This is a genomic window from Rummeliibacillus sp. SL167 (assembly GCF_007896505.1).
Lineage (GTDB): Bacteria > Bacillota > Bacilli > Bacillales_A > Planococcaceae > Rummeliibacillus > Rummeliibacillus suwonensis.
On sequence record NZ_VCBM01000004.1, the window covers coordinates 230687 to 288357 of the forward strand.

50 protein-coding genes (2 of these 50 running past the window's edge) are annotated in these 57671 nt (G+C 36.5%); 19 read left to right on the top strand and 31 right to left on the bottom strand.

Annotation, left to right across the window (positions count from 1 at the left end):
* Nucleotides 1–69 carry the start of an IS110 family RNA-guided transposase gene (locus FEZ13_RS16475; protein WP_146551745.1) on the bottom strand. Its footprint begins 1158 nt before the window's first position, so 69 of the gene's 1227 nt are visible here — the first part of the coding sequence; its start codon is at nt 67–69; its stop codon lies beyond the left edge, outside the window.
* A gap of 495 nt (nt 70–564) precedes the next feature.
* Between FEZ13_RS16475 and FEZ13_RS16480 the strand changes: the two genes are divergently transcribed.
* Entirely contained in the window at nt 565–1695 is a 1131-nt protein-coding gene (locus FEZ13_RS16480) for an amidohydrolase (protein ID WP_304621404.1), read from the top strand.
* A gap of 334 nt (nt 1696–2029) precedes the next feature.
* On the opposite strand, the gene FEZ13_RS16485 is transcribed toward FEZ13_RS16480, so the two are convergent.
* From FEZ13_RS16485 to FEZ13_RS16495, 3 genes are all read right to left on the bottom strand, one after another.
* Nucleotides 2030–3034, bottom strand: coding sequence for an LLM class flavin-dependent oxidoreductase (locus tag FEZ13_RS16485; RefSeq protein WP_146547525.1), 1005 nt, complete (start codon nt 3032–3034; stop codon nt 2030–2032).
* A gap of 116 nt (nt 3035–3150) precedes the next feature.
* The gene (locus FEZ13_RS16490) at nt 3151–4332 is read right to left on the bottom strand and encodes an ABC transporter permease (RefSeq protein ID WP_146553585.1); all 1182 of its coding nucleotides are present in this window, start codon (nt 4330–4332) and stop codon (nt 3151–3153) included.
* Nucleotides 4325–5065, bottom strand: a complete 741-nt coding sequence (locus FEZ13_RS16495) for an ABC transporter ATP-binding protein (protein WP_146547523.1) — start codon at nt 5063–5065, stop codon at nt 4325–4327. The genes FEZ13_RS16490 and FEZ13_RS16495 overlap by 8 nt, the downstream gene beginning before the upstream one ends.
* Nucleotides 5066–5168: 103 nt before the next feature.
* On the opposite strand from FEZ13_RS16495, the gene FEZ13_RS16500 reads away from it, so the two are divergent.
* The 6 genes from FEZ13_RS16500 (at nt 5169) to FEZ13_RS20245 (ending at nt 8894) form a co-directional block, all read left to right on the top strand.
* Entirely contained in the window at nt 5169–5594 is a 426-nt protein-coding gene (locus FEZ13_RS16500) for an HIT family protein (RefSeq protein WP_146553586.1), read from the top strand.
* A 556-nt stretch (nt 5595–6150) separates the two neighbouring features.
* Nucleotides 6151–6678, top strand: coding sequence for a tryptophan transporter (locus tag FEZ13_RS16505; RefSeq protein WP_146553587.1), 528 nt, complete (start codon nt 6151–6153; stop codon nt 6676–6678).
* Between the two features lie 181 nt (nt 6679–6859).
* Nucleotides 6860–7237, top strand: coding sequence for a YtxH domain-containing protein (locus tag FEZ13_RS16510; RefSeq protein WP_186725960.1), 378 nt, complete (start codon nt 6860–6862; stop codon nt 7235–7237).
* Nucleotides 7238–7359: 122 nt separating this feature from the next.
* Nucleotides 7360–7875 (top strand): HTH-type transcriptional regulator Hpr, encoded by a 516-nt coding sequence (locus FEZ13_RS16515; RefSeq protein ID WP_186725961.1) that lies wholly within the window; start codon nt 7360–7362, stop codon nt 7873–7875.
* Nucleotides 7876–8094: 219 nt separating this feature from the next.
* Entirely contained in the window at nt 8095–8640 is a 546-nt protein-coding gene (locus FEZ13_RS16520) for a DUF3267 domain-containing protein (protein ID WP_146553589.1), read from the top strand.
* Nucleotides 8641–8708: 68 nt separating this feature from the next.
* Entirely contained in the window at nt 8709–8894 is a 186-nt protein-coding gene (locus tag FEZ13_RS20245; protein ID WP_146553590.1) for a hypothetical protein, read from the top strand.
* Between the two features lie 103 nt (nt 8895–8997).
* Here the strand turns inward: FEZ13_RS20245 and FEZ13_RS16530 are convergent, their stop codons facing one another.
* Nucleotides 8998–9108: a YjcZ family sporulation protein gene (locus FEZ13_RS16530; RefSeq protein ID WP_146547516.1), complete on the bottom strand. Its 111-nt coding sequence runs from the start codon at nt 9106–9108 to the stop codon at nt 8998–9000.
* 143 nt (nt 9109–9251) lie between these two features.
* Here FEZ13_RS16530 and FEZ13_RS16535 point away from each other — a divergent pair, with 143 nt between their 5' ends.
* Nucleotides 9252–10133, top strand: coding sequence for a peptidylprolyl isomerase (locus FEZ13_RS16535; protein ID WP_146553591.1), 882 nt, complete (start codon nt 9252–9254; stop codon nt 10131–10133).
* Nucleotides 10134–10528: 395 nt separating this feature from the next.
* Here FEZ13_RS16535 and yhaM read toward each other — a convergent pair whose 3' ends face one another.
* From yhaM to FEZ13_RS16550, 3 genes are read right to left on the bottom strand one after another with little or no spacing between them, the layout of a single operon-like run.
* Entirely contained in the window at nt 10529–11467 is a 939-nt protein-coding gene (yhaM, locus tag FEZ13_RS16540) for a 3'-5' exoribonuclease YhaM (RefSeq protein ID WP_146547514.1), read from the bottom strand.
* Nucleotides 11464–14358 carry an AAA family ATPase gene (locus FEZ13_RS16545; RefSeq protein ID WP_146553592.1) on the bottom strand — a complete coding sequence of 965 codons (2895 nt, stop codon included), beginning with the start codon at nt 14356–14358 and terminating at the stop codon, nt 11464–11466. Before FEZ13_RS16545 ends, yhaM begins: the two co-directional genes overlap by 4 nt.
* A 13-nt stretch (nt 14359–14371) precedes the next feature.
* Entirely contained in the window at nt 14372–15595 is a 1224-nt protein-coding gene (locus FEZ13_RS16550; protein WP_146553593.1) for a metallophosphoesterase family protein, read from the bottom strand.
* Between the two features lie 155 nt (nt 15596–15750).
* Between FEZ13_RS16550 and FEZ13_RS16555 the strand changes: the two genes are divergently transcribed.
* The 3 genes from FEZ13_RS16555 to serA all read left to right on the top strand — a co-directional run bounded on the left by FEZ13_RS16555 (nt 15751) and on the right by serA (nt 19633).
* A complete protein-coding gene (locus FEZ13_RS16555; protein WP_146547511.1) occupies nt 15751–15936 on the top strand; it encodes a YhzD family protein in 186 nt (61 codons plus the stop codon).
* Between the two features lie 922 nt (nt 15937–16858).
* Complete coding sequence (locus FEZ13_RS16560; RefSeq protein WP_146553594.1) at nt 16859–18031, top strand: pyridoxal-phosphate-dependent aminotransferase family protein; 1173 nt, start codon at nt 16859–16861, stop codon at nt 18029–18031.
* A 15-nt stretch (nt 18032–18046) separates the two neighbouring features.
* On the top strand, nt 18047–19633 hold the full coding sequence (gene serA / locus FEZ13_RS16565) for a phosphoglycerate dehydrogenase (RefSeq protein WP_146547509.1): 1587 nt from the start codon (nt 18047–18049) through the stop codon (nt 19631–19633).
* A 465-nt stretch (nt 19634–20098) separates the two neighbouring features.
* On the opposite strand, the gene FEZ13_RS16570 is transcribed toward serA, so the two are convergent.
* From FEZ13_RS16570 to FEZ13_RS16590, 5 genes are all read right to left on the bottom strand, one after another.
* Entirely contained in the window at nt 20099–20887 is a 789-nt protein-coding gene (locus FEZ13_RS16570) for an HAD family hydrolase (RefSeq protein ID WP_146547508.1), read from the bottom strand.
* Nucleotides 20888–21278: 391 nt separating this feature from the next.
* Nucleotides 21279–22106, bottom strand: a complete 828-nt coding sequence (locus tag FEZ13_RS16575; protein WP_146547507.1) for a DUF2785 domain-containing protein — start codon at nt 22104–22106, stop codon at nt 21279–21281.
* A gap of 368 nt (nt 22107–22474) precedes the next feature.
* On the bottom strand, nt 22475–23992 hold the full coding sequence (locus FEZ13_RS16580) for a coproporphyrinogen III oxidase (protein WP_146553595.1): 1518 nt from the start codon (nt 23990–23992) through the stop codon (nt 22475–22477).
* 148 nt (nt 23993–24140) lie between these two features.
* The gene (locus tag FEZ13_RS16585; protein WP_146553596.1) at nt 24141–24371 is read right to left on the bottom strand and encodes a hypothetical protein; all 231 of its coding nucleotides are present in this window, start codon (nt 24369–24371) and stop codon (nt 24141–24143) included.
* 356 nt (nt 24372–24727) lie between these two features.
* Entirely contained in the window at nt 24728–25078 is a 351-nt protein-coding gene (locus FEZ13_RS16590; protein WP_146547504.1) for a YlbF family regulator, read from the bottom strand.
* A 471-nt stretch (nt 25079–25549) separates the two neighbouring features.
* Between FEZ13_RS16590 and FEZ13_RS16595 the strand changes: the two genes are divergently transcribed.
* A complete protein-coding gene (locus tag FEZ13_RS16595; protein ID WP_146553597.1) occupies nt 25550–25753 on the top strand; it encodes a YheE family protein in 204 nt (67 codons plus the stop codon).
* Between the two features lie 309 nt (nt 25754–26062).
* Here the strand turns inward: FEZ13_RS16595 and FEZ13_RS16600 are convergent, their stop codons facing one another.
* The 5 genes from FEZ13_RS16600 to FEZ13_RS16620 form a co-directional block, all read right to left on the bottom strand.
* On the bottom strand, nt 26063–26521 hold the full coding sequence (locus tag FEZ13_RS16600; protein ID WP_146547502.1) for a VOC family protein: 459 nt from the start codon (nt 26519–26521) through the stop codon (nt 26063–26065).
* A gap of 682 nt (nt 26522–27203) precedes the next feature.
* Nucleotides 27204–27974: a hypothetical protein gene (locus tag FEZ13_RS16605; RefSeq protein WP_146553598.1), complete on the bottom strand. Its 771-nt coding sequence runs from the start codon at nt 27972–27974 to the stop codon at nt 27204–27206.
* A gap of 20 nt (nt 27975–27994) precedes the next feature.
* Nucleotides 27995–31804 carry a DEAD/DEAH box helicase gene (locus tag FEZ13_RS16610; RefSeq protein ID WP_186725962.1) on the bottom strand — a complete coding sequence of 1270 codons (3810 nt, stop codon included), beginning with the start codon at nt 31802–31804 and terminating at the stop codon, nt 27995–27997.
* A gap of 685 nt (nt 31805–32489) precedes the next feature.
* On the bottom strand, nt 32490–34232 hold the full coding sequence (locus tag FEZ13_RS16615; protein WP_146547499.1) for an ABC transporter ATP-binding protein: 1743 nt from the start codon (nt 34230–34232) through the stop codon (nt 32490–32492).
* The gene (locus FEZ13_RS16620; RefSeq protein WP_146553600.1) at nt 34232–35971 is read right to left on the bottom strand and encodes an ABC transporter ATP-binding protein; all 1740 of its coding nucleotides are present in this window, start codon (nt 35969–35971) and stop codon (nt 34232–34234) included. Before FEZ13_RS16620 ends, FEZ13_RS16615 begins: the two co-directional genes overlap by 1 nt.
* 594 nt (nt 35972–36565) lie before the next feature.
* Here FEZ13_RS16620 and FEZ13_RS16625 point away from each other — a divergent pair.
* Both FEZ13_RS16625 and FEZ13_RS16630 read left to right on the top strand, forming a co-directional pair.
* Nucleotides 36566–37921: a hemolysin family protein gene (locus FEZ13_RS16625; RefSeq protein WP_243881161.1), complete on the top strand. Its 1356-nt coding sequence runs from the start codon at nt 36566–36568 to the stop codon at nt 37919–37921.
* 98 nt (nt 37922–38019) lie between these two features.
* Nucleotides 38020–38919, top strand: a complete 900-nt coding sequence (locus FEZ13_RS16630; RefSeq protein WP_146553601.1) for a cation diffusion facilitator family transporter — start codon at nt 38020–38022, stop codon at nt 38917–38919.
* A gap of 356 nt (nt 38920–39275) precedes the next feature.
* On the opposite strand, the gene FEZ13_RS16635 is transcribed toward FEZ13_RS16630, so the two are convergent.
* On the bottom strand, nt 39276–40292 hold the full coding sequence (locus tag FEZ13_RS16635; protein WP_146553602.1) for a DUF2332 domain-containing protein: 1017 nt from the start codon (nt 40290–40292) through the stop codon (nt 39276–39278).
* A gap of 129 nt (nt 40293–40421) precedes the next feature.
* Between FEZ13_RS16635 and FEZ13_RS16640 the strand changes: the two genes are divergently transcribed.
* Nucleotides 40422–40766 carry a LysR family transcriptional regulator gene (locus FEZ13_RS16640; RefSeq protein WP_146553603.1) on the top strand — a complete coding sequence of 115 codons (345 nt, stop codon included), beginning with the start codon at nt 40422–40424 and terminating at the stop codon, nt 40764–40766.
* A 567-nt stretch (nt 40767–41333) separates the two neighbouring features.
* A complete protein-coding gene (locus tag FEZ13_RS20250) occupies nt 41334–41468 on the top strand; it encodes a hypothetical protein (RefSeq protein WP_255473230.1) in 135 nt (44 codons plus the stop codon).
* 206 nt (nt 41469–41674) lie between these two features.
* On the opposite strand, the gene FEZ13_RS16650 is transcribed toward FEZ13_RS20250, so the two are convergent.
* Together FEZ13_RS16650 and FEZ13_RS16655 are read right to left on the bottom strand one after the other, a co-directional pair.
* Nucleotides 41675–42322 (bottom strand): response regulator transcription factor, encoded by a 648-nt coding sequence (locus FEZ13_RS16650; protein ID WP_146553605.1) that lies wholly within the window; start codon nt 42320–42322, stop codon nt 41675–41677.
* A 13-nt stretch (nt 42323–42335) separates the two neighbouring features.
* Nucleotides 42336–43451, bottom strand: coding sequence for a GAF domain-containing sensor histidine kinase (locus FEZ13_RS16655; RefSeq protein ID WP_146547493.1), 1116 nt, complete (start codon nt 43449–43451; stop codon nt 42336–42338).
* A gap of 417 nt (nt 43452–43868) precedes the next feature.
* On the opposite strand from FEZ13_RS16655, the gene FEZ13_RS16660 reads away from it, so the two are divergent.
* Both FEZ13_RS16660 and FEZ13_RS16665 read left to right on the top strand, forming a co-directional pair.
* On the top strand, nt 43869–44294 hold the full coding sequence (locus FEZ13_RS16660; RefSeq protein ID WP_146553606.1) for a disulfide oxidoreductase: 426 nt from the start codon (nt 43869–43871) through the stop codon (nt 44292–44294).
* Nucleotides 44295–44816 carry a thioredoxin family protein gene (locus FEZ13_RS16665; protein ID WP_243881162.1) on the top strand — a complete coding sequence of 174 codons (522 nt, stop codon included), beginning with the start codon at nt 44295–44297 and terminating at the stop codon, nt 44814–44816.
* Between the two features lie 345 nt (nt 44817–45161).
* Here the strand turns inward: FEZ13_RS16665 and FEZ13_RS16670 are convergent, their stop codons facing one another.
* The 5 genes from FEZ13_RS16670 to queG form a co-directional block, all read right to left on the bottom strand.
* Complete coding sequence (locus tag FEZ13_RS16670) at nt 45162–46499, bottom strand: DUF2252 domain-containing protein (protein WP_342355259.1); 1338 nt, start codon at nt 46497–46499, stop codon at nt 45162–45164.
* A gap of 460 nt (nt 46500–46959) precedes the next feature.
* Nucleotides 46960–47787, bottom strand: coding sequence for an aldo/keto reductase (locus tag FEZ13_RS16675; RefSeq protein WP_146553607.1), 828 nt, complete (start codon nt 47785–47787; stop codon nt 46960–46962).
* A 545-nt stretch (nt 47788–48332) separates the two neighbouring features.
* Complete coding sequence (locus FEZ13_RS16680) at nt 48333–48488, bottom strand: hypothetical protein (protein ID WP_146547489.1); 156 nt, start codon at nt 48486–48488, stop codon at nt 48333–48335.
* A 738-nt stretch (nt 48489–49226) separates the two neighbouring features.
* A complete protein-coding gene (gene trmL, locus FEZ13_RS16685; RefSeq protein ID WP_146547488.1) occupies nt 49227–49700 on the bottom strand; it encodes a tRNA (uridine(34)/cytosine(34)/5-carboxymethylaminomethyluridine(34)-2'-O)-methyltransferase TrmL in 474 nt (157 codons plus the stop codon).
* A 229-nt stretch (nt 49701–49929) separates the two neighbouring features.
* Nucleotides 49930–51066, bottom strand: coding sequence for a tRNA epoxyqueuosine(34) reductase QueG (gene queG, locus FEZ13_RS16690; RefSeq protein ID WP_146553608.1), 1137 nt, complete (start codon nt 51064–51066; stop codon nt 49930–49932).
* 60 nt (nt 51067–51126) lie between these two features.
* On the opposite strand from queG, the gene FEZ13_RS16695 reads away from it, so the two are divergent.
* A complete protein-coding gene (locus FEZ13_RS16695; RefSeq protein ID WP_146553609.1) occupies nt 51127–51819 on the top strand; it encodes a B3/B4 domain-containing protein in 693 nt (230 codons plus the stop codon).
* A 558-nt stretch (nt 51820–52377) separates the two neighbouring features.
* Here the strand turns inward: FEZ13_RS16695 and FEZ13_RS16700 are convergent.
* From FEZ13_RS16700 to FEZ13_RS16720, 5 genes are all read right to left on the bottom strand, one after another.
* Entirely contained in the window at nt 52378–53385 is a 1008-nt protein-coding gene (locus tag FEZ13_RS16700; protein ID WP_146553610.1) for an ABC transporter ATP-binding protein, read from the bottom strand.
* An 18-nt stretch (nt 53386–53403) separates the two neighbouring features.
* Nucleotides 53404–54324, bottom strand: coding sequence for a C40 family peptidase (locus FEZ13_RS16705; RefSeq protein WP_146553611.1), 921 nt, complete (start codon nt 54322–54324; stop codon nt 53404–53406).
* A 1-nt stretch (nt 54325) separates the two neighbouring features.
* Nucleotides 54326–55414, bottom strand: a complete 1089-nt coding sequence (locus tag FEZ13_RS16710) for a dipeptide epimerase (protein ID WP_146553612.1) — start codon at nt 55412–55414, stop codon at nt 54326–54328.
* A 19-nt stretch (nt 55415–55433) separates the two neighbouring features.
* Nucleotides 55434–56357 (bottom strand): S66 peptidase family protein, encoded by a 924-nt coding sequence (locus FEZ13_RS16715; RefSeq protein ID WP_146553613.1) that lies wholly within the window; start codon nt 56355–56357, stop codon nt 55434–55436.
* 559 nt (nt 56358–56916) lie between these two features.
* Nucleotides 56917–57671: the final stretch of a peptide ABC transporter substrate-binding protein gene (locus FEZ13_RS16720; RefSeq protein ID WP_146553614.1), read on the bottom strand. The gene runs 871 nt beyond the window's last position; only the last 755 of its 1626 coding nucleotides appear in the window; its start codon lies beyond the right edge, outside the window; its stop codon occupies nt 56917–56919.

A 57671-nucleotide genomic window follows, 5' to 3' on the forward strand; every position in this document is an offset into this window, starting at 1 on the left:
GTCATGACTATCAAGAAAACATACATCAAGTTTTTCAGAGCTTACATCAATACCTACGAATAGTTTCATGGAAAGGACCTCCTTTCTTTAGATGATATTTAGAAATAGCTTGGATACTGTGGGATTTCCCTAGAGTCCCAAACATACCACAACCTCGTGTATGAGTATTCAATGATTCCCTTCCCCTAAGCTGCCCTCCCACTACTCTGAGAGGTAAGTGAAGGAAATCGATACAGCTTGTGCGTATGCAGTGCAATATTGGGTCTGGGTCACAGTCTTTCAACGTAGTTAAACTACAGGAGTGAAAAGCATATTCCCGATGGATCCATTTCCATAAATCCATTATCTAAGGAAATCCCCCAGTATCCAAGACGAAAGTTTTCCATCTATCATTTTTGGATGTAGCCCTGAAGATAAAAACTATTCAATTTTCAAGGAACAGTTATTAACTTAAAATTTATTATACGAGTTATTAACTTAAAATTTATTATACGAGGAGTGATTATGTTGCCAAATCAATTATTGCAAACGATTTATCAAGAGCTTGAAAATTCATTTGCCGAAATGCAAGAGATCCGTCGTTATTTACATATGCACCCAGAAGTTTCTTTCCATGAACATAAAACGGCTGCATATATACAAAATTTTTATAAACAATTAGATATACCTTTTGAAGCGAATGTTGGAGGGAATGGTATTGTTGCACGCATAACAGGCGGAAAACCTGGAAAAACGGTTGCACTTAGAGCTGATTTTGACGCATTAGCGATCCAAGATGAAAAGAAAGTTTCTTATAAATCAACTGTTAAAGGTGTCTCACATGCATGTGGACATGATGGGCATACTGCAACGTTGCTTGTGTTAGCAAAAATATTATGGAAGCATCGTGAAGAATTACCCGGCTCCTACGTATTCATTCATCAATTTGCAGAAGAAGTTGCTCCAGGTGGGGCTAAACCAATGGTTGATGCAGGCTGTTTAAATGGTGTTGACGCTATATTTGGTACACATTTATGGTCGCAATTTCCTTCTGGCTCTATTAACTATCGAAGTGGGGCAATGATGGCAGGAGCAGATCTTTTTAAGATCAAAATTATCGGAAGTGGAGGACATGGTGCTGCTCCACATACAACAGTGGATGCCATCACTGTTGCTGCAAGCCTAGTCGTTCAACTACAACAAATTATTTCAAGACGGATCAATCCCACTTCTCGTGCAGTCTTAACAGTGGGGACTTTCCACTCTGGAAGTGCTCCCAATATTATCGCTGAAGAAGCTAAACTATCTGGTACTGTTCGGATTTTTGATATTGCAGTTCAAGAAAAAATTATTGAAGAAATAGAAAGAGTCGTCAAAGGCGTTTGCCTAGCAGCAAATGCCAAATACGAATTTCAGTATTTAAAAGGGTATATCCCTCTGATCAATCATGAAAAAGAAACTGCCTTCTTAGCACAAGTAGCAGAAACCATTCCAGATGTAACAAATGTAGCTGAAATGGACGCGATTATGGTAGCAGAAGATTTTGCCTACTATGTTGATAAAATCCCTGGTACTTTCTTTTTCACTGGAGCTAAACCAAAAGAAGGTACTGCCTATCCACATCATCATGCAAAATTTGACTTTGATGAACAAGCCATGATAGTGGCAGCCAAAACACTTGGTACCGCTGCGATCCTCTATCATACTGAAAAATAAATAGATAAAGTGAAGCTTCCATCAGTGGGGGTTTTCTTCATCCCCCACTGAGCTAGAAGAACTCAGGTTAAAAGCGCCACGTCCTGTGGCAACACCTGAGGGACCAACATCTTGTTGGTTCAAACCAATCGGACTTTTACGGGCAGTTGGTCCCCCACCTATCTTTCTCGTTTCTCTCTAAACCTTGAGGTGGGGGTCTTACTGCCCGTTAAAGCGGGATAAATAAAAAACTATGTATGAACCACAAAGTCCATGCATAGTTTTATTTTTTATCCCGCGTGTTGATTATCCGACTAACACATTTATAATTTAAAAATATCTCTTTTTCTTCATTTTAAATTTCCTTAATAGCAGATGCTAAGATCTCATAAGAACGAATACGTGCACTTGGATCATAGATATGAGAACATGCCATGATCTCATCAACACCAGTATCTTCGATAAATCTTCCTAAATGATGCGTGATGGCAGCTTGATCTCCGGTAAATGTGTAATAAAGAGATTGCATGACCGTCTGTTTTTCTGATTCAAACCAATAAGAGTTCAAATCATCCACTGGAGGTTGTAATGGATCTCTTGTCCCCCTTACAACATTTAAAAAGTATAAGTATAGACTAGTGGCTGTCTTTTGAGCCTCCTCATTCGTATCGGCCGCAATTACATTGACACAAGCTATTGTATAGGGTTCTTTTAATTGTTTTGAAGGTTGAAACGAATCTCGGTATACGCGAAACGCGTCTTTTAAATAAGTTGGAGCAAAATGACCAGCAAATGCATATGGTAAGCCTAACATTCCAGCAAGCCGAGCACTAAATAAACTAGAGCCCAGTATATACAATGGCACATTAGATCCTTCTCCTGGATAGGCATGTACACGACCATCAGGATTATCACTTAAATATTGTTGTAGTTCTAATATGCTGTTTGGAAACTCTTGATCTGATCCTTGTAGATTTCGACGAAGCGCTTGTGCTGTGATAGAATCAGTTCCTGGAGCTCTTCCTAAACCTAAGTCAATCCTTCCTGGATACAACGCATCTAGAGTACCAAACTGTTCTGCAATAACCAAAGGAACATGGTTGGGAAGCATAATGCCCCCTGCTCCAACATGAATCTTCTCAGTTCCTTGTGCAATATAACCGATTAAAAGTGAAGTAGCTGAACTTGCAATGCTTCGGCTATTATGATGCTCTGCAAACCAATAACGTTTGTATCCAAGCTTTTCAACATTTTGTGCAAGCTCTAAACTATTGTGGAACGAATGAGATGCATCGTGATCTTTTAATACCGCTACTAAATCCAATACAGAAACAGCCACATTCTTCTTTTGACCATTCATGGTTTGACTCCCCCATCATCTTTTAATATTTAAAAATATAGCTAAGGCGGTGTGTATCAGAGAAAAAGTGCCTTTAAAGCAATTACATACTTTAAAGGCTCAACTACTGTTTGAGATTAATTACTTAATCGTATCGTCAATTCTCCAATGATGAATACGACAAAGCCTTGTGCAAAGAAATAAGGTGTTCCCAATCCTGCGAACAACACAATGATGGCTTGTACAATGATCGTGTAACGCACGATTTTCACTGCTGCTTTTTTACGTGCACCCTTCGGTAAAGGGTACAACATGTCCATTCGAAAATCGTTAGATGATGTTAAAGCTTGTTTTAGCTGAATAGTGGTCGCAAATGATAGGGCAGCGACAACTACAGCAATGGCGATCGGAATATGAACGAATGCGGCAGCCAATGCAGAGATCACTGTTAAACGAAGCCACAAATAGAAATGATCATCTGTTCGGACAAAAGAACGGAATACGAGATATTCTTGTGTATTTTTCTTCGCATATGGGATTACTTTATACATCCAGTCCAACCATGCACGGCGTTTTATACTTCCATGAATATTAGGGACATCTGTGAAATAATTTGCAAATCGATAAATCCCCATCATACGATTTTCTTCTAATCTTACAAAATGTTCATATGGGAACGGTGTTTCTTTTACTTTCTTTTTCCATGACATCGGATAACAAACAATGATTAAAATCATAATGATGATTGGGATAAATTGAACGTTTAAAATCGATAAAAGTAATGCAAATGAACCTATCATACGAACAATTCGATCCATCCATACATTGTGACCTTTATAGGCCCATCTATAAGTGAATTCACTATTGATATTCCACCATTTCAATAAGATGGATGCGATCAACCCGATGATAATCGTTATTGGCTCAAGCCCCGCTACTTGCCGAAGCATCGGCCATATGACCAGATAAAAAAGAATCACAACGATCACTTGGGAGCCAAATGTATATCGTAATGCTTTTGCAAAATACTGAGGTAATTTCGTTTCAAGAGGTAATAAATAAACCTCATCTGGCTTTCGAATCAATGTAACTGGTCGGCTAAACCCAAGGACAATCCCCATAATAGCAGCAGCTAACCAGATGGCAGGAAAATCACTGGATGTTGTTTTTAACCATTCGCTGTATTGATAACCACCTGCACCTAGAACGAACATAATAACAATGGCCAAATGTCCTGTGAAGACGAAGCGCATATATTTCTGTACTTCTCCCATATAATGGGTAAACCTCGTACGCCAAACATCTTGCAAGCTATTCATGATCTTGCTCCTTTGTCATCGCAATGTATAAATCATCTAGTGTTGCATTCGGCATATTGAATTTTTGGCGTAAATCATTCATCGTACCATATGCTCTTAAACGTCCATTATGCAATAAAAGGATTTTGTCACAGTGTTTTTCTGCCGTTGCCAATACATGTGTTGACATAAGGATAGCGGCTCCCTCTTTTTTCTTTTCATCCATTTGATCTAACAACGATTGAATAGCTAACGGGTCGAGTCCTAAAAATGGCTCATCAATGATATATAAAGAAGGATTGACTAAAAAGGCACACATAATCATTACTTTTTGGCGCATCCCTTTCGAAAAATGAGAGGGAAACCAATTTAATCGTTTTTCCATTCTAAATTCTTTTAGTAGTGGCGTTACTCTTTCTTCCATTGTTTCAAGATCAATTCCATAAGCCATCGCTGTTAACTCTAAATGCTCTTTTAAAGTCAATTCATCATAAAGAACTGGCGTTTCAGGAATATAGGAAAAAGAAGAACGATATTGATCCATATTATGCTTAATGGACATACCATTCAACAAAATTTCTCCTTTTTGCGGTGTCATTAACCCAATAATATGCTTAATCGTAGTACTTTTACCTGCACCATTTAATCCGATCAATCCTACTAGCTCACCTGGTTCAATTGCAAAAGATAAATCATGAATAACAGGTTTTCGGGTATAACCACCTGTTACTGATTGTAATTCTAATACCGTCATCAAAGTCACTCCCATTCTTACTTACAGTTTATCAAAAATTCCTCTTTCTAGCAGTTCTTATGTGGTAAAATGAATAGCAAAATAGTGAAAGGTGTGTTTTTATATGAGCGATTGTTTATTTTGCAAAATTATCGACGGTTCTATCCCCAGCACAAAAATTTACGAAGACGACTATGTCTATGCATTTATGGATATCGGCCCATTAACAAAAGGGCATACATTATTAATCCCAAAAGAACATGTAGCGAATGTTTTTGAAATGTCCGAAGAAACAGCTGCTAATCTTTTCAAAGTCGCTCCACGCATTGCGAGTGCGATCAAAGATACTTTCAAACCTGTAGGTATGAATCTATTAAATAATAATGGTGCACCTGCTGGTCAAAGTGTATTCCATTTTCATCTACACTTTATACCAAGATATGATGAAACAGATGGCTATAAACCTACTTGGATTACAAAAGAAGATGAGTATACTCCTGAAATTCTAAAAGGACTAGCTGAAGAAATTAAAGCTAACTTAAAAAAGTAATCAATACTCATATTATGCAATCTACCTAACAGCGCAGAAATTCTCTGCGCTGTTTATATACCTTTAAATTCTAAGAAACATTTTTATTAAAACATATGAGCAATCTTTAAAGCAATTGTGGGAAATGGGAGAAGTAAATTATACATTTATGTCCTTACGCAAACGGTCAGAAATCGTACTATATCAATATAACTGTGGCTATGCATAGTTCTGATGAAAATTTTTGTGACCTTATTGGCATATAACAAAGTGAAGACTTTCTTCCTTTTCCACTAGGTGCTAATTGAACCGATCGAGGATTGACAAGTAGTTGATCCACATACTTATTCTTTTTTACTTATGTCTTGAAATAGTGGAATTACTATCCACTAATATAGAAGAAACTAGATTTCAAACATTGAAATAGTAATTTTTGGATATGCTATATAGCAGGCTAGACCCTCTTGCCTTTCTATCAATTAAACTGTAAAATCATTATAAGTTTTCGCTTTCGGATACTAGAATACGGGAGGAAAACAAGAGCTTAGCTTAGGATCTAAATTAGGAGAGATGAGAAATGAATACAAAAAATTTAGTATTAATGGCACTACTCGTTGGTGTTGGAGCAGCATTATATATTGTTATTCCTGGATTTAACGGTGGTATGAAGCCGGACTTCATGTTGACGATGATGTTTATCGGAATTTTACTATTTCCCAGTGTAAAAGAAGTATTTTTACTTGCTATTTCTACTGGCATCATTTCAGGACTATTTTCTACATTCCCTGGTGGATTTGTACCGAATATTATCGATAAATTTGTTACAGCTTTTATCTTTTTCGCTGTTGTTGTCTTATTGAAAAAAACGGCTCAAAAAGTCGTTGTAGCAGCAATTCTTGCAGGTATCGGTACAATTATTTCAGGAAGCGTATTTTTAGGTTCTGCCATTTTGGTAATAGGTGCTGACATTCCGTTCGGTGCATTATTCTTAACAGTAGTACTACCTGCTGTAGCCATTAATATTGTAGCGTTTATCATTATTTATCCAATAATTATAAGTCTTGTCAAACGCTCTAAATTTAAAACAGCTTTAAACCAAGCATAACGTCGTAAAGAAAGAGTTGGTCTACACAAATGTAGATCAACTTCTTTCAATTTTGACCTATTGAATGGATAACTCATAAGTCATTATCAAAACTTACGAGTTATCCTCTTTTATTTTTTTAATATCTTGTTTTAATATAGTAATAAGAAGGATACAACTAGAAGGAAGGGAGACTGAAATGATGAAAGCTTCAACTTTTTTTTTAGGATTAGCAACTGGCGTATTAGGTAGTGCTGTAGCTGTATTATTGACAACACCACAATCTGGAAAGGAATTACGTTCATCTATCAAAGCAATTAAAAAAAATGCGAACGACCAAGTACAAGATTTAAAGCAACAAGTGACAAACATTAAAAATTCTGTTAGTACTATTAAATCAGAAGTCAAAGAAACGTTACCCATATTCGTAGAAGATACAAAAGCTTCTGTTGCCGAGTGGAAAAAAGAAACAGCTCCTATTCGTCAGCAGCTTCAACAAGAAATATCGGCCCTACAAAGCTCTGTGGAAGAAATTCAACAACAAATCAGCCATTTTCAAAACAGAAAAGTAAAAAAGTAAATTGATATCAGTATGTAAATATTATTACAATAAAGTTTATTTGCATAACATTTCTTTATTCTATTGTATATTTTTGTAAGAGAATGATATAATATTAAGAAATTACGAAAGTGGTGATAGCTATGTCTGAAAAGTTAATTACGGCTAAAGAAGCCATGCTCTACTCACAACGTATTGCTCAATTATCAAAAGCTCTTTGGAAAGCCGTGGAGAAAGATTGGCAAGCATGGATCAAACCCTATGATTTGAATATTAATGAACACCATGTATTACTAATTGCTAATAATTTAAAAGGTGCTTCCATCTCTGATATTGCTAAATTTGGAGTGATGCATGTATCTACAGCTTTTAATTTTTCAAAAAACCTGGAAGAGCGTGGCTTGCTATCATTCTCTAAACGTGATGATGATAAACGAAATACATATGTTGAGCTCACCGAGAAAGGTCATTCATTGCTATTAGAGTTATATGAAAACTTCAACTATTCTAAACATAGTATTATTGAAGGCTCTCTTCCTCTGAAAGAAATGTATGGTAAATTTCCACAATTTTTAGAATTGGTTGCACTAATCCGTAATATTTACGGAGATGACTTTATGGATATTTTTGAAGACTCTCTAAAAAATATGGAAAACTGATTGGAAGTTCCGGCATCAAACAATTTTTGACAAATTGATGTTGGAGCTTTTTTAACCTATGTGCAGTTTCACCATCCACGAAAATCATTGAAAAACCGTCATTAAAAGTATGTTTACAAAGTAAGGCAACTTGTCCCCAAAAATTAAGCTTGATTTTCTTTATAAAAAGCTTTATTGTTATGTATCGATATTCTAATTTAGAAGTGGAGATGCTATAAGTTGCATTGCTGGAAAACCATTAATGTTCAAAGACAATATGGTCATAATCGTATTTTTTTATTTTCCATTATTTTCGTCCTGATGGTCTTTTCAATTTTTTATATTTCCATAACCGCCTATAAAGACTGTCCAGTATCTGATCGATTATTTCCATTATTTGTTTTAGTACTTTTAATGATCTATCCTGTTCATAAGTTTCTACACTTTTTGCCATTGATCCATTATCGTCATCGTTTACGTTTTTCGATTGAGAAACAGTTTAAGCTTTTTCCTGTTTTAGCTATGCGTATTCATGAACCTATTTTAAAATCGCGTTATGTAATTGCGCTTATAATACCTTTCATTGTATTGAATAGCACATTCATCACATTCGCTATTATTTTTCCTGATTTTAGACATTATTTCGCTATTTTGTTAGCATACCATTGTGGATTATGTGTAGTGGATCTACTTTATGTAAAGCAGCTCATTCGTTCACCTAAAAAGGCATTGATAGAAGAGACAGATAAGGGCTTTGAAATCCTAATTTTACCTTCAAACAAATGATACCTATACTTGTCATTCCTGTCCTTTTTTTGATATGCTAGAAGGGTATATAGAGGGGAGGAAAAGACTTGATCATTGCTATTGTCGTCTTGTTCTCGGTGTTCTATCTATTCCAAATTAACCGGATGACGTACGCTCTGTGCGCACAGAAAGAAATTCCCGAGGAAAAGCAACCTAAAGTTTACCGCACGATTAATGTGCTCATCACCATTTTATTGATTTCATTTTATTTAGAAATGATGTTTACTATATAAGATAATAGGTTGTACATGGTCATGATGTTCCTCGTGCCTTGTATAAAACTATATAAAAAAGACCATTTACCATTTACGATATGATAAATGGTCTTTCACTTCATTAGTAACCGTACCCTAAAAATGCTGCCCCTACGATGATTAACAAGATGAATAGAACCACCACAAGTGCAAAGGAGCTAGAACCGTAGTTATTTTGGTAACCTCCACTCATGTCTGTCACCCCCTTTCTTACCTATCGTATGCACATATTCGACTCATCTTTAGGCGCTTTTCGCTGCAACCTTTTCCATTTTTTTTCGTTCTATGGTATAGTTACATAAGTTGAAGTGACTTAAGTTGGGAGAGAGAAAAAGGATGAAAAAAACATTTTTATCATTGACACTTGCAGCATCTGTACTAGCATTGTCTGCTTGTGGTAACAGTGGCGATGAAAAAGTTGCTACATCAAAAGTTGGTGATGTAACAAAGGATCAACTATATAAAGAAATGAAAGATTCAGTTGGTGACTCAGCATTACAATTAATCATTATCGAAAAAGTATTGGGCGACAAATATAAAGTAGCTGATAAAGATGTAAATGCTGAATACAAAAAGCAAAAAGAAGATATAGAAAAACAAGGGCAAGACTTTAAACAAGCTTTAGCAGCTCAAAACATGACTGAAAAATCATTTAAACGTAGTATTAAATTAAACCTATTACAAGAAGCTGCATTAGCTGATGGCGTAAAAGTATCTGAAGCTGATATGAAAGCGTATTTTGAAGAAATGAAAAAAGAAGTAAAAGCTAGTCACATTCTTGTTAAAGATGAAAAAACAGCTAAAGAAGTAAAAGCTAAATTAGATAAGGGCGAAAATTTCGCTACATTAGCTAAAAAATACTCAACTGATACAAGTTCACAAGCTAATGGCGGAGAACTAGGTTGGTTTGGTCCAGATAAAATGGTTCCCGAGTTCACAAAAGCTGCCTATGCACTAAAAAAAGGTGAAATTAGTGAACCTGTCAAATCCACTTATGGCTACCATATCATTAAATTAGAAGATGAACGTGCTGCTAAAGTGAGCGGTTCTTATGAAGACAATAAAGCTGCAATCAAGAAAAAATTGCAACTTCAAGAAGCCGATCAATCTCAATTACTAACAAAAGTATCTAAATTAGTCAAAGACGCAGATGTAAAAATTAAAGACAAAGACTTAAAAGATGCTTTATCTCAATTCACTAATTCATCAGCACAATAATATTTCTATGAAATCAGGAGGATTCAAAAAGTCTTTTATCAAAGCAGACTTTTTGAATCCCTTTTTATTTTTGCTGTGTTTTACGATATCCTAATCTGAAACTTCACGTAGTGACCCTAAAAGTCTTTTAAAGATTTAAAAAACATTTCACTTTGCCAAAAAAACTTTCTTCCTTGCTATTTGCTTTTCGGACGTTCCTTTGAATTTGGTGAGTGAATGGATTCTTTAATACCATTGATTCTCGCTAAGCCATCTAAAAGCTGCTCTTTGGACTGTGCCATTTAGAGTAAGTATCCACTTGAAAGAGCATATAGAAAGGGTGACCTCAAACCAAGGATTCTTCGTTTGGGATCACCCTTTTTCGATGCTATTCAGCTTGAACGTGATAACTCTTATTATTCGATCGTTGGTTTGTAGAAAGAACGATTATCCAATGGGAATAAACGCTCTGTAAATTCACCAGGTTTTGTTTTGCTAAGTGCACGTTTTAAAGTATTCATTTTTGCATCAATATTATCGATATAATGTAACATTTCAGCTTCTTGAAGCATTGGCTTTTTAGGACTACCCCATTCCTCTTTACCATGATGGGATAAGACCATATGTTGAAGGAGCATTACTTCTTCGCCTTCAATATTCAATGCATCAGCAGCACGTGCAATTTCAGTCACCATGATTGAAATATGTCCAAGCATATTACCTGTTACTGTATAACTAGTTGAAATTGGACCTGATAATTCTACTACTTTACCAATATCATGCAAGATAATTCCCGCATAGAGTAAATCTCTATTTAACGTAGGATACAAATCTGCAACTGCTTTACCAAGCTTTAGCATGGACACAACATGGTCCAATAATCCTGAAGCATAATCATGATGGTTTTTCGTTGCGGCGGGAAAGGTCATAAAAGATTGTTGATTTTCCATGATTAAATATCTAGTAATACGAGAAATATTAGGATTTTTTATTTCAAAGAAAAATCCCATCAGCTGATCAAACAACTCTTCTTTTGGTGTTTCAGCGGATTGCACTAAATCTGTTACTGAAATACTTTCATCTGAATTTACTGGACGAATGGTTTTGATGCGTAATTGTAATTTACCACGATAATCGTGAATCTCCCCTCCAATACGGACAATACCGCCCGCTTGATACAAACGTTCTTGTTCTTCACCTGTATCCCAAAGCTTTGCTTCAATGCTTCCGCTTTTATCTTGTAAAACGAGTGTCATGAATGGTTTTCCCATTGTTGTAACACCCTTTGTCGCTTGTTTAATAAGTAAATACTGATCGACTGGTGCTCCTGCTTGTAATGTCGTTACCCCATTCATACCGAAGTCAATCCCCTTTCATTTTTAAGTTCTGCTACATGGACGATATTTGCTTTCTCCCACTGATTAAGCATGTTTTCATGACATGTAAAATAGAGTATCTGATGTTCCTTGGATATGCTTTTTATTAATTGTACCATGTAAGTTATCCGTAAACGATCAAAATGGACAAATGGATCATCCATGATAATCGGAAATGGTGCAGATTGTTTCAATGAGCCTGCTAAAGCAAACCGTAATGCGATATAAGCTTGTTCCTTTGTTGCTTGCGATAACTCTGCAATCGAATAGCGAATACCTTCTACTGATAATACTTCAAATCGCCCTTCTATATTCATATAAAGTGATTCATAGCGATTATTTGTCAGTATTTTAAAATAGTGCTCTGCATGCTGTAGGACAGCAGGAAGTTTTTCTTCTTTTAACCGATATAAGGTTTCTTGAATGGCCGTAGAAATGAGTTTAGATATAGCCCATTCTTTCGCATGATCATTAAATGCTGCTTTTTGCTGTTCAAATTGCTGAAGATGATAAGCATATTGTTGATCTTCCAGTAAATGTTCAACTTGTGCATGCAAGGTAGCTTGCTCTTTAAGCAAAATATTTCTTTGCTGTTGCAGCTGCAACTCTTGCTCCTTATATTGATCCAACCGATTAATGATATCTTGAATGGACAAATTGCTGGTGTATAATTTGTCATCAAACATTTTAAGTTGAGCATTGATCTGCTTCAATAAAGTATGGATGTTCACCAGTTGTGTATATTGTTCAGCAGCTGTGTAATATTCATCTGTTGTTTGCACTTGTGCTTCTTGTAATAATTTCTCTATTTCTTCCTGATACGTCTTTTGGAGCAGACTAAGTTCTGCTAATTGCTGCTGTAATTGTTTTTTTCTCTCAGTTAAATGATTAATGGAATGTTTTTGTTCTAACATTTGCTGATAGCTATTATGAACGATCGTAGACATATTTTCTGAAGTACAAGAAGTTTTGCAAGCTTGAGAAGCTTTTTGTAATCGTTCTTCACTTAGTGCTAGTAGCTGTGCCTTTTGCTCTGCCATCATTTTAATGCGGTTATTCGATTGCTGTAGTTGGCGGACATTCCTAAATATTTCATTTAGAACGCTAGGATGGATATCTCCTGTAATTTGAAATTTCGCTAAAAATACATTCAACTGCTCTCTGCTTTGCTCTGTAAACATAGTCAATTTACTTAGCAATTTCAAGACCTGTTGCTGTTCTTTTTCTTTGTCCTCTACTTGTTGTTCGACTAAAGCCACACGATCATTATAAAGACGGATCGATTGCTCCAATTGTTCCATCTCAGCTTTCATTCCATGCACTTTTTCCAATTTTCTTTTATAGCGCTCTATGTGCCCGTCCGATTTTACATCTTTTGAATGACGGCCAAATAACATAAAAAGAACAACTGCCGCTATTATCCCAAAAATACTTATCATTATTTTCTCTTGCATAATACCTAAAATGATCGAAACGATTGCAAGTAAAAAACTTAAAACCCTTGCTATTTGTCCTGATTTCAAATCATGTGATGGTTGCAATAATACTTTTGCTTCAGCAGCTTCTTCTTTTTCTTTATACCATTCATTTAAGCGTTCTTGATCTTGCTCCGTAGGCATACTTTCATATAGCTTATCCAGCTTTTGCGATAATGTTTGAATCTCCTCTTGTAATCGATTAGCTACTCGTTCTTGAAATCGATACTGTTCCTCTTGATCTTCAAGTTGTTGAACTAAACGTTGGAATTGATCATCTTGCTGAATAGATACTTCAGCTTGCAAAACTGCTTGCTGCTGTTCTTTTTGCGTAATTCCTAATAGTTGAAATTGAATAGCCATCTCTTGTTCAATGGCTTGTATATCTCTTTCTAGTTGATGGATCTGGCTTTGCCATTCACGCCATTCGTTGTCACGCTCGACAAGTTCCTTTAAGTTGTTTAAACGACTTTCATCAAATTCTACATGCAGTTGTTCTAACAAGCGTTCATAATCTTGTTGGACTTTTTTTAATGCTGCATCATTTGTCAATTGACGATCTTGTAAATGTTCATAACGCTGTACACCATTGGCAGGAAATGTTGTATACATAACGACGGCTAGTTCTGATTCTAATTTTTGCTTTTTATCTAGTAATGGTGAAAGTTGGCGTAACTCATTTAACTGGTGTATATTCAACTGAAGTTGTTGTTCTTGTTGATCAAGATTTGTTAGTTCTGTTTGTATATCATCTATCCGTTTTATAAACGGCTCATAGTCATCTAATTTTTTTCGCTCTTCTTTTATTTTCTGATCTTGTTTCGATAACTCTACTATTTGCTGGTTTAATACTGGGATCTTCCCCGATTTTTTGAATAATTCTTGCTGTCTTTTTTCTAATTGCTGTTTTACATTTGAAAGTTGATCTGCTCCTGTTGTACCAGAGGCTAAAAGAACTCGACTTAACTCCTCTTCAGATAAGTTTTCCATTTGTTGTAGTTGATGAACTGAAAAGGAAAATACCGCTTCAAAGCTTTGTCTATTGTACCCTCTTAAAATTTTTGCTAATAAATCTTCATGGCCTTTTTCTCCGTTCGACAGATGTATGGTAACATCTCCACTCGCCTTCCCCTTCACACGTTCAATCATACATTCACCAAATTCATCATCTATTAGATGGACCTGTCCACCATATTGACCACCTTTTTTGGGTTCATATCGCAGTTGTTGCTGATTTTTTTGAGGAAAACCGAAAAGAATTTGTAAGATAAACTGTTGAATCGTTGTTTTACCTGCTTCATTTAAACCATAAAAAACATTTATGGTTTTCGATAATTCAACTGTTATATCTTCATGTTGTCCAAACCCATAAATCACCAATTTTTTTATATACATTGCCAACACCCCCTTATCCTTTTGTCATACTGATTTTTTGTATAAATAATTGCTTTGCTTCCAAAACAAGATTATTTAAATCTTCAGAAGTTAAATCTTCTAAATAGCGGCTTCCTTTTGGGTGTTGATATAAATCTTTCACTACTTTTTTCAACTGTTGCTCGTCCCAGCCACCTAAAACTTCTAAAACGGATGTTGTTGCTAATGTTGGTTCATACTTAACAACTGTATGATTATCTGCTTCAAGTGAATGAACCCATATGAATGGCGTGTTATCTTCCTCTTGTTCACGGATTACCTCAAGCCACTCTAACATGGATGTTTCTTCAAACAGTGACATGTTTTGTTCTTCAATATTCGTTAGATGAAGCCAGACGACCCCTGCGCCAAACTGTTTACGAAAATCTTCTAATACTTGTGCACATGCCTTTAGTACTTCATTGGCATGAATTAAATTTTTGCAGTCTACCTGCAAATTATCATAAACAATAGTTGAAGTGGGGATAAATGTACAATCAGCAGCAAAATGGGTCATGGTAACATCATAAAATCCTTTTATTCCTTGTTCCTTACGATGTCTACTTTGGATATTGCCAGGGTAGATAATCGGAGGATCGATGTGTAAAACCTGGCGTTTGTGAATATGCCCCAGTGCCCAGTAATCATAGTTTTTCGATAGTAATTCTTCAACTGTAAATGGCGCATATACATCATGCGTTGTGTTTCCTTGCAAACTGCCATGCAACATCCCAATATGTACAGCATCCTGCTCTGTAGCAACAGGATATGTATCGATCATTGATTGTGTCACGTGTCGCTCTGGATAACTAAATCCGTATATATTCACTTGTACATCACGAATATTCAGTACCAATGTCGTTGTTTTTGGAGGCATAACATATACATTCTCAGGTAAAGAAAATCGGGTCCACTTTCCTTTCAAGTGATCATGATTTCCATAACTGATGACGACAGGAATTTTATGTTGCCCTAGCTGTTTCATACCATCTTGAAAAATTTTTTGTGCCCTTAAACTGCGATCCTCTCCATCATAAATATCCCCAACGATCAGGATGAAATCAGGTTTTTCTTCAATCGCCTTTTGAATCAACGTCGCAAAAGCTTCAAACGTGCTGTTACGCAATTGTTCAAATGCTTTATCCGGTAAATCGGACATCCCCTTAAATGGACTATCCAGATGCAAGTCCGCAGTATGGAAAAATCGAATCGAAGACATTCAATCCCTCTTTTCTGAATACGAATATTTGTTCTTATTTTATCATAAACTTCCAATTATTTATAGCGTTTTAATCTTACTCCTCACATTTTTATATACAAAAACTAAGCTATTTTTGTATAATGAATGTACATTCATTATAAGGGGTGAGGATTATGCTAACGTTTCGTTTTACAGCTTTCGAAAAATCTGGAGAGATCATTAAAGATGAGGCATGGGAATTCTCAGATGAAGCAACTGCAAAATCACAAGGGGAAAAGAAGATCGAACAATTAGGTTTATCAGAAAAGACACATCGTCTTGTGAACTCCAGCGGAAAATTGATCTTATTTCACGTGTAAAAATACTTTCAAGAATTATGATGCAAACTTAAATTTTAAACATTTATCCTGCATGAATAGACAAGAAAACCTCTCTTCTAGACTCTAGCAACGATCCGGAAGATATGTGATACAACCCACCTATATATGCACGATTAGTCCAACTTATCACCTACTGGGAAACGGAAGTAAATTTCCATTGGATGAAATCTTAGTAATGAGAGTTTTTTAATCGTTTTCACGATAAAAGGCTCTCATTTTATTTGCGGTATACAACCATATAATTATATTAAAATAATTTTAATCTCCATAAATTATGTATTCTTAGCTTTTAACATAGTTTTGTATAATAGATTTATTTCTAAAATATTTTGATATATCGAAATAATCATAGTCTATGCTTCTATCTTCGCTCATTGACATGAACCTGTACTCTCCAAAAAGACGTACATTATAATTAATTTCATATAAAAAGTTCGTGTTAAAGCTAGTTTATAGATGTCATACAACAATAATTTTAAGAAATTTTTAAAATATAGTTGACATTCGATGTTAATGGCTTTAATATTGGATTAAATTCAATACGACGAAAAATACAACGACGAAGACATGCTTAACGATCTGAAAATCCCACAGCGAGCTGATGGTTGGTGCAAATCAGTGATTTCAGCGATAAGTTCCACTTCTGAGTAGGTATTCTGAACACAAACAAGTAGGTTTACCCGGATCATGCACGTTACGCATATAGTAAAGACTGTCCATCATAAGAGGGCAGTAAAACAAGGGTGGTACCGCGATTGTTCATACAAGCTTTTCGCCCCTTACGACGGTAAGGGTGTGAAAAGCTTTTTTAATTAAAAGCGAAAAGAATTATTCAGTTGTGATAAGCGCTGAAAAACTCAAATCGCTAGATATTTTCTAAAAATGAGAGGAGCAAATTTTTATGTTACAAGATTACCAATTATTACGCATTCCAGGACCAACACCAATCCCACCAAGCGTTGAACGAGCAATGGCTAAACCGATGATTGGCCATCGTGGTAGTGAAACTAGTCAAATGATTCAAAATATTAAACCTAGACTGAAAAAAGTTTTTGGAACAACAGGGGACGTCATGATGTTAACTGGTAGTGGTACATCAGGACTTGAAGCTGCAATCGTTAACGTAGTAAAACCAGGCGATAAAGTGTTAGTAGTTGCTACAGGAGTATTTGGTAATCGTTTCACTAAAATTTGTGAAGCATACCATATCAATGTGGAAGAATATAAGGTAGAATGGGGAACTTCATTAAAACCAGCTGAAATTGCTGACTATGTAAAAGCAAACCCAGACATCAAAGCTGTTTTCTCTACTTATTGTGAAACTTCAACAGGTGTATTAAATCCTGTCGGTCAACTAGCACAAGCTGTCCACGCTGTAAATAACGAAACATTAGTTATTATTGACGGTGTATCTTGCATGGCCGGTGTTGAAACAAAAATGGACGAATGGGGCATCGATGTAGTCGTAACTGGTTCTCAAAAAGCATTTATGCTACCAGCCGGACTTAACTTTATCGCAGTTAGCCAACGTGCATGGAAAGTGATTGAATCTAATCCGCAAAAAGGTTTCTATTTAAACCTTACAAAATATCGTGACAATCTTGCGAAAGATACTACACCTTTCACACCAGCTTTATCACTATTATTTGGTTTAGAACAAGTACTTGAAAACTTCGAAAAAGAAGGTCTAGATAATATATATGCTCGTCACCAATTAATGCGTGATATGACTCGTGCAGCATTTAAAGCATTAGATCTTCCTTTATTTGCTTCAGATGAAGACGGTTCTCCAACTGTTACTTCTGTAAAACCGGATGACTTTGATCCAGAAGCATTCCGAAAAGTATTGAAAGCTGACTTTAACCTATCAATTGCTGGTGGTCAACAAACTTTAAAGGGAAAAATCTTCCGTGTTGGTCATATGGGCTATTGCGCACCAACAGATGTACTTCAATATATAGCAGCAATGGAAATCGCACTTGTGAAAGTCGGCAAAAAGATTCAACTTGGTGCTGGTGTTGCCGCAGCTCAAGCAGTTTACTTACAAAATACTACAGAAAAAGTTGCACAATAAGGAGAGAATGTACAGATGGCTATTAACATTTTAATCAGTGATCCACTAAGCGAAGATGGTATTTACCCTCTTCGCCAAGAACAAGAACTAGATTTAAATATTGTGATCAACACTGGCCTTCAACCAGAAGAATTAAAAGCAATCATTAAGGATTATGATGTATTACTTGTCCGTTCACAAACAAAAGTAACACGTGAAATTATTGAAGCTGCTGATAACTTGAAATTGATCGGTCGCGCTGGTGTCGGTGTCGACAATATCGATTTAAATGCTGCTACTGAAAAAGGGATTATTGTCGTAAATGCACCAGACGGTAATACGAACTCAGCTGCTGAACATACAACAGCGATGATCATGTCTTTAGCTCGTCATATCCCACATGCTTACCTATCATTAAAAGAAGGACGCTGGGATCGTAAAAAATTTGTTGGTGTTGAACTTAAAAACAAAACATTAGGAATTATTGGTTTCGGTCGTATTGGTCAAGAAGTTGCTCATCGTGCAAAAGGTAACCGTATGAACGTTATTGCTTATGATCCATTCTTAACTGCTGAAAAAGCTGAAAAAGCTGGCGTTGACTATGGAAGCGTTGAAGATGTGGCACGTGTAGCTGATTTTATCACTGTTCACACACCACTCCTAGACTCTACTCGTCATATGATCAATGAAGAAGTTTTCAACATTATGAAAGACGGCGTTCGCATTATCAACTGTGCTCGCGGCGGTATCATTGATGAAGAAGCTTTATACAATGCTATAGAATCAGGCAAAGTGGCAGGCGCGGCACTTGATGTAATGGAAGATGAACCATTCGTAGGGAACCGTCTACTTGACTTGCCACAAGTTATTGCTACTCCTCACCTTGGAGCTTCAACGGTTGAAGCTCAAGAATCTGTTGCCATTGATGTAAGTAATGACATCTTAAGCTTCTTTAAAGTAGGAACAGTCCGCAATCCAGTGAATATGCCTTCTGTTTCAAAAGATATGATCGCTAAAGTGGAACCATTCTTTGAACTTGCCAATAAAATCGGTGCATTTGTTTCTAACTTAACAGATGAAGCCATTGAAGAAATCAATGTATATTATTCTGGTGAACTTGCTGGCTTTGACGTTCGTCCATTAACAAACAATGCTGTAAAAGGTGTGCTTACTCGTAACTTAGGGAATCATGTAAACAATGTAAATGCTCGTTACTTAGCTGAACGAAATGCAATTAAGATCAACGAACATAAATCTACTACAGCAAAAGCTTTTTTAAACTCTATCTCAGTTGAACTTGTAACCAAAAACGAAACCCATAAAGTGAAGGGCACATTACTAAATGGTTTTGGAGCTCGAATCGTTCAAGTGGATGACTATATGGTAGATGTTGTGCCAGAAGGTCACTTAATCTTTGTCAAACATACAGACAAGCCTGGTGCAATCGGACGAGTTGGTACACTTCTTGCCGGTAAAGATATCAATATCGCAACCATGCAAGTTGGTCGCTCAAACCAAGGTGGAAATGCGATCATGATGCTTTCTGTAGATAACGCAGTGGAAAACCTTGAATTTTTAACTACTCAAGAAAGCGTCTTTGAAGCAAAAGCGATTAATCTATAATATAACATTTCTCACTAAAAAACAGAGCACAGAATGCTGTTCGATCAGCATCTGTGCTCTTTGCATTTGTTACATTGCTAAAACTTCTTTGTTTTATTGGACATGGACGTCTCTTATTATAAATATAATCGATAAATCACTAAGATTATTGTTAAAATACCTGCAATGAGCATCATCGGATCTTTCAAAAACTTTTTCACAGCTTCATTTCCTTCCCTACGATGTGAACGTCTTTTTAGCTTTGCTTTCTAATACTACTTTTATACGGATTTCCTCCATGAGGATATTTTCTACGTCAAACCTAAAGCAGAGCCCCTCACTATTATGTGCAGGTGCCCTGATTGTTGCAAGAATCATCGCCCTTTCACTTTCTAAAAAGGCCAAGATCCCTCAAAAGTTTTTTTTCATATACAAGTCGGAAGCAATCACTCATGAAAGTTTACTTTTCAAAATTTCACATTCAACTTAAATGTCTTCTAATAATTGCACAAGCTCATGTAAAGAGTGAATTTCATAAGTAGGGATTATCCCTTCAACATGTGGTTTATTTTCACGATTGATCCATGCAGAGCGCATTTGAACACGAGAAGAACCGAGAATATCGGTCATTAGATTATCTCCTACCATAATCGCTTCATCCGCATGAACTTTTGCTACTTCTAATACATGTTGGAAGATGGATGCAGCTGGTTTTCCTTCTCCAAAATCCCCTGAAATGATAATATGATCAAAGTAAGGAACGATTTCTGGTGTTATTTTCAATTTTAAATTTTGTAAACTTGGTGCACCATTTGTCAATAATACGAGTTGATACTTTCCTTTTAAAGCATCTAGCACCTCGAATGTTTCTTTATAAACAAAAGGACTTTCTTTTCTTGCTTGAACAAAGTATTCTCCAAGCTCTGCTCCCAATTTCTCGTCATGTATTCCAAGCTTTGCTAATCCACCTGTCCATGCATCTTTACGGTAAGTAGGAACAATGTTCTTAAGTTCCTGAAATTGCGGTGTAGGATCATCGAATGTTCCCCAAAGCCCTTCAAATGGATTGATACCAATTAGTTTTGTGTATTCAAATGTAGAATATGTACTATATAAATCTCGAGCCGTTTCACGTACTTTTTCCTCTAATTGCTTTGCATCTACATGAACGATCGAAGCAGCTTTCTGACATGTTAAAGCAAATGCTGTGGCAATACTTTTCTTATCCCACAATAGAGTATCATCTAAATCAAAAATTACGGTTGAAATTGTCACTTGTTGTTCGCTCCTTATAAAATACTGTATTCTTATGGTAGCATAATTACTTATAAAAAACGGAATTTTCTTTTCATTTTCTATATGTTTTTTAAGTATTTCTACAGATGAAAAGCAGGGTTAAAATGAACTATATCCCAATTGTTAGACACAATCTAACGATTGGGATACAGTTTAAAAATTCATCTCAACCAACTGCTTTTTAAGCCATCAATTATTTATTCCCGCACAAATGGAGCGGTAAGAGCCCCTACTTTAAGATACTAGTGAAAAGTAGCGATTAAAGCGTAGGACCGACCGACTGCCTGTACCTATATAAGCCCGATTGGTTCAACTAACAATAAATAAGGAAAGAAGAACTCCGCTGAGAGAGATTTCACTTTCTTTTCTTCTATAATTGACGTAAACAATCACTAATTTTTGGTTGGAGAATCGCATTTTTTTCGTCAATTCCTGCATAAAAATAAAAACTCTTCAAGAAATTTCTACAATTTTCATAAAGCTTAGAAAATCTTTCTTCATCTAGTTTAACTTTTTGCTTTTTGATATATACAGGAATCTTTTCAAATAATTCATCCAACGTTTCTACAGGTAAGCCAATGTCAAGCATTGTCATAATAGGTTTTAATAAGCGTTCGTCTTCACCTGCTACATAAACATCTGTAAAAGTAAAAACTTTATTTATCAACCCTTGGAAAATAACAGGAAAATATTTCGCGTTCAATCTAGGATTTTTTACAAGCTCATCTATAGCATCTGCCGTATGGGCTATACTATGCGCCCAGCCCTTTTCTGGAACAAACCCTCTTACATCCTGTTCTAAATCCAAATATAGGAGTAATTCATTTCTTATTCGATCTAATAATGTTGATGGAATCAATGAATGTTCTAAATCCTTTTTTAATATAAGGGCTATTAAGAGCACTGAGAATGATCGTTTAAAAATATGATCAGTACCGACATCTCCTATTTCATAAAATAAAAACTCGTCCCCTAATGCTCTTGTTAGCAAATTGACGAGTGTTTCATTTGTCATGAGCGCCTCTTTTAGAATTAAATGATCAAATCCTTGATAAATCAATTTATCTCTAAGCTGTGGATTAGGCGAGCCAATATGTTCAAGCATGGCTTCTACTAATTCTGGCACATTTTTCTCCTGCCATGAGCTTTCTCCATTTTGAATATCCACTAATCGTGATTGTAATGATTGTTCATCCATAACAGAAACCTCCAATACGACTATTTCATCGACATATTGCTATATTTTTAAGCAACTACAGATATGTCAATTCTTCTGTATTGTTATGATTATTATAGCATTCTAAACACATGTTGTCTGATGCTGATATTTGTTTCATCTTATGTTATAAAAAAACAAGTTATGTACATTTGTCCTGATTAATCGTAAAAAACCCATATAGCTTCTAAAAATATAAATAAAGAGAAAACTCAAGCAGGAAGGCCTTTTTCATCTTATCTTTTACTGGGTATTCCAATTGAGGTTTTACAGGCAATTCTCCCTAGAAGTAGAGAGATCATTGCCTGTGAATGAAGGATAAAGAAGAAATCAAAAACAAGAATGTTAATTTATTTACTCACTTTGAAACCATATAACTCATTAAGCGCTTCGATCTTTTTCTGAATGGCCTCTTCAAATGTCATGATGTACTGTACAGGTTCCTTTGGATTATGGTATTGTGAAATTTTTCCTGTTTTCGCATCTACTAATTTTGTAGATGCACCACAGCCTAATCCAATAATCGTTTGAACCTCTTCCATGATCACAATATTATAAATGCTTTCTTCCCCAGGTAATGAGTAACCAATGTTTTCCAAATTACCTAAGATATTTTTCTGCCTGTACAAATAATAGGGCTTGTAGCCGTGCTCTGCTGTCCATTCATGTGCACGATGCATCATGGCTTCTGCTGTTTTTCGATCGGCTACCTTATATTTTTCCTTGTTGTGGGTCATTTCTGAAGCACGTTTAAAAGAAAGCGTATGAACTGTCAAAGATTCCGGCATCATTTTGGCCGTTTCATTCAAAGAATGCTCAAATTCAGCGATACCCTCATTGGGAAGACCAATAATAAGATCCATATTAATATTATTCATACCAGCCTTGCGTGCCATCCAAAATTTATCAATCGTTTCTTGCACTGTATGATGGCGTCCAATTGCCTTTAAGGTTTCATCTGTATAGGATTGTGGATTAACACTAATCCGATCAATTCCCCATTTTTTTAAAACAGCTAATTTCTCTGGGGTAACCGTATCGGGTCTTCCTGCTTCAACAGTTAGTTCACGAATGCCTTCAGTATGTGGAAAAGATTCAAACATTTTTTGATACAAAGCATCCATTTCATCTGCCTCGATCGATGTAGGTGTTCCTCCACCAAAATAGACAGATGTAATTTTCATGTCATGCTCCGTCAACCATTTTCCCATTTTCTCAATTTCAATATGGAGCCCATCTAAAAAAGTTGCTACTCGACCTTGTTTACGATTACTTTGGATTGCATAGGCTGGAAATGTACAATAAGCACATTTTGTAGGACAAAAAGGAATGCCAATATAAATACTTACCTCATTTCCGACTGTATCTAAATCGGGAATCGTATGAAGCTGCGTTTTCACGATTCTTTTTAACAAACTTATTTTATCATCAGATAAGCGAAATTCAGTTGCCAGCTTATGATAGATTTCCTCATCCGATAGACCCGCCTTTCTATATTTGTGATACAGCTTCGTTGGACGAATCCCCGTGAGAATCCCCCATTGTTGATGAATGCCTGTTAATTGTTCAAGCGTATCTAGCAAAATATGAGAGAGAGCACGTTTCACACGTATTCGTTGTTCTCTTTCTGTTCCTTCCAAGTCATAAGTTTGCTCAAAATGACTTTGAAAAATTTGACCTTCTGCTTGAAGCGTTCCTTCTGCAAAGACCGTATAATCTTTATTTGTATGATGTTCGAAGTGAGCTACTAAATTTGGTACCATATCTTTTTTCGCTAATTTTGTATCTTCAAAAAACAAATTAGCGATATGATGAAATACTCTCATAAAATCTTGGGGATATGCTTGATCTATTTTTAAAATTTTCATCAGTCAAAATCACTTCTCTCTAAAAAACTCTATAGTTGCATAAACTCTCATCAAAATAAAGTGAAACTCCATCAGTGGGGGTTTTTTTCATCCCCCACCCCATCTTTCTCATTTCTCTCTAATCTCGAGATGGGGGTCTTACTGCTCGTTAAAGCGGGATAAAGTAAACCTTCACCCAGTGGCGATTTTCTTCATCCGCCACTGAACTAGAGGAACGGAAGTGAAAAGCGCCACGTCCTGTGGCAACACCTGAGTAATCAACATCTTGTTGGCCCGAGCCAAAACTAATTGGACTTTTACAGTAGTTGATTCCTCTATTTTCGCTGGAATCTTGATATGAAAGCTTACAAACCTGTTCATGCGCTAATGAAGCATCCACTCAATATCGAATCTATTGTAGCAAATTATAATGAAAATCACGAAAAATCTGTTGGACGAACAAATTAAATCGCTTTATCGAATAAATTACATAAGGCAGAACATTCCAAGATGATGATAAAGAGACGGACTTTCTATTAAAAAGGAGAATCTGAACGACAGCCTCATACAAAAACACCCCCAAGCAAATAACAAAGGCACTAAAAAATCAATTCATCTCCAAACTATGATAAAAAGTAGCCTCTTTAGTTTATAAAACGAAAGAAAAGATGACTTTTATCAATAAAAATGGCGATGTTATCAATTTTCAGTGGCCTTGCAAATAACTTGAGGGTTCTTCAGCTATAGCTGGCTCTTCTAATCCTCTAACTCTTTATATAATGCTTCGACTGGTTTTACAATCACTCGGTTAACTTCTTCGATTAATCCGCTTAAAGCCATTTCTGCTTGAAGCAACTTGGCGATTTTATCATTTTGTTGCGCTAATTGTGCAGCTTTTTGTGCATATTGCAACTCATCTTCTTCAATTTGTTGGCCTTGTACCTGTTTTTGCTGTAATTTTAATTGGACATCGCGAAAATTTTTAAATAGTTTCGCTGCATCTTCATCCGCTTTTACTGTTTCAATTGCTTGTTGTAAAGCTAAATATTCATTGGTTTTACGAAATGCACCTTCCAATGCATTAATTTCATTGTAAATATTAATCAATTCATTTCCCTACTTTCTATAAGTTTAAGCGTGCTTCCTAAAGTCAGTGGAACCACAAGCCATTTACTAAAAATATGTTAACGAATAGCCCTTATATGACACTAATTGCCCCTAAGAAACCAATTATCGTAATCGATTTAATTCACATTTTGACTCCCCAACGCCAAGTATTCCAACGTATTTACTATCTTCTTATAGTATACTGTAATAATACAGTTCTAAGTTTTATTATAGCAAACCACTCCTTTTTATGAAATGAGTAGCCACTTCTTGATATTCATCTTGATTTTTTAGTGTAAAAAACTTTTTACGGGGGATTGGGCACACTATAATAGTTTCCTTACGTCTTGAAATAAGTATTTCAGCAGGCGTGTTGATTATCCAATTATATCCTTAAAAATATTGTGCATTTGCTTCCTAATCAACACGCCTGGTATTGCAGATAAAATTATGTACAAGGGGGAATATCAGATGATTCAACATTTCAGCTTCAAACCACTGTTTAAACACCAGCAATTACCCAGTTGGTCGGTCAACTTCTTTTATAAACAAAAGCACTATGAAGCGATTTACGAACAGGACGGAACGGTCAAATGGGTCGATCAAACTCCACCTGATGAAGATGATGTAAAAAAGATGATACATGAATTAATGTTATTCCATGTGTATGACTGAATGATTTTTATAATTTTAAAGAATTAGATGGATAAAGTGAAACTCCATCAGTGGGGTTTTCTTCATCCCCCACTAGAAGAACTCAGGCTAAAAGCGCCGCATCCTGTGGCAACACCTGAGTGACCAACATCTTGTTGGCCCGAACCAATCGGGCGCATGCGGCAGTAAGACCCCCATCTATCTTTTTCTTTTCTCTCTATATCTTGAGATGGGGGTCTTACTGTCCGTTAAAGCAGGATAAAAAAGTTTAAAAATATCTATTCATTAAACTCCCTTTTCTTATTTTATATAGTACCTAATCATCATCATTTATTTTGAAATTAGTTCTTCCCATTCTTCAAAAGATAGCTTATCCGTAATATGTTTTAAATGATCAGGGACTTCCACATAACATATTAACTCTAAACTATTTCCATCGGGATCTTTGAAATAGACTGAGCCATTGCCTTGATATGGTCGAACAAAAGGTTCCACAGATTCCCTGTTCCCTTTAGGTACAGCCTCGACTTGAATAGTATCTAACCAAAATAAAGAATTTTTTAAATCTTCGTATGAAACTTCAAATGCAATATGGCGTAAAGCAACATGATATGGAATTTTATACTCTTCCCCTTCCCATAAACCCAACCAACTTCGCCCTTCATCTATCCACAAAAAAGCGATTTTCTCATCTCTCCAAGCAATTTTAAGGCCTAACTTTTGGTAAAAATCAAGTGAAGTATCTAAATTTTTCACTGGTAAATGTGCTTCGTATATTCCCTTTATCAAATACAACATCTCCTTTTCATGATTTATATATCACTTAACATTCCAAAAATTTCCAATTTATAAATCATCCAAAAGTCCAAAAAATTAAAAATCAATTGAATCAATTTCATAATGCAAAATCCAGATGAAAAACACGAACATTTCTAATCAATATGAACGTTAATATTCAGAAGTTTTTGTTCCACTCCAGACGGCGCTTTCCACGGGCTTGGCTTCAATCTCCTCGGGTCGACACGATGTTGACCCCGAAGCCGTTGCCACAGGACGTGGCGAACTTAGGCTTTGTCCCTTAAAACGTTCCTGCGGGGCTTTCAGCTCAAGCTTTTCCCGTAGGACTTTGAATAAGCCTCCTTGAACTCACACCGCACGAAGGAAATGCGCATGCATTTTCGAGGAGTCGCCGTCTTCCGCTCCACAATTATCAAAATTAGTTATTATTAAATGTTCGTATTTTTTAAGAAGAAAATGATTTATGAAATTGATTCAATTAGAAGAAAATAATTTCCCTCTAATTGATTTTCCGGTAAAAATAAACAATAGTATAAAATGTAATTCACACCATTTAACGTTAACTATATTTTAATGGGAATTAACATAACCTTAGCTCTCTATTGCTTTTCCTAGAATCTTATTCGACATATAGAAGAAATTTGATTATATTCTTCCCACTATTCAAATCAGCTTACTCTTTTCCCTCTAAATATTCCTCACGCCATTTGACCAATTCGTTTTCCATCAATATTTTTTCCAATGCTTCATCCCAATGCCCTATGAAAGTATTCCAAACACGTACATACAATAAATCTTTCTCCTCGTTATAGATGATAAATTGTATGCAAGGGATATCATTGATCTGTATCGTTTTTTGCGATTCAATGGATGTGATAAAGGTCTGAACCAAATTTTGATCCAAATCTTCCTTTTCCATCGTTGATCGATTCTCTTGCAAAGCTTTGAAAATGATTTCCTCTGCTATATTTACCGACTCCTCAGAAGCATAGGCAAAAGTTTCTGGTAAGTTTTCAAAATCATCCGAAGCTTCTAAATCCCCAGCGAGAAAGCTTTGATGAGTGGCACTGTAAAAAAGATGTTGCGTTTCTTCTTCCTGCTCTTCTTCATAAATTCCATTTTCTAGCTGTTTTTCACCTTTAGTTGTTAGTTGATAATAGGATGTTTTTTCGACTAATCCTTTATTCTGGAGATTCTGGAGTAAATCTTGAATAAATAATTTTTCTACTAATAATAGATCACTGAGTTCTTTGGAATCGGCTATTTCTGCTTGTTTGCAGCTTAGTAAAATCATTTTCATCAGGATATCCATCGTTAGTCTCTTTACTGGTTTATAGTTAAATTCTACTGTTTGAATAGGAAAACACCAGCTAGAAGTGGCTAAGATATTCGTTTTGGGATCTTGTTTGATTTTATTGGTCAGCTTTTTTTCTAATGCATTCATAGCAGAACCCCCTTCCAACTCTATTTTGGATTTCCTTGTTCATTGCGAAGACCATTTTGAGATTTAACCACTTCAAACAAACGATCATACATTTCACGTGATTCTCTTTTTTTAGCTCGTTTTGTAAACATCTCAACACTACCCACTAATATCAGCAGTTCTCTTGCTCGAGACAATGCCACATTCAACCGTCGATAATCATTAGCAAACCCAATATCTCCGCCTTTGTGCTCTGTATTACGAACCATACTCACGATAATAACATCCATCTCCATGCCTTGAAAACGGTCTACTGTACCTGTCCGAAGATGCAAGTGATCCAATTTCAATTCTTGCTGTACAAGATGGTCGATTTTCTTTACTTGCTCCCCATAAAAGCTGATGACCCCTACACTTTTCTTATATCCTTTTGGCAGGCTGCCACTTGCAATAGCCATTTCCGTCGCATGATCTAGATCCAATAATGTGTATCGAATCGTCTCTAATTCGCCTGGGTTGAAGCGGCTCTTGCCATTTTTCATTTGTTCTTCAAAATATGGTTTTTTGCTTGGCATATCAAGCCAGATTAAATGATCCTCACGCTTCACATAATGTCCCTCTAAATGATGATCACGTACTTGATCAGAGTTATCTAATCCACACTGCAAATGATTGTCTTCGTTTTCATAGAACGGTGCGATCGTTTGCATAATATTTTCATGCATACGATATTGAATAGCTAGCATTTGTTTATTTGATTTTGGTAAGTTTTTAAATAATCGTTCAAATAATGATTCTTTCAGCAGTTTTTTCAGCTCATGAATTTCCTGAACATCTTCACTCTCATCGATGATTGCTTTTAAGGTCTCTTCTAATGTGTCATCACCGATTAATGGCGGCAATTGATGATGATCTCCTACCAAAATAATTTTCTTTCCTTTTAACATAGGTAGCAGCAATTCAGGGGGAGTTGCCTTTGATACTTCATCAATAATCACCACATCGAATGTCGGGTAATGATCCATAAACTCTTTCCGTGCAGATGCTACACAAGTCGTCCCAATCACATTAGCATGATTGACATAGAGCTTACGGATCTCATCTAAGTCATGCTCACTTGCCTGTAGTAATAATTGATGCCATTGTTGCTGTAACTGTTGTTTAATCGGTAATTGTTGCTTGTCGTGGTAAAGCTTTTCGATTATTCTTTCCACACTCGTTATCGTTTCTTCTGTGTATTGTTTCTGTCTTGTTAAATCTTGTTGAAGAATCTTTTCTAGCTCTTTTAATTTTTTCTCCTGGGAGAGGCCCTTTGCATTGACTTCTTTTACTTGGATTTCTTTTTGTGCAAGTTGTTCTAATGCTTCCTTTTCCTCTCTCTCCATCACAGCAAAATCATCTTGCATTTGTTTTAGTTTTGGTAAAGTAGATGCCACCGTTTGCTTTTGTTGTGCAATCTGTTGGACTTCTTTTTCTTCAAGAGCTAATTTGTTTTGAAGTTCCAATAGTGTTAAGTTAAGTTCTTCTACTTGGGCAGAATCATTTAATTTCTCCAATTTTCGTTTTAACTGTTCAACTTCAGCACTACAACGATTTTTTATGTTTAATAATCCGCTTTCGTGCTGTTTGGATGTGCTTAAAATATAGGAAACTTGTGCTTTTACCTCTTGTTTCATCATTTGGAATAGGCGCATAATTTCTTGACGTTGATTTTCAAGCATTCCAAATTGTTCCTCAACAAAAAAGCGTCGATTATACAAGCGCTCCAGATAAACATATAGCTGATGGACATAAACATCAGGCGTTTCCAAAAGAAATTTTTTAAAATGGTCAATGGCTGAATCAATCTCACGAATGGAAAATGAAGAATAACCACTTGCTACTTGAGTTTCTACGTTATGTAAAATTTTCTCGCTATCAAATGCACCAATTTTTTCCTCTAAAAAACTTATTGCGCCATTTAAACGCTTGCGAACCTCTCTCCATTCTTTATAGCCAACCATTTGCATCTGAATGCGTTCAAAGGAATTCCGTTGCCATTCAATTTTCGTATTGGCTTGAATATGATGCTCTTCCATAAAAGTCGTTAAGTCTTGAATCTTTTTACATGCTTCAATGCTTTCCATAGAAGTTTCAAGTTGTTGATGATTGACTAACCATTCTGAATAAGCAGTCTGTGCATTTTTGAATGATACCTTCGCCTGGACTAAACCATCTTTTGCGATCAAATAGGAAACTTGTTGGCGAAGTTTTATCACTGCTCTTTGCTTTTCTTGTTCAGCTTCTTCCAGTTTTTCCAACGAGCCATATTCTGATAATATTTCTTCGAATTGCTCGATTTTTTTAGCTTCATGTACTTTTTTGGACGATAGTTCAGCCGTTTGCTCTTCTAGTAAACGCAGTTCTTTTCGTAAAGATCCTAGTGATTTCTTTAAGTTTTTAATATCCTCTTCAACAATTACAAAATCCTTTTCGGCTTGTTCTTGTTCAGCTATTTTTTCTGTCAATACTTTTAGTTGCTGTTGTAAACCTTGGAGCTCGTTTTCTTTTTGATCAATCGCATGCTCTAATTCAGTCGTCCGATCTCTATGAATGGCTAACTCCGCTTCCAAATCATGCAAGGTTTGCTCACGCCAATACAGTGCAACATTTTCTTCGATGAATTTTTTTCCTTCTTCTTCAATACTTTCTGTGCGACCATAGCGAAGAATCCGGATATTCTTGTTGGCTAAAAGTCTACTCAACGCATTATCTACAGCTAAATTGGATTGCGAAGCGACCAAAGTTTTTAAGCCTGCTTTGGCGTTTTGTTGGCATATTTCAGATATGACCGTTGTTTTTCCCGTACCTGGAGGACCTTGAATAACATATAAATCCTCCGCTGACATAGCCCCAACGACAGCTTCTCTTTGGAACTCATTGAGACGATTATCGAATTGTAATTGAGCTCTTTTTTTAGGCTGTTGGATTCGTGGACGTTCTTCGAAGAGGATTTTTTCTAAGTTAGCATTCGCTGCTAATCCTTTTTCGAGATCACTAAATCCCTTTCTTAATCGGCGTATCTGACTCAATGTTGCAAAATTGCTAAACACCAGTTCCTTTGTTTTGGGATGCCATCGATTTTTGCGAACTTGCTCTTGTATAAATGGGCGTAATTCGATTTCAACCGTTTTCTTTGAAGATTGCGCCTTTAATACAGATCCTAGTTCATCTTTAGAACCTTGTACCTTCGCACTTAATCCTATGACCTTTTTCCATTCGTTTTCTTTTAAACCGCTAACCTGAAATATCATTCGACTAAAATCTTCATTGAATTCATAGTGAGAGAAGGAAACATTCATATCATCGATGGTCGCATCACGCTCTTGGATTTTTAAATATCCTTCCCAGCTTGAAATACGCTTTTGAACATACTTTGAACGCTCCTCTGCAACCGGTAGTTCTCGAATTTTACTATGCAATTCAAGTGGCATACCAACTGTGTTACTAGCATTGGTAGCAAACTGCATATTGGTTTTAAAACGTCGATTTGTATGAACAGGTACTCGATTACTTAACACCCGAAAATTTGTCACGAGTAAACCTTCATATTTTACAACACCATTCATCACCACTACTTGTCCGTCCAATTTTTCAGCTAATACTGGATTTTCTACGTTATCAAAATATAAAGTAACAGCCATTTCGTCTTGTGCTGTATTTTGAACATGCTCAATATGTACAACAAATGTTTTTTGAAGATGAAAAAAAGCATGTTCATCCTTCGCCCATGCTAAAATACCTTCGCGCGCCTTGTTCGTTAATATTAAGTTTGTACGTATCACCGCAGGCATAGCTGCAACTTGTACCATGAACATACCTTCCTTTCTTTTAATGTTATGAACTGAAACTAATAACTTTTGGAAAATGAAAAACAAACTAATATCTATCATATCAGTTTTCGAGTTAAGGTGAAGTGATAAAACCATAAAATATATGGGGATTTCTAGGAAATGATTTGTCGATTCGAGGAGAGGGGCTATTTTCTCTATTGGTAGTTTTATTTATTCCTTTGAATAGGTTATTTGCTCTTTCAGAAAGTTTGTTCGCTCTCTTGGCAGGTTTATTCGCTCTCTCGATAGATTTATTCGCTACCCCAAGATTTATTCGCTCTTTCAATGAATTTATTTGTTCCTTCAGAAAGTTTATTTGCTCTCTCGACGGACTTATTCGCTCCTCCAACGAGTTCATTCGCTCTTTCGACAATTTAAGTTTTCCCTCGTCTTGTTTTCCATATATTTACAAATTAATATTATCTTAAACTTTTTCTTACATCTGATTCTATTCAAAAACACGTTCTGCACCTGTTATATTCATGAAAAGCATCCCTCTCTAACCTAAATGTTCCTTATCTAGGATCATGCAGCCCTCAAGAAACCATAGATTCATTGCAAATATCCTTCTCCCTAAAATATGTAAGAAAATCTATTTCAAAAACTAAGAAGGCAAACTCGAAATATATCAAGTTTACCTCCTATCCTTATCTACTGTTAAATTTTATTTCATTTCTCCAGATTGTAATTTATACATCTGACTATACTTTCCACCTAGAGCTAGAAGTTCATCGTGCGTACCTTGTTCTACGATTTCTCCTTGATCGAGTACGAATATACGGTTGGCATTTTTAATAGTTGAAAGTCGGTGCGCAATGACAAATGTTGTACGCCCTTTTTTCAATACTTCCATTGCATGCTGGATGATTTCTTCTGTTTCCGTATCGATATTCGAGGTGGCTTCATCTAATATTAAAATGGCTGGATTGAATGCAAGTGCTCTCGCAAAAGAAATCAATTGGCGTTGCCCCGATGAAAGGGTACTTCCCTTTTCAATAACTGGTTCATCTATGCCCCCAGGCAAATTAGCTAAAACCTGCTCTCCCCCTACTGCTTTTAAAGCTTGTTCAATCATTTTACGTGAAATCCTCGGATCTTCTAAGCTAACATTGGAAGCCACTGTGCCTGTAAACAAATAGGGATCTTGCAGTACAATTCCTATATGTTGTCGGATCGTTTGACGAGAATGATCTTGAATATTCATACCATCAATGGTAATCGAACCTTTTGTTACATCATAAAAACGGAACAATAAGTTCATAATTGAACTTTTTCCAGAACCCGTATGACCTACTAGTGCGATGGTTTCCCCTTGCTTAGCTTCAAAATCAATGTCCTTCAAAACATATTCCTCTTCTTTATAAGCAAACCAAACATGATGAAAGGCTACATTTCCATGATAACGATCAATTCTTGTATCATCGACTGCTTCCCCCGGTTGATCTAATAGATTAAAGATACGTTCTGATGCAACATTTGCTCTTTCTAAGTTAGCAAGTTGATTGACAACATTCGTCACTGGATTGAACAAACGTGTAATATAATCCACAAATGCATAGAGCATCCCGATTGAAATAGCACGATCACCCGCCAACTCAGCACTACCAAAATACCAAATAAACATGATAAATGTCAGTGAACGAATCACTCCTACTAAATTATGTGAGGTAGCTGAATCTAGCAATACCAACTTATTTTGATATTTATAATATTCATCATTTAACTCATTAAACTCATCTTCCATCTGCTTTTCACGTCCGAAGGCTTGGATAATGGTCATCCCATTAATGGACTCATTTAGCATCCCATTCATATCAGACAATTTACTACGTGTGATGTGATTATATTTTGCCGCATATTTACGATAAAGGATCATCCAAAGGATAAGTAAAGGAATGACTAGTAGCGCAATACAAGCCATTTTCCAATCAAGGAAAAATAGCGCAATATAGATGCCAAATATGGTCATAAAACTTGCCGCAAATTGCGATAATACTTGAACAAATAAATCGTGAATAGCCTCTGTGTCATTGGTCACTCGTGATACCACTTTTCCAGCGGGTAATCGATCAAAATAGCGAATCGGGAGTGTTTGTATATGTTGATAAACATCATTTCGCATTTTTTGAATAATGCGATTGGCACCCATTTGCAATAGAATATACTGACCATATCGGAAAATGGCCGTTATCACTGCTAAACCAAAGAATACGAAAAGTAATATAGCGATTGGTTTAAACTCTAAACCTTGTGTAGCAGCTTTTGCGATATGATTATCAATAATTTTCTTCGCTACTAATGGACCTGCTAAATCTGCTGCGACTGCGATCGCTAAAAGAAAAAGCCCTGTAACTAATATTTTTTTATAAAGTAATGCATAACGCCAAAGTCTTTTGGTTGTACTCATTATTTCGCCCCCTCAATCTGTTGGCGATCATATTGTTCTTTGTACCAACCATCTTGTGAAATAAGCTGTTGATGTGTACCTTCTTCGATGATCTTGCCATCTTCTAATACAATAATGGAATCGGCTTGCATAATCGCTGACAACCGATGTGTTACGATGATGGTCGTTTTATGTTCACGGATTTGTTGAATATTTTTGATGATTGTACTTTCTGTTTTCGCATCAACAGCTGACAGTGAATCATCCATGATGAGGATTTCAGGATCACGTATCAATGCACGTGCAATAGATATTCGTTGTTTTTGACCACCTGATAGAGAGATCCCTTTTTCACCAACTAGTGTATTTAATCCCATTGGTAACATTGCTAAGTCTTTTTCAAAACACGACACTCGAATGGCTTCTTGTAATTCCTCTTCTGTCGCATCTGGCTTTCCAAACAATATATTTTCTCGTATTGTTCGTGAAAAAAGGACATGGTCTTGAGGTACGTAACCAATCCAGTTGCGTACTTGTTCTTTTGTTTGTGCTTCGATCAACTCACCGGACAATTTTAGTGTTCCATCACCTGTAGGGTACTCTCGTAATAATTGCTTCACAACCGTTGTTTTACCACTACCCGTTTTCCCTACGATCCCTAACGTTTGACCCTTTTTTAAAGATACTTCTAAGTGAGATAAGTTAATGGACTGTGATTGTGGATATTGGAATGTTACATCATGAAAAACGATTGAGTTAGGTTTCTCGATAACTGCTGGAGCCTGTGGATCCGCTACATCTTCTTTCTCGTTTAATGTCTCTTGTACACGGTCTAGTGATGCATTTCCACGTTGCATGACATTGATCAATTCACCAATAGCAAACATTGGCCAAACTACCATTCCTAGATAAACATTAAAAGATACCAAATTTCCTAAAGTAATATCACCAATCGATACCAGATAGGCCCCGTAACCAAGACCGATCATATAGCTTAACCCTGTTAAAACCCGTGTTATTGGTGTAAACCATGCATCGATTTTTTCTACATCCATGTTTTTCTGATAGACATCTTCTGTCATATCAGCAAACTGCTTTTCTGTTGCTCTTTCATGTACATATGCTCGAACAACCCGTACACCTTCAACAGCTTCTAGGACACGGTCATTCATCTGACCAAAAGCATCTTGAGCAATCATGTATTTTTCGTGAATTTTCTTTCCTAAGATCTGCATCGTGATGGCTAGGATTGGCAATGGAATAATAGATGCAAACGTTAACTTCCATGATACCGAAAAGCCCATCATTAATATAATCGTAGCAAGATATAATGTTGAATCTAAAAGTGTCATAATACCAAAACCGGCTGTGACAGAGACAGCACGCAAATCATTAGTAGCACGAGCCATTAAATCCCCCGTTCGATTACGCTCGTAAAAAGGGGGTGACATTTTTAAAAACTGTGCCATCAAATTTTTTCGTAATTTCCGCTCAATTACATTGGAACCTCCGAACAATTGATATTGCCAAACAAAATTGACAACATATGCTACCACCAATATTGCTGCTAATGCACCGATAAATTGCAGTAATAATGTAGTCGTTATCGTCCCGCGATGGATGGCATCAATAGATTCACCGATCAACCACGGTGGAATAACCTCTAGTGTATTGGCAATAATCAGCAGTACAACAGCAATCGTATATCGTTTCCAATTTTCTTTAAAAAACCATTGAAGCTTTATTAATACATCAAACATATTTTGCTACCTTCCTTTCTATTTTGCGAATCTAGCTAGCCATCTTCAATCGAATCCTTGTTCAATTGTTTTCTCATTTTTCGAATGTACATAATCCACTCTCTCCCTTTTTGTTTTTTACACTAAATCTTTCTGAATAAAAGCAACAAAAAAGCGCATACCCCAAAATGAGCATGCGCTAATCTTCAAGAGTACGGGACACACCCGTACCTGTATTCATTCAATGACGAAGAAAATAGGATTGAGGTGTGGATGCATTATGAAATTCTCTACTTATTGAATAATGTTGAACAATTGTCATGCTCCATACCTCCATTTTCTTTTAATTATTTAGTGTTTCTAAATATTAACATTATAGTTTTTTAATTGTCAATACTTTTTGAAAATTTTATCCAGATAATTTTCTCGTTCATCCTATTCCCCATACTTATGACTGAATGAATTGGACAAGAATTGTGAGAAAAATTGTCAAAACCCTTTGGATCATTTGTTTTTTGTCGAAAAATATCTTATGATTGTCTTAAACATTTTTATTACTATAGGAGGTGTACACTTTGTTCTCCCCCTCATTTGGGTTTGGAACAAAGGAAGTCTTTGGACATAGCCATACGATTGACAGCGTTTGCTGTCTTGATCGCATGTTCGGCAGTTTTCGTAGCAACTGAGTTTGCTATCGTAAAAGTTAGAACAACTAGAATTGATCAGCTTATTGCTGAAGGTAACAAAAAAGCTTTAAAAGCTAAAAAGGTTATTACAAATTTAGATGAATATTTATCCGCATGCCAACTAGGGATTACGATTACGTCTTTAGGTTTAGGTTGGTTAGGAGAAGGAACGGTTGCCAAACTATTAGCCCCGTTATTCAATCTACTTGACTTAAATGCTAGTATTACGTCATTCCTATCATTTATCCTATCATTCTCAATCGTAACATTTATACATGTCGTTATGGGTGAGTTAGCACCAAAAACATTGGCGATTCAAAAAGCTGAAAGTGTAGCACTCAATATTTCCGGCTTTTTAATCTTATTCCATAATGTGATGTTTATATTCATCAAACTCTTAAATTCCTCAGCTAATGCCTTAGCTGCTCTGTTTGGTCTAAAAGGAATGAAAGAGTCCGAAGTCGCAATGACAGAGGAAGAATTGCGAATTATTTTATCAGATAGTTTAAAGGGCGGCGAGATTAATCCATCCGAATATAAATATGTGAATAGCATTTTTGAATTCGACGATCGTATTGCCAAAGAAATCATGGTACCTCGTACTGAAATTATTGGAATTGATAAAGATTTAACGTTAAAAGAAGTATTTGAAGTAATGGGTGTAGAACAATATACCCGATATCCAATTGTAGATGGAGACAAAGACCATATCATCGGTTTGGTCAACATGAAAAATCTTTTAACAGCTTATATTAAAAATCCAACAGTAAATGGTTCTAAGCCTGTTACTGAATATATGCAACCGATTATTCGTGTTTTTGAAACAATGCCACTAAGTGATCTACTGTTAAAAATACAACGTGAACGCATCCATATGGCCATTCTAATGGATGAATATGGTGGTACTTCAGGTCTCGTCACAATTGAAGATATCATTGAAGAAATCGTTGGTGATATTCGCGACGAATTTGACCAAGATGAAGTCCCTGAAATTCGTAAAATTGAAGATGACCACTATATCCTAGATGCCAAAATGTTAATCGAAAACGTCAATGACTTCTTAGGGATTAATATCGAAGAGGATGATATTGACACAATCGGTGGTTGGTTCATGACAAAAGATTTTGATGCTGTAGAAGGTGAAAAGATCACTGAGCAAGGTTATGAATTTATCATTAAAGAGGTAGACGGCCATCATATTCTTTATCTAGAAGTCATCAAACTACCAGACAAGATAGAAAAAACAGCTTTAGATGATGAAGAAAATAATTCAACTGAACTTTAATCAACAGTTGGTTTAACTAGACAGAGAACGGCGCACACTATTATTCAATAGGGTGCGTCGTTTTCGCTTGTCTGAAACTTTTGCAAGGAGGAAACATTGTGGACTTATATACAAATTTAAGACAAGGGGAAAAAGGAGCTTGGTTGAGTATACTAACCTACCTTTTACTCAGTTCTACTAAATTAACGATTGGTTTTATCGGACATTCCACAGCTCTTAAAGCAGATGGTCTAAATAATACAACCGATATTATTGCATCTATAGCTGTCCTAATTGGACTACGAATTTCGCAAAAGCCACCAGACAAGGATCATCATTACGGTCATCTGCGTGCTGAGACTGTTTCTTCTCTCATTGCTTCCTTTATTATGGCGATGGTAGGTATCCAAGTATTATTTAATGCAGGGAAAAGCCTGATTGAGCACAATCATCCTACACCTTCACTACTGACAGCATTTGTGGCACTCGGCAGTGGTATTATCATGTATTTGGTTTACTTTTTCAATATAAAACTAGCGAATCGTATTGAGAGTTCCGCAGTGAAAGCAGCAGCTTATGATAATCGCTCAGATGCATGGGTCAGCTTCGGGACTTCAGTGGGTATCTTTGGCGCTATTTTCGGCTTTCCTATTATTGATTCCATTACTGCCATAATTGTTGGCTGTCTCATTTTAAAAACGGCCTATGATATTTTCTTCGAGGCAGTACATACATTGACAGATGGATTTGATGAAGAAGAATTAGAGGCTTTGTCTGCGCTTGTTAAAAACGTAGACGGTGTGATTCGACTAATAGATTTCAAAGGTCGAAATCATGGAAATCTAATATTTGTTGATTTGACTGTTACGGTAAATCCTGAGTTAAATGTTTGGCAAAGTCATCATATTACAGAAGAAATAGAAGCAACGATTCGCCAAGTAAAGCCTTTTGCAGTCGTACTTGTTCATATCGAACCAGAAGGACTAAACCGTGAGCATGAGCATAATATTTTTGAGTAATGATACGTACTGGACAAAACCCTTTTAATCATGAATAAACCACATGAAATCAAATGCACAAGCTATGATTCCATGTGGTTTTATTTTTATGATTTATACTAAAATCGATTAATTTTCAACTTATATCTCGGCTTTGAAGTTCTACTTTATCCTACAGTAACGGGCAGTAATACTCCCACTTTAAAAGTGAAGAAGGTAGGAGATCAACTGCCGCATGTGCTCGATTGGTTCGGGTCAACAACATGTTAGTCACTCAGATGTTGCCACAAGACGCGGCGCTTTTAACCTGGGTTCCTCTAGTTCAGTGGGAGAATGAAGAAAAACCACACTTTACTTTATCCTCTGAACTTACAAGCTTATTGCCATGTAAACCATCTTGCATGGCCATCTGTTTCTCCCAATACTCTTTTTGAATGAACGATTTTGTCGGCCATGTAATCTTGATGCAAGAGCGTATCATACATGTTGTTATAACAATGGTATATGGATCTTTTTGCACTCATACGCTTTAAGTTTTCAATCAATTCATCTTTTAAATGCATTGGGAGTTGGTTGGCAACATGCGTATGAAATATGACAATAAGTTGATTTAACGGAATCTGGTCACAGATTTCTTCAATTTGCTCTACGGCATCACCACGGATTAGCTGAATATCTAAATTTTTTATGATCGAGGCAGACTGATTCAACAAATTTTTTCTTTCTTGATGTTCGGGCCAAATAAGGGCTTGTAGCCATTTCAGTTCTTCTTTGTTTTGTAAATCGATCGGATTTAAATCAACACCAATCCTTGTTTCAACCACAGGAATCTCTTTAATCGAGCGTGGTAGTTCCTTTCCTCGATTTTGAGCATGAATCGTCAGTGAACTATTTAAATTACCTACTACTAATTTATCGTTATAAATGTAACGATATTGCTCTATCCCTAACTGCAAGCCTGCACTTGCGCCAATTTCAATTAGCGCTAATGGCATTCGATGTTTTTCATAAATATCTGTAAACATTGGATATAAATATGCACATCGACGCACTTCATTCGTTTGGACAAGTTTTGATCTAAAGAGTTGTTTAAGCTCTTCTTCATTGGATAAAACATACTTTTTGAAATATGGGAATGCGTCCTGAACTGGAAGTGGACTTTCTGTAAAAGAAACATAATATCTTTTCAAATCATCTTGTGTGTCCATCAAGAGATATTGGACAGCAGCAAAAAACAAATTAGGTATTGGCTGTCCTTCGGGAATAAAGCAAGCTAATTCTAACAAATCACTATCCTCTGAAATCTCATAAGAAAGCGTTTCGTATAATTCACTTGAATTCTCACATTCATTTTTTGCAAAGCGGCGAAAAATTTCTCTTATATTTCTATTCATGTCTTTCATCCCTTCAATTGTTTAATTTTGGATGTACATCTTATTTAAACTATATAATTATTGTATAATTTAGTAAATTAAAGATTTTTAAATGATTCGATTAAAATCATTAATCAAAGGGGGAGAAGGATGAATTATCTTTGGATTCAATCATTTATTGTCGCAGCAAAAACGTGTAATTTTCGGAAAGCCGCAGAGCATTTGAATCTTTCCCAACCAAGTATAACGGTACATATTCATCAACTAGAAGATTTTCTACAAGTTAAGCTTTTTAAGCGTGAGAAAAATCGAGTGCGACTAACTGAGGCCGGTAAAGCCTTTTTAATAGAGGCAGAAGAAATTTCTAATCAGTTGGAAAACAGTTTAGAAAGATTTCATCTTTTACAAAAAGGATATCGGGATAAATGTATGATTGCGATAACACCTATGATGGTTGAAACGATTTTACCACATCTTATACAAACTATTTCTTGAAAGGCGTGTTGATTAGGCAGAAATCAGGAAATATATTTGACATAATCCTTAAAAAACATGTATTTTTTGCTCCATTTATGTAGATCTTCGCTGCGGCTTGCTCGACTCCTCGAAAATGCACGCATTTCCTTCGTGCGGTGTGGATTCAGGAAGTCCATTCAATGTCCCGCGGGAAGAGCGAGCAGATGAGACCCTGCACGGAGCGCAAGCGATTAAGGAACGGAGTCTAAGGGCGCCACGTCCTGTGGCAACGACTCCGTGACCAACATCCTGTTGCCCCCAGCGTTCGCCCGCAGGAAAGCGAGCGGAAATCAGTGATACTCTACACTTTTTGACGCATATGATGATGAATCAGGTGGATATATAGAATTAGAAGAGGTATTTCATCAATATCCTATATTTACTGGACATCATCCGTATATCTGGGAACAATTATCCAAGGATATAAAAAAATATTTTCCTTTTTGCAAACAAATCAAATTATCACAATCCTATGTTGCTAAACAATTTATCAAAGATGGCTTAGGTATTTCTTTTCTACCAATGGTCACTTTAAGAAAGGAGCAAATGGAAGGCCGTTTTAATATTGCCGATTTCGATTTATTTGAGCTGCCAACCGTTCCCGTATATTTTATCTATTCAAATCCACGCTCAATTGAAAACAAGCTTATGGCAATGATTCGATCACGCTACTTCGTTTAATGAATTTAATGAATCTACCTATAAAATCCTTTGTTGAAGATTCTGATTGCCGTTCATGCAACAAAATAGCTTAGGAAGTATCTTATGAAATGTTCATATTAAAATGGAACCGTTCACACTTTGTGAGCAGTTCCATTTAATTACTTGTATACATTTCAATCTTCGAGATTTCCTCATCCAATTCGAGTGGTATGGTCTTCTTAATATTATTCCCCACTCCCCTCCGTCAAACCATACTTCACCGCATATAATGCAGCTTGGGTCCGATCTTGTACCTCAAGCTTAGCAAAAATGTTAGAAATATGTGTCTTGACCGTTTTTTCTGTTACAAAAAGAGAAGCTGCGATTTCTTTATTGCTCTTTCCTTTTGTCAATTCTGCCAGTACATCTTGCTCTCGCTTTGTCAGAGGATGCTTGACATGCGGAAGATCTTCCATGAGTTCACGATTTTTTATGAGTTGTGTCGTTGCTTGTGGATGCATAATATTTTCTCCAGCCATGATACGGCGGATGGCTAATACTAATTCATCAGGCTCAATATCTTTTAACTGATAACCTGCCGCTCCTGCTTCAATGGCTGGTACGACATGGTCTCTATCGGAAAAGCTTGTGAGCATCAAAATTTGTATTTCTGGAAACTGCGCTTTAATACGCTTTGTAGCTTGAATACCATCCATTTCAGGCATGACTAAATCCATCAATACAATATCAGGATGTAATGTTGTCGTAAGTTCTACAGCTTCTTTTCCATTACGAGCCTCTCCAATGACTTCAATGTCTTTTTGTGTTTTGAGGAAAAATAATAATCCTCTCCTCACCACATGATGGTCATCAGCTATTAACACTTTAATCATATCTATACCTCCTTCAATAAGGTAGACGGATCAATATTTCAGTCCCCTTCCCTAAGTTGCTCACCCAATCGACTGAGCCACCCAATGCTTTTGTGCGATCACGCATACTTTGTAGCCCAATTGAAGGCAGTTTTACGAGTGAATCAACCTGAAAGCCTCTTCCTTCATCTTTAATAACTAGCAATACATCTGTCTGCGTAATCGTGATAAAAATCTCTGCCTCTTTTACACCTGAATGCTTTCGAACATTATTGAGCGCTTCCTGTGTCAATCTGAAAAGCGTTTCTTCAATACGCGATGGTAGCTGCAATACACCAGATACTTTCACTTTTAGCTGCAACCCTAACATTTCAGCATATCCTTTAATCGCTTCTATCAAACCACTTTCTAACCCCTTTGGACGAAGCTGCCAGATAAGTGCCCGCATTTCTGTTAATGCTTCTTGTGTTAAACTTTGAATTTCTTTAAAGGTCTCTTTAATCTCTATCTGATCTGTCATTTCGATACCAGCTCGAGAAGTTAAAGTAACAGAGAATAGCAGCTGATTGACGGAGTCATGTAAATCTCTCGCTAGACGATTGCGTTCTTGTACAAGCGCCATTTGCTGTTCTTGTTTTGTTAATAGAATCCGCTTTATCGCAGAACCCATTTGAAAAGCAACTGATTCAAGCAAAGCAAGTTCATCATCTGTAAAACAAACTGTATTAGGAGAAGCTACATTTAGCAATCCAAATCGTTCTTGTCCAGATTGCAACGGTACAGTCGCATGATGGGTAATCCCTGCACAATTACCAGCACAAGCAGCAGTAGCATTTTCAATACGTTGACACTCAATAATGTTGGATGCCTTTAATAATTCCTCATTTCGATATTTCGAAATACACCAGCAACCACCCTTAGCTAGAAAATGACAACCATTATGTTCCAATGCAGGAGGTAGATTTTCATGTGCAATGAGCTCATGGCGACCACGTTTATTGACAAAAAAAATCCAACCAGTCTCGAAATTAGTGCCTTCCAAAAACTTACGGAGCGCAACTTGAAGCATCGGCTGCATTTCTGTTCCTTCATTTAATAATTCTGCAATTTCTTTTAATAAGCTAACATTTGAATGATCTGTAGGATTCATTAATTGCCTCCCGTCTTGGATGTCCAATTCCTTCTTCCTTCTATCATACCACTGACTATTTTTATCGGCATGATTGACAATCTCGGTAATTCGACGGATATAATTTGCGGATTAAGGGGTGAGAAGAAAAAACATGGAGATCAAGTGAGGTTTCCATCAGTGGGGATTTTCTTTGGTTAGTTGAACTGTGGCAGTTGTTTCACCTATCCTCTGTTTGTCTTGCTTGTATCCTAATGCGGGAACTTATTGCCTGTTCACGCGGGGCAGAATATAATTTCCTATTTTTAGGTCACCTTACTTTATGAGATTTCGTGACTATGATAAAATTGCTACAGAATCCACTATTATGTATTCATGTTTTACTTTTATTTTTATCCCTACTATAATTAAAAATATACTAAGATTAGGAGATTTCTTATGTCAAAAAAACTGGAAAATAGCCTCCTTTTTATGTGGGTTGTATCACTAATCGCCATGATGGGTTCTTTATTTTTTTCAGAGGTTCAACACTTCGAACCTTGTAAATTATGTTGGTATCAACGCATTCTCATGTATCCACTAGTCATTATTTTAGCTGTAGCATATGTTCAAAAGAACGCTCGTATTGCAGTGACAAGTGCTATCTTCTCCTGTTTAGGAACATGTACCGCATTGTATCATTATGGCATTCAAAAAGTGCCTGCATTACAAGAATCCGCTATTTCATGTGGACGAGTCCCTTGTACATCAGATTATATTAACTGGTTAGGATTTATCACCATTCCACTCTTATCCTTAGTGGCTTTCATTCTAATCGCTGGTACAAGCTTCTATATGTTAAAAACACTTAAGGAGGAAAAATAATTGGCAAACTCCAAAAAAGCTGCTGCACAGAAAAAGGACAATAGACTGACTATTTTATTGATCATTGGTTTTATTATTATTGCTGCCTTTGTAGTTCTCTATTTTATCAATAACAAGTCGAATGAGGGAAAGCTGGCAAATAATCCTTATGGAAAAGATGATTTAAATCAAGCAACAATTGATATTTTAAAAGATAAAAACTATCAAAATATCATTTTACCTGATAAATTGGAAAAGAAAATCGCAAGTGGTGACAAAGAAATCGTTTATTTCTTTCAATCTGACTGCCCTCACTGTAAAAAGATCACTCCTGTTTTAATGCCTTTAGCCAAAGACAAGGGGATTCATATCGATCAATATAATCTTCTTGAATTTGAACAAGGATGGAAACAGTACAATATTGAAGGCACACCAACCCTTGTTTATTATAAAGATGGCAAAGAACAATTACGTGTAGTGGGTGAACAATCAGCGGATACCTTCAAGAAATTCTTTGAAGAGACCATATTGAAAGATAAATAGATATCACTAATCAGATTTTCATCCCGCATGAACGGGGACAATATGATCCTTACTTTGTGAAATTCAATTTATTTCATGGTTATCTTCCCATTCATTTATAACCTTATTTTTGATGGAAGCTCGATAAGAGATTTGGATAAACATGGGGAATAATTGAACAACAGTAGCTTTAAAAGTAAACTATTCTGAGAAAAAAACCCTTAAAAGTCAAACACACGAATGCTAATGAGTTGCATTCGTGTATTTTTAAATTTATAGGTAGGAATATTTGTTTGTCCCTTTTGTGCACAATTCTTTTTAAAATGACTTTCTGATCATCGACCACATATTTTGGTGATGAATTGTTTATTTATCAAAATTTTCTTCTACCCAATTGCAGAATAATGTATAGTCATATTTCACTTGTTCTTTGTAATTCACAGCTACATATGTGATATGGTGGATAAATTGATCGACATCATCACCGATTGCTTTAAGAATTTCGACTTCACTGTGATGTGTTAATAGTGTAGATTCAATGTCTGCATCTGCACGTGCGTGAATTTTTGCAGTAACACGTCCCATTATATTTAATGTTTGGTCGTAATCTTTTAATGTTGTAAAGTTCTCCGCTTTGACTTTCTTTTTATAAGGCGAACGTTCACGAATATAAAAGTGTTTATCATCCATTGTTACATAACCTAAATAAGGATCCTCTAAATGGTGCATTGCTTTTTGAGTTGCTACTACTCGTTCACCCTGGTGTGCATGTTTTTCCCAAAATACTGAACTATATGGTAAAAAGTAGGCAGGAATAGAAGTGCGCACTTCCTTCATTTCCAACACTAAATCATCCGTGCCACCTGCTTCTTGCCCACCTTCTATTAGAATATAATAGCGGCTTAGACCAATGGAAGCTGTGCCTGTACCATATTTTCGTGCAACATCTTTCACTTGATAGTGAGAAGGATCTTGCTTATTCTCTGCATCAATTGTTAAGAAGTATTGCTGCATAACCTCTTTGATTTTCCCTAATTCTTCATCTGTAACAGGTTTGATTTCTTCATCCCAATTAAAAGTACGTTCACCTTTCTCATTGATAGACGTGATATCGGCTAACAAATGATGACGCTGTCTTTTTCCCAACTTATTCAATACTTTTTTTACGGGACCTTTTGTATTCTCCTTTGTGAAGGTAAGCGTTAACGGATCGTCTTTATCTTCCTTGAAACGTTGAAGTTGCTTATAATAGCTGCGTAAATAATGAACAATGCGCTTTTTTTGCTCTTTCTCACCAAGCTCTTCGGCATCCGTATATAAAGCAATGCTGACCGTCATTCGTAAAATATCATATAGATACGAGCCAATATACCCTTCATCAAAATCATTGATATCATATACGATTTTTCCTGCTTCATTTTGGAAACAGCCAAAGTTATCCATATGTAAGTCCCCTTGAATCCAAGCAGGTTTATCGGCTGGTGTATGATAAGGGAATGGAATTTTCGTCACATCATAATAAAATAGATAGGCACTGCCCCGAAAGAAACGAAATGGGCTTTCCATCATTTCATGATATTTAATCTTCCTTTTTTCTTCATCTAGCCCCATACATTCTACATCAAATTCGTTGAATATCGTTTCTAACATGTGCTCACGTAAAGCACTTCTTGTATGCTGTACACGATCTAACAATAGTTCCATTATTACACTCCTTTTTCGTCATTTATTACTTTCATCTTACAACGAAATATCTAGTAATACTACTAATTAATGACAACTACATAAAAAATTCATTTTTCATAGAAGGAAATTTTAGCTATTAGAGTGATCGTAAAATGATAGAGATATAAGATTTCAGGCGTGTTGATTATCCAATTTAATCCATAAAAATAGGGGAATTCATTGATTGCAGCTCCGACTTGCTCGCTTTCTTGCGGGCGAATGCTGAGCCTCATCTATTCGCTTTTCCCGCGGGACATTGAATTGACTTCCTGAATCCACACCGCACGAAGGAAATGCGTGCATTTTCGAGGAGCCGAGCAAGCCTCCACTCCAATCTATATAAATGGTCCTGAAAATACAGAGTTTTTCAAAAACTATGCCAAACAGGTATCCTGATTTTTGTAAAATCAACACGTGTGATAAGATTTATTCGAACTCATTAGTAAGCAAAATGATCTGGGTGTGAGCCGAAGCGTTCATTGCGGTTTAGTGCATCGATAGCTGTCATATCTTCTGCCGTTAGTTCAAAATCAAATATATTGGCGTTTTCTTCAATACGGCTTGGTGTCACTGATTTAGGGATAACTATATGACCACTTTGTAAATGCCAGCGGATGATTGTTTGAGCAACGGATTTACCATATTTTTCACCAATAGCTGCGATTGTTTCGTCTTGTAGTACACGCCCTCTACCAAGTGGTGACCATGCAGTGACAGCAATATCGTTTTCTTCACAAAAATGACGCAATTCTACTTGTGAAAGATATGGATGTAATTCAATTTGATTGACCATCGGCTTAATATTCGCTGTAGCAAAAAGTTTTTCAAGATGATGAATTTCGTGATTTGAGACTCCTGTTGCTTGAATTAATTTTTCATCATACAATCTTTCAATAGCACGATAAGTTTCTGGAAATTTTTCCGGAACAGGCCAATGCGTTAAATACAAATCTACATAGTCTGTATTAAGAGCTGTCAATGTTTTTTCAAATGCTCTTAATGTTTCATCGTATCCTTGATCAGTATTCCAGACTTTCGAGGTAATGAAAACTTCCTCTCTACGTTTTCCAGATGCTCGAAGTGCTTCTCCAACTTGTTGTTCATTTTTATAAAAAGCTGCTGTATCGATTGCGATATACCCAGTCTCCAATGCTTTTATGATAGCATTGAAAGCCTCTTTTGGATCATCCATTTTATAAACTCCTAATCCGAAGCGTGGCATCTCAATACCGTTATGTAATGTTTTTGTTGACGTTATTGTATACATATTATTACCTCCTTTGGGTAATCCTTATTATACAAACATTGTCAAATCATTTCGAGAATAACGACTTTTTCTGAAGGGAATATGACAGTTTAAAAACTCTATGTGCGTATGTTGTTTTTAGCACAAGTTTTCTATTAATGGCGCATTTAATGGGGCATTGTTTCATCACATTGTTTTGATTGAGCCTATTGGTTCGAGGATGAACGATTCTCACTGGGATGAATGGAACCAATTGGTCTTTTATGTGAGAAGGTGTGTACTTTTATAGAATGATCCGCTCATTTTGAAGATTGACTCTTGTTGTGGAAGTTATTCGCTCTTTCCGAAGGTTTATTCGCTACCCCGAGATTTATTTGCTCTCTCAATAAATTTATTCGCTCTCTCAACGGATTTATTCCCTCATTGGGACGATTTATTCGCTCTTTCCGAAGATTTATTCGCTACCCCGAGATTTATTCGCTCTGTTTTAAATAGTATTTGCTATTCCAGCAATTTATGTCCTTATTTTCGGCGTTAGTCGTTAGGTAATAAGTATCCAATTTCTCTTATTCATCATCGAATTGTTCAGGGTCTTGTTCCCTCCCCACTTCTTCTAATTCCGTTTCTTCTCGGCGTTTCTCCATTTGCTTACCAAGCTCTTGCACCTCTTCAAATGACGTTGCCATCGAGCCATTTTCTTGTTGTTTTTTATCTTTGGACATCTTTATGACCACCTTTATCACTCAGTTGACATTAACTATACCCAAGAATAGTAAAAGTATGCGTTTGGAAATAGGGTAGAATAAAACTTCACTCAGTAAGGATTTTCTTTATCCTCACTTTAGGTTAGTTGAACTAATTGGATTTTTACAGGCTGATGTGCCTCTCTTTTGTCTCCTCCTTCTTCTTAATAGTGGCTTAATAGGAAGACTCACTGCCAGTTCATACGAGATAAAGCGAAACTTCTCCCAATAACTTTATCCCGCAGGATGTTAATGACATCGATCTGGCTGTTGTTTCTTTACTTACAGTCTTCTTTTTTGGCATTTTGATATAGAAAACTTACTGTCTTATTGATACAGGATAAATATTGATCGATTTCCGCCATATTTTCATAAAGAAATGGCGTTTCATTTTTTATATAATTAGGCTATACTGAAGAGAGAACTTTTTCATCTATTATTAGGAGGGTACTTCCATGAAATTACTTTTAATCCTTGGAGTTATTCTATCTTTCTTAACTGCAATCTTCACTGCTGGTTATGAAGACAAGCCAGGTTCTGAAAAATAATTTTTCATATAAAAAGAGGACAACTTATAAACATTGTCCTCTTTTTATATTTAGGTCCCATTTTAGATGCTTATTTTACTACAAGGGCTTGTCCCACCCAATAGACACCCTTTTTTACTGAATTCTTGATATGGAAAGCTTACCACCTGTTAATGCGAGACAAAATATACTAAAGTAAATCTCTAAAACCTTGTTGACGTAAAGCTTCGAAAATAACAATGGCCGCCGTATTGGATAAATTCAAAGAACGGACATTATCACTTTGTGGGATACGTAAGCATTGGTCTTGATGATCTTGAATTAATACTTTTGGAATACCCGTCGTTTCTTTTCCAAACATAAAATAGATTTCTTCATCTGGATTACTAAAGTCAAAATCTGAGTAAGTTTTCGTACCAAATGTCTCGATATAGTAAATCGTGCCGTCTGCATTTTTTTCATAAAATTCTTCTACCGAATCGTAATAGGTGATATTGACTTTAGGCCAATAATCTAATCCTGCTCTTTTCAACATTTTATCATCTGTCGAGAATCCTAATGGTCGGATCAAATGTAAATGTGTATTGGTTCCCGCGCAAGTTCTTGCAATATTCCCTGTGTTTGCTGGAATTTCTGGTTGATATAAAACGATGTGTAAAGACACTTCGCGACACTTCCTTTATTTTTCTATTAATAATGATAAAGTGAAACTTCATCAGTGGGGGTTTTCTTCATCCCCCACTGAAGTAGAGGAACTTAAGTGAAGAGCGCCACGTCCTGTGGCAACACCTGAGGGACCAACATCCTGCCCGCCCGAACCAATCGGACTTTTACGGGCAGTTGTTCCCCCATCTATCTTTTTCGTTTCTCTCTATATCTCAAGATGGGGGGTCTTACTGCCCATTAAAGCGGGATAAACCTTTTTGAATTTCTAATCGAACAGAATCTTCTTTTTCACGAAGTAATCCTTCTTGTAATATTTCTTTCACACCTTCGCCACCAATTTTACCAAGTGCCCATGCAGCAGTTCCTCTTATTACAGGGCGCTCATCATTTTGAAAAATTTCTATTAAAGTCGGCACAGCAGCCTCTTCTTTAAAATGCGCCAATGCAATAATTGCATTCCGTTGGATCGGCTTCTTTCCCCGCCAAGAACCCGAAATATGACCGTACGTTTGTTTAAAATCACGATTTGAAATGGTTAATAATGGCTCAAGGAGTGGCTTGGCTACTTCAGGATCAGGCTGAAAGACATCATGCATCCAATTGGTCTTTCCCTTATTTTTTGGACAAACAGTTTGGCATGTATCACAACCATAAATACGATTGCCAATTTTTGTCCGATATTCATCCGGCAAAAATCCCTTTGTCTGTGTTAAATAAGCGACACATTTTTGTGAATTTAGTTGCCCCCCTTGAACAAGTGCACCTGTAGGACAAACATCCAAGCATAGACGACAATCTCCACATTGATCTTCCATCAGATCATCCGATTCAAATGGCAGATCCGTAATCATTTCACCTAGATAAACATAAGAACCATATTCAGGTGTAATGACAGCACAATTTTTCGCACTCCATCCAATGCCAGCCCTTTCAGCAACAGCACGATCTGATAATTCACCGGTATCTACCATGGAACGCAGGCGACATCCTGGAACTTTTTCTTGGAGAAAGATTTCGAGTGATGCTAGTTTTTCACGTAATATAGTATGATAATCCATTCCCCAAGAAGCACGACAAAAGATACCACGTCTTGCGCCTTTCTTTCCCTGTGGTGGATTTTTCATTTTCGATGGGTAGGCAATCGCAATTGCTATAATACTTGCAGCTTCCTCTAGTAAGAGTTTAGGATTTGTCCGCTTTTCTATATCTGATTCTTCAAAACCCGATTGATACCCTAATTCTTGCTGACGACGAAGACAGTTCTTTAATTCACTAAAAGGGGATGCGGAAGTAAAACCAATTTTATCGATACCAATACTATGTGCATAAGTGATTAGCTCCTGCTTTAGCTCAGCCATATTCATTTGGTTTCACTCCCTCTTCTATGATAAACTGGAAAAAATATAATGATTAGGTGATGTACAATGACTAAAATTATAATGGATTCAACATTAACCAATTTAGTACCAACTTTTAAAATCGGCATTATCCATTATACCAAAATTACAGTTGGAGAATCTCCTCAAATGATCAAAGGGAGAACACGATTATATCAAGAAAACCTTTATCTAGAATTACAGCAACAACCTGTCACAGAAAGACCAGGGATTAAGGAATGGCGTACTATTTGGAAAGTCTTAGGAGGGGACCAAAACCGCTATCGACATTCTGCAGAAAGCTTGATGCGAAGAATAGCCAAGCAAAACTATTTGACACCCTTCCACTCTGCAGTCGATTTGAATAATTTCTTCTCATTGCAATATGAAATTCCTATTGGTATTTACGATGCGAATTTAATAGAGGGGGATATTACCATTACACTCGGTCATGAAGAAACAGGCTATGAGGGATTAAACGGTCGCTACAATAAGCTAAAAAATATTGCCTATTCAAAAGATACTAAAGGCGCATTCGGAAGCCCCTTCGTTGATTCGAAACGTACTGCTGTTACAGAAGAAACAACGGATGCGATCCAATTATTTTATCTTCGTCCATCTTTTTCAGAGGAAGAAAGTATAGCACTATTGAATGCTGCCGGAAAAATGTTCTCACAAATTCATGGTGGCGATTATCGTATCGCATTCATCACAAAAGACCATAGTCAAGTAGAAGTATAAAGACCTATTATATTAGAAATAAAATGAATCTTCCATCAGTAGGAGTTTTCCTCATCCCCCACTGAACTAGAGGAACGGAAGTGAAAAGCGACACGTCCTTTGGCAACACCTGAGTGATCAACATCTTGCCCACCCGAACCAATCGTGTACATGCGGCAATTTATCTCCCACCTAATTTCTTTCCTTTTGCTGAATTTTGAGGTGGGGGTCTTACTGCCCGTTTATACTAGATAAAAACGTGAATAATTTTAAACCTCTTATTGTGAAGCAGAACAAGAATGCTATTTTGAATAAAATAAAATTCCCCACAAGTTTTTTTTTCTTTCTCGATTGTTCGCTGATCCAATCATGCTTTTATAAGCGGCTGTTCCACGCTTATCCTCTGTTTTTTCCGTGCAAAAAACTCTTTATGTATAGGTTGGGAACAATCGCTTATGAAAGTTTTATTTTGATATGCTCCCAATTAGTTAGATAGATGCCCCTTCCTGTGATATACCATTGTCGTAGAGGTGCATCTGAAGCCCCAAGAATGGCACTAGGAAACTCTACCTTTTATGATTATACCGTTGTCGTAGAGGCCTCTTTTTCTGCACTTATTATTTGATCATCATATAAATGACAGGCAACAAAATGTCCTTGTCGCTTCTCAAGCCATCTTGGCTCGATATGTGTGCATACTTCTTTTGCCATTGGGCAGCGTGTATGAAAAACACATCCTGAAGGTGGATGGATAGGACTGGGCAACTCGCCTTTTAAAATAATTCTTTTTCTTTGCTCTTCAATATCTGGATCTGGTATAGGAATTGCCGATAATAATGCCTGTGTATATGGATGAAGAGGTTCATGATACAATTGATCAGAAATTGTCAGCTCAACCATTTGCCCAAGATACATGACCCCGATACGATCAGAGATATATTTTACCATCGACAAATCATGAGCGATAAACAAATAGGTCAATCCTTTTTCTTTCTGCAAGCGCTGTAATAACTTGACTACAGAGGCTTGCACAGAAACATCTAATGCTGAAATAGGTTCATCTGCAATGATAAATTCAGGTTCGAGTGCTAAAGCTCTTGCAATCCCGATTCGTTGTCTTTGCCCGCCTGAAAACTCATGAGGATACCGATTGGCATGTTCACTATTTAATCCAACCTCTTCTAATAATTCATAGACACGGTTTCGCAAAGTTTCTTGATTTTGATATAATTTGTGGACTTCCATTGGTTCCGCAACAATTTCAAAAACTGTTGAACGTGGATTAAGGGAAGCATATGGATCTTGGAAAATCATCTGCATACTTTTTAGCATATAATGACGATCCTTCCCTAATTGAGCATGCACATCTTTTCCCTCAAACAGAACTTTTCCATTGGTTCGATTATACAAACCTAAAATCGTACGACCAGCAGTAGATTTTCCACATCCCGATTCACCAACAAGCCCAAATGTTTCCCCTCTATAGATATCAAAGCTGATACCATTGACAGCCTTCAATGTACTTCCTTTGCCTAGATCAAAATGTTTTTTTAGATTTTCTACAGATAGTAATACTTCCCTTTTCATGATAGCACCACCCCCATTTTACTGATATCGATTTACTCCACAAAGTTCTACTTCGAATTGTGTATTTGCTAATGTAATAATTTCTACTGTTTTTCCTGTTTGAGGAGAATGAATCATCTTCCCCTCTCCAAAATAGAATCCAACATGACGAACTGGATCTTTCCCAAAATTATCAGCAAAAAATAGTAAATCTCCTATTCTCCATTCGTCCTGCCTTTCTGGATCTATAGGTTGACCAACATTCTTTTGATCTCCTGCGTCACGGGGAAGGATCCTACCAGATGCCTTTGCCATGTTATATGTAAATCCTGAACAATCATAACCATATGACGACATTCCTCCCCATAAGTAAGGCAAATCGAGAAATGCAGTTCCTTTTACAACAGCTTGCTCCATGGGCGTTGGATTACCAACAGTGCTGCTACGTGTGATAGCTACTCCCTTTTTATTTAAACATGCAGTCCCATGTGGTGTATCAACATGATAAAATTGTGAACATTCATGTTGCAAAGGCAAAATTGTATTAAACGGTAAGACCATTAAAGGCGCCCCATCCTCGCTCCATAACTGAACTTTATCTACTGTAACGATTACATGCTTTTGGTAATTTTCGTGTCTTCTTTTTTTTAATTGTCTTATCGGGACCCATCCTGGATAACCTCTTCGATCCTTTTTAGAAGGTTGATGTATCGCAATAATTTTCGCCCAATCATCGACAATTTCATCCACAATGACCTCCTCCCCATAAAGGAGCTGAGTTTGAATACGATTTGTGGTACATAAATCTAATCGTTCCTTATACGATAAGACCTCTAGCCACTTGATAAGATATACTGGATTTTCAATCGCAAGTCTATCAATTTCTCGGGGAGATGAAGTAGAAGTCCATACAGTCGCGACAGGAACTGCGCAGCACCAAAGGTTATTAGAAATTGTCATATTAAATTCCTCCTTTGTTTACTCGCTCAATCCCTAACCCGGGGGCAGTTCTAAATGTTATTTTTGCCCCTTCATATTGAATCCCACCTTGGATCAAATCCTGTTTCAGCATTAATGGTGCATCAAAATCATAATAGATAATATTGGTTTGACTAGCCGCAAAATGTGCAGCTGCACCAACCCCCAGCTTTGTTTCAATCATACTTCCAGTCATACAATCCATATCATAGCTTGCAGCTAAGGAAGCAATTTTCAATGCCTGATAGATGCCTCCTGCTTTCATCAACTTAATATTGATCAAATCTGCCGCTCGCATCTCGATCACACGTTTCGCATCATGAATGGAAAAGACACTTTCATCTGCCATTATGGGTATCAAAGTGTGTTGGGTTACATACTTTAATCCTTCAATATCATGCGCTAAAACTGGCTGCTCTACAAATTCTATATTGAAGTTCTCCTGTTCCAATTGTGTAATGGCTCTTACTGCTTCTTTGGGTGTCCAACCTTGGTTAGCATCTAATCGTAGTTTTATATCTGGTCCAATCACTTCACGAATCGCTTTTATTCTTTTAATATCATCTACGATTTCACCTGTACCCACTTTCACTTTTAAAATATGAAAACCATTAAGAACATACCCAACAGCGTCATTTGCCATTTCAGTAGGCGCATTTACACTCACCGTATAATCAGTCGTCAACTCTGATTTTGCACCACCTAAATATTGATAAAGCGGTAATCCTGCTTCTTGGGCCAACAAATCATATAATGCCATATCAACGGCTGCCTTCGCACTTGTATTATGAGTCATGGCATGATGTAAGGATTGGAAAAGTGATTCATGAAAGCGTAAATCCTTTCCAATCAATAAAGGTTTAAAAACTTCTTCAATAGCAAATTCGATGCTTGCTAGGGATTCCCCTGTAATCACATGTGTAGGTGGCGCTTCCCCGTAACCTTCTCTGCCATCTTCTAGTTGAATGCGCACATAGATAGCATCTGCGACATTGACCGTCCGTAATGCGGTCTTAAAGGGTTTTTTTAAAGGGATGGCTACTCGAAATGTCTCAACTGTACGAATGATCATATTTCTTCACTCCCTTTTGTTATTGAACCCCCGGCTGTATAGTGATTGTTTTTTCATCTGCATCTAAAAAAGCATTGGCACCTAGTGGAACTGCAAAGTGTGGTTGGCAATGCCCAATCTTCACATTTTTTACAATGGGGATTGAAAGCTTACCCAAGTAATGATCGAATACCTCATCAAGTGTCAAAGATACTTTTCGCTTTGATGGCTTGGCATTACTAAAATCTCCGATAATGATTCCTGCAACCTCATCAAATTTAGCAGCTAGACGCAATTGGTTTAACATACCATCCACACGATAAGGTTCTTCATCCACATCTTCCATGATTAAAATTTTTCCTTTTGTGTTCACTTCAAAACTCGTGCCAATACCACTTGATAATAGGCTAAGATTTCCGCCCGTTAATTCCCCTTGACATTGCCCTGGATGGAACGTTTCAATAGATCCAAATGATGCATTATATTGAAGTACTATCGGTTCAAATAATTGCTCGAACATTTCCGCTGATTTTGTTTGGAAAGTATCTTTTCCCACATCTGAAGCTAGCATTGGTCCATGAAATGTAACAAAATCAGAATACCTTCCTATTGCCGTATGTAAAAATGTAATATCTGAATATCCCCAGAAAATTTTGGGATGATGTGCGATTAGATCAAAGTTTATACGATCCGTATAACGGGCGGCTCCATATCCTCCACAAGCACAAATAATTCCTGCTATATTCGGATCTGCAAACATTTGATGTAAGTCCGCTAATCGCTCATCATCGGTACCCGCTAAATAGCCATTCATTAGATTTACAGATTCTCCTAATTTATAATTTAAACCTAGATCTTCTAAAAAAATGAGTGACCTCTCCAGACTTTTTTGGTTAGGGGGACTTGAAGGAGCGATGATACCAATTGTATCGCCTCGTTTCAATCTTTTCGGTTGACGTTTCAAATAAATCACTCCTCGAGAATAAACAATACAGTGTAACTTCACACAGGGGGTTACTTCATCTTAACTGGATATTCCTTGAAGGAATCAAGATTTTACTGACAGTTGGTCCCACACTCGTTCTCTTACTTTTACTTGAATCTTAGAGTGAGGGACTTACCGCCTGTTCATGAAGGTTCGACTACCTAAACCATCCATATCTTCTTACATAGTTCATCATTTCGCTTACAGGAATCACACAAACCATAATTTTTCTAGTTTTATAGTTTCAAGTTAGAAATACTTGTTCAATAGCGATATTGATAAAAGATTATAGATGTGTTGATGATCTAAATAATTCATGAAAATAGATGGAGCTAATCTATCTTTGCTACGGATTGCTCGAATTTTCTTTGGAAAACAAGCAACGCAACAGCATCAAGAAAACGAGTCGGCGGGATCTTACGCGCCAAATTCCTTTTGGAAGACAAGCAACCCTCGCTTCAATCCATATCTCTCTGCGATTTTTCATTATTTCGCCTCATAATTATCCTGCTTTTTCTAGTCAGCACACCTGATAAAATCACTTTTTATCTGCCCATTTAAGTTCCAAGTAACCCACTGGATGGCGAACGATGCCTGATACAGATGGTTTTTCTAAAGTAAGTTGATTGTAGAAGTACAATGGAATAACTGGCGCCTCATCAATTAAAATTTTCTCTGCATCTTGAAGCAATTTCCAACGTTTATCATTATCTGTCTCTTTTTTAGAATCAGCTATTAACTGATCGAACTCTTTGTTTGACCAATTGGTTCTATTCATAGAGGAATCTGTTACGAAGCTTTCGATTGCATTGACAGGATCTGCATAGTCAAATAAGAAAGAAGAACGAGATAACTGATGCTTCAATTCTTTCTGTTCTGTCATAAATACACCAGATTCGACGTTTTTTAGTTTAATATTGACGCCCAGATTTTCTTTGAACTGACTTTGAAGTGCGACAGCTATTTTTTGATTATCAGGGCTTGTAGAATAAGTTAATGTTACTGCTGGAAGCTTGGTCCAACCTTCTTCTTTCAACCCTTCCACAAGCAACTTTTTCGCTTCGCTTTTATTGAATATGATTAGATCTCCTGCCACTTCACGGAAGTCCTCACCTTTGGCATTGGTTAATCCGTAACTTACAAAACCATGTGCAGCTTTTTGACCTTGTCTTGTGACATAATCGACAATATTTTGTTGATCTACAGCTAACGCAAATGCTTTACGAATTTTCTCATTTGTAAATGGCTTTTTATCTACATTGAATCGATAAAATGCAATACCCGCTTGATCTT

Excerpts from the sequence above, each read along its gene's own strand:
- FEZ13_RS16480 (WP_304621404.1), top strand. The coding sequence starts at position 565 with ATGCAAGAGATCCGTCGTTATTTACATATGCACCCAGAAGTTTCTTTC.
- FEZ13_RS16485 (WP_146547525.1), bottom strand. The coding sequence starts at position 3,034 with ATGAATGGTCAAAAGAAGAATGTGGCTGTTTCTGTATTGGATTTAGTA.
- FEZ13_RS16490 (WP_146553585.1), bottom strand. The coding sequence starts at position 4,332 with ATGAATAGCTTGCAAGATGTTTGGCGTACGAGGTTTACCCATTATATG.
- FEZ13_RS16495 (WP_146547523.1), bottom strand. The coding sequence starts at position 5,065 with ATGACGGTATTAGAATTACAATCAGTAACAGGTGGTTATACCCGAAAA.
- FEZ13_RS16500 (WP_146553586.1), top strand. The coding sequence starts at position 5,169 with ATGAGCGATTGTTTATTTTGCAAAATTATCGACGGTTCTATCCCCAGC.
- FEZ13_RS16505 (WP_146553587.1), top strand. The coding sequence starts at position 6,151 with ATGAATACAAAAAATTTAGTATTAATGGCACTACTCGTTGGTGTTGGA.
- FEZ13_RS16510 (WP_186725960.1), top strand. The coding sequence starts at position 6,860 with ATGAAAGCTTCAACTTTTTTTTTAGGATTAGCAACTGGCGTATTAGGT.
- FEZ13_RS16515 (WP_186725961.1), top strand. The coding sequence starts at position 7,360 with ATGTCTGAAAAGTTAATTACGGCTAAAGAAGCCATGCTCTACTCACAA.
- FEZ13_RS16530 (WP_146547516.1), bottom strand. The coding sequence starts at position 9,108 with ATGAGTGGAGGTTACCAAAATAACTACGGTTCTAGCTCCTTTGCACTT.
- FEZ13_RS16535 (WP_146553591.1), top strand. The coding sequence starts at position 9,252 with ATGAAAAAAACATTTTTATCATTGACACTTGCAGCATCTGTACTAGCA.
- yhaM (WP_146547514.1), bottom strand. The coding sequence starts at position 11,467 with ATGAATGGGGTAACGACATTACAAGCAGGAGCACCAGTCGATCAGTAT.
- FEZ13_RS16545 (WP_146553592.1), bottom strand. The coding sequence starts at position 14,358 with ATGTATATAAAAAAATTGGTGATTTATGGGTTTGGACAACATGAAGAT.
- FEZ13_RS16550 (WP_146553593.1), bottom strand. The coding sequence starts at position 15,595 with ATGTCTTCGATTCGATTTTTCCATACTGCGGACTTGCATCTGGATAGT.
- FEZ13_RS16555 (WP_146547511.1), top strand. The coding sequence starts at position 15,751 with ATGCTAACGTTTCGTTTTACAGCTTTCGAAAAATCTGGAGAGATCATT.
- FEZ13_RS16560 (WP_146553594.1), top strand. The coding sequence starts at position 16,859 with ATGTTACAAGATTACCAATTATTACGCATTCCAGGACCAACACCAATC.
- serA (WP_146547509.1), top strand. The coding sequence starts at position 18,047 with ATGGCTATTAACATTTTAATCAGTGATCCACTAAGCGAAGATGGTATT.
- FEZ13_RS16575 (WP_146547507.1), bottom strand. The coding sequence starts at position 22,106 with ATGGATGAACAATCATTACAATCACGATTAGTGGATATTCAAAATGGA.
- FEZ13_RS16580 (WP_146553595.1), bottom strand. The coding sequence starts at position 23,992 with ATGAAAATTTTAAAAATAGATCAAGCATATCCCCAAGATTTTATGAGA.
- FEZ13_RS16595 (WP_146553597.1), top strand. The coding sequence starts at position 25,550 with ATGATTCAACATTTCAGCTTCAAACCACTGTTTAAACACCAGCAATTA.
- FEZ13_RS16605 (WP_146553598.1), bottom strand. The coding sequence starts at position 27,974 with ATGAATGCATTAGAAAAAAAGCTGACCAATAAAATCAAACAAGATCCC.
- FEZ13_RS16610 (WP_186725962.1), bottom strand. The coding sequence starts at position 31,804 with ATGGTACAAGTTGCAGCTATGCCTGCGGTGATACGTACAAACTTAATA.
- FEZ13_RS16615 (WP_146547499.1), bottom strand. The coding sequence starts at position 34,232 with ATGAGTACAACCAAAAGACTTTGGCGTTATGCATTACTTTATAAAAAA.
- FEZ13_RS16620 (WP_146553600.1), bottom strand. The coding sequence starts at position 35,971 with ATGTTTGATGTATTAATAAAGCTTCAATGGTTTTTTAAAGAAAATTGG.
- FEZ13_RS16635 (WP_146553602.1), bottom strand. The coding sequence starts at position 40,292 with ATGAATAGAAATATAAGAGAAATTTTTCGCCGCTTTGCAAAAAATGAA.
- FEZ13_RS16640 (WP_146553603.1), top strand. The coding sequence starts at position 40,422 with ATGAATTATCTTTGGATTCAATCATTTATTGTCGCAGCAAAAACGTGT.
- FEZ13_RS20250 (WP_255473230.1), top strand. The coding sequence starts at position 41,334 with ATGGAAGGCCGTTTTAATATTGCCGATTTCGATTTATTTGAGCTGCCA.
- FEZ13_RS16650 (WP_146553605.1), bottom strand. The coding sequence starts at position 42,322 with ATGATTAAAGTGTTAATAGCTGATGACCATCATGTGGTGAGGAGAGGA.
- FEZ13_RS16655 (WP_146547493.1), bottom strand. The coding sequence starts at position 43,451 with ATGAATCCTACAGATCATTCAAATGTTAGCTTATTAAAAGAAATTGCA.
- FEZ13_RS16660 (WP_146553606.1), top strand. The coding sequence starts at position 43,869 with ATGTCAAAAAAACTGGAAAATAGCCTCCTTTTTATGTGGGTTGTATCA.
- FEZ13_RS16670 (WP_342355259.1), bottom strand. The coding sequence starts at position 46,499 with ATGGAACTATTGTTAGATCGTGTACAGCATACAAGAAGTGCTTTACGT.
- FEZ13_RS16675 (WP_146553607.1), bottom strand. The coding sequence starts at position 47,787 with ATGTATACAATAACGTCAACAAAAACATTACATAACGGTATTGAGATG.
- FEZ13_RS16680 (WP_146547489.1), bottom strand. The coding sequence starts at position 48,488 with ATGTCCAAAGATAAAAAACAACAAGAAAATGGCTCGATGGCAACGTCA.
- queG (WP_146553608.1), bottom strand. The coding sequence starts at position 51,066 with ATGAATATGGCTGAGCTAAAGCAGGAGCTAATCACTTATGCACATAGT.
- FEZ13_RS16695 (WP_146553609.1), top strand. The coding sequence starts at position 51,127 with ATGACTAAAATTATAATGGATTCAACATTAACCAATTTAGTACCAACT.
- FEZ13_RS16700 (WP_146553610.1), bottom strand. The coding sequence starts at position 53,385 with ATGAAAAGGGAAGTATTACTATCTGTAGAAAATCTAAAAAAACATTTT.
- FEZ13_RS16705 (WP_146553611.1), bottom strand. The coding sequence starts at position 54,324 with ATGACAATTTCTAATAACCTTTGGTGCTGCGCAGTTCCTGTCGCGACT.
- FEZ13_RS16710 (WP_146553612.1), bottom strand. The coding sequence starts at position 55,414 with ATGATCATTCGTACAGTTGAGACATTTCGAGTAGCCATCCCTTTAAAA.